The sequence below is a fragment of the Burkholderia latens genome (genome assembly GCF_902499045.1).
GTDB lineage: Bacteria > Pseudomonadota > Gammaproteobacteria > Burkholderiales > Burkholderiaceae > Burkholderia > Burkholderia latens.
The window spans coordinates 111,744-167,350 of sequence record NZ_CABVPL010000009.1; the positions used below are offsets into that span (position 1 = coordinate 111,744).

Annotated in this window: 54 protein-coding genes, 1 tRNA gene and 1 riboswitch (1 of these 56 only partly in view); of the genes, 31 read left to right on the forward strand and 24 right to left on the reverse strand. The window is 67.9% G+C overall.

The window, feature by feature from the left end:
- Positions 1-22: 22 nt before the first annotated feature.
- The 6 genes from BSE24067_RS09575 (at position 23) to BSE24067_RS09600 (ending at position 4,606) form a co-directional block, all read left to right on the forward strand.
- Positions 23-946: a branched-chain amino acid transaminase gene (locus BSE24067_RS09575; protein WP_151068197.1), complete on the forward strand. Its 924-nt coding sequence runs from the start codon at positions 23-25 to the stop codon at positions 944-946.
- Between the two features lie 50 nt (positions 947-996).
- The gene (locus tag BSE24067_RS09580; protein ID WP_006749970.1) at positions 997-1,191 is read left to right on the forward strand and encodes a zinc-finger domain-containing protein; all 195 of its coding nucleotides are present in this window, start codon (positions 997-999) and stop codon (positions 1,189-1,191) included.
- Positions 1,192-1,329: 138 nt separating this feature from the next.
- Positions 1,330-2,367 carry a lipopolysaccharide heptosyltransferase II gene (gene waaF, locus BSE24067_RS09585; RefSeq protein WP_040141774.1) on the forward strand — a complete coding sequence of 346 codons (1,038 nt, stop codon included), beginning with the start codon at positions 1,330-1,332 and terminating at the stop codon, positions 2,365-2,367.
- 114 nt (positions 2,368-2,481) lie between these two features.
- The gene (locus tag BSE24067_RS09590; RefSeq protein WP_040141776.1) at positions 2,482-2,928 is read left to right on the forward strand and encodes a nuclear transport factor 2 family protein; all 447 of its coding nucleotides are present in this window, start codon (positions 2,482-2,484) and stop codon (positions 2,926-2,928) included.
- A gap of 33 nt (positions 2,929-2,961) precedes the next feature.
- On the forward strand, positions 2,962-3,999 hold the full coding sequence (locus BSE24067_RS09595) for a hydrolase (RefSeq protein WP_151068198.1): 1,038 nt from the start codon (positions 2,962-2,964) through the stop codon (positions 3,997-3,999).
- On the forward strand, positions 3,992-4,606 hold the full coding sequence (locus BSE24067_RS09600; RefSeq protein WP_151068199.1) for a DUF2946 family protein: 615 nt from the start codon (positions 3,992-3,994) through the stop codon (positions 4,604-4,606). Before BSE24067_RS09595 ends, BSE24067_RS09600 begins: the two co-directional genes overlap by 8 nt.
- Positions 4,607-4,643: 37 nt before the next feature.
- On the opposite strand, the gene BSE24067_RS09605 is transcribed toward BSE24067_RS09600, so the two are convergent.
- On the reverse strand, positions 4,644-6,344 hold the full coding sequence (locus BSE24067_RS09605; protein WP_174904735.1) for a M48 family metalloprotease: 1,701 nt from the start codon (positions 6,342-6,344) through the stop codon (positions 4,644-4,646).
- 241 nt (positions 6,345-6,585) lie between these two features.
- On the opposite strand from BSE24067_RS09605, the gene moaC reads away from it, so the two are divergent.
- From moaC to BSE24067_RS09620, 3 genes are all read left to right on the forward strand, one after another.
- The gene (moaC, locus tag BSE24067_RS09610; protein WP_151068644.1) at positions 6,586-7,074 is read left to right on the forward strand and encodes a cyclic pyranopterin monophosphate synthase MoaC; all 489 of its coding nucleotides are present in this window, start codon (positions 6,586-6,588) and stop codon (positions 7,072-7,074) included.
- A gap of 114 nt (positions 7,075-7,188) precedes the next feature.
- A complete protein-coding gene (locus BSE24067_RS09615; protein WP_420883506.1) occupies positions 7,189-7,605 on the forward strand; it encodes a hypothetical protein in 417 nt (138 codons plus the stop codon).
- 355 nt (positions 7,606-7,960) lie between these two features.
- Entirely contained in the window at positions 7,961-9,169 is a 1,209-nt protein-coding gene (locus tag BSE24067_RS09620; protein ID WP_151068643.1) for a hypothetical protein, read from the forward strand.
- Between the two features lie 101 nt (positions 9,170-9,270).
- Here BSE24067_RS09620 and BSE24067_RS09625 read toward each other — a convergent pair whose 3' ends face one another.
- The 9 genes from BSE24067_RS09625 to recA all read right to left on the reverse strand — a co-directional run bounded on the left by BSE24067_RS09625 (position 9,271) and on the right by recA (position 18,418).
- A complete protein-coding gene (locus BSE24067_RS09625) occupies positions 9,271-9,621 on the reverse strand; it encodes a TonB family protein (protein WP_151068642.1) in 351 nt (116 codons plus the stop codon).
- Positions 9,622-10,037: 416 nt separating this feature from the next.
- Positions 10,038-11,816 (reverse strand): PglL family O-oligosaccharyltransferase, encoded by a 1,779-nt coding sequence (locus tag BSE24067_RS09630; protein ID WP_151068641.1) that lies wholly within the window; start codon positions 11,814-11,816, stop codon positions 10,038-10,040.
- A 165-nt stretch (positions 11,817-11,981) separates the two neighbouring features.
- Positions 11,982-12,578: a pilin gene (locus BSE24067_RS09635; protein ID WP_151067233.1), complete on the reverse strand. Its 597-nt coding sequence runs from the start codon at positions 12,576-12,578 to the stop codon at positions 11,982-11,984.
- A gap of 97 nt (positions 12,579-12,675) precedes the next feature.
- Entirely contained in the window at positions 12,676-13,380 is a 705-nt protein-coding gene (locus BSE24067_RS09640) for a TerC family protein (protein WP_151067234.1), read from the reverse strand.
- A 156-nt stretch (positions 13,381-13,536) separates the two neighbouring features.
- Positions 13,537-14,418: a succinate--CoA ligase subunit alpha gene (gene sucD / locus BSE24067_RS09645; protein ID WP_006477916.1), complete on the reverse strand. Its 882-nt coding sequence runs from the start codon at positions 14,416-14,418 to the stop codon at positions 13,537-13,539.
- Positions 14,419-14,487: 69 nt separating this feature from the next.
- The gene (gene sucC / locus BSE24067_RS09650) at positions 14,488-15,654 is read right to left on the reverse strand and encodes an ADP-forming succinate--CoA ligase subunit beta (protein WP_151067235.1); all 1,167 of its coding nucleotides are present in this window, start codon (positions 15,652-15,654) and stop codon (positions 14,488-14,490) included.
- 68 nt (positions 15,655-15,722) lie between these two features.
- Positions 15,723-16,331: a DUF2889 domain-containing protein gene (locus tag BSE24067_RS09655; protein ID WP_151067253.1), complete on the reverse strand. Its 609-nt coding sequence runs from the start codon at positions 16,329-16,331 to the stop codon at positions 15,723-15,725.
- A 147-nt stretch (positions 16,332-16,478) separates the two neighbouring features.
- Positions 16,479-17,348 (reverse strand): recombination regulator RecX, encoded by an 870-nt coding sequence (recX, locus tag BSE24067_RS09660; RefSeq protein ID WP_151067254.1) that lies wholly within the window; start codon positions 17,346-17,348, stop codon positions 16,479-16,481.
- The gene (gene recA, locus BSE24067_RS09665) at positions 17,348-18,418 is read right to left on the reverse strand and encodes a recombinase RecA (protein WP_151067236.1); all 1,071 of its coding nucleotides are present in this window, start codon (positions 18,416-18,418) and stop codon (positions 17,348-17,350) included. Before recA ends, recX begins: the two co-directional genes overlap by 1 nt.
- Before the next feature lie 191 nt (positions 18,419-18,609).
- Between recA and BSE24067_RS09670 the strand changes: the two genes are divergently transcribed.
- From BSE24067_RS09670 to BSE24067_RS09685, 4 genes are all read left to right on the forward strand, one after another.
- Positions 18,610-19,341 carry a response regulator transcription factor gene (locus BSE24067_RS09670; protein WP_151067237.1) on the forward strand — a complete coding sequence of 244 codons (732 nt, stop codon included), beginning with the start codon at positions 18,610-18,612 and terminating at the stop codon, positions 19,339-19,341.
- Positions 19,342-19,358: 17 nt separating this feature from the next.
- A complete protein-coding gene (locus tag BSE24067_RS09675; RefSeq protein ID WP_151067238.1) occupies positions 19,359-20,912 on the forward strand; it encodes a sensor histidine kinase in 1,554 nt (517 codons plus the stop codon).
- Between the two features lie 242 nt (positions 20,913-21,154).
- The gene (locus BSE24067_RS09680) at positions 21,155-22,813 is read left to right on the forward strand and encodes an MFS transporter (protein WP_151067239.1); all 1,659 of its coding nucleotides are present in this window, start codon (positions 21,155-21,157) and stop codon (positions 22,811-22,813) included.
- A gap of 129 nt (positions 22,814-22,942) precedes the next feature.
- A tRNA-Met gene (locus BSE24067_RS09685) sits at positions 22,943-23,019 on the forward strand.
- Positions 23,020-23,129: 110 nt separating this feature from the next.
- Here the strand turns inward: BSE24067_RS09685 and BSE24067_RS09690 are convergent.
- Together BSE24067_RS09690 and BSE24067_RS09695 are read right to left on the reverse strand one after the other, a co-directional pair.
- The gene (locus tag BSE24067_RS09690) at positions 23,130-24,107 is read right to left on the reverse strand and encodes a LysR family transcriptional regulator (RefSeq protein ID WP_151067240.1); all 978 of its coding nucleotides are present in this window, start codon (positions 24,105-24,107) and stop codon (positions 23,130-23,132) included.
- Between the two features lie 178 nt (positions 24,108-24,285).
- Entirely contained in the window at positions 24,286-25,254 is a 969-nt protein-coding gene (locus tag BSE24067_RS09695; RefSeq protein WP_151067241.1) for a GlxA family transcriptional regulator, read from the reverse strand.
- A 117-nt stretch (positions 25,255-25,371) separates the two neighbouring features.
- Here BSE24067_RS09695 and BSE24067_RS09700 point away from each other — a divergent pair, with 117 nt between their 5' ends.
- Positions 25,372-26,055, forward strand: coding sequence for a DJ-1/PfpI family protein (locus BSE24067_RS09700; protein WP_151067242.1), 684 nt, complete (start codon positions 25,372-25,374; stop codon positions 26,053-26,055).
- A 93-nt stretch (positions 26,056-26,148) separates the two neighbouring features.
- Entirely contained in the window at positions 26,149-26,460 is a 312-nt protein-coding gene (locus BSE24067_RS09705; RefSeq protein ID WP_151067243.1) for a cupin domain-containing protein, read from the forward strand.
- A 41-nt stretch (positions 26,461-26,501) separates the two neighbouring features.
- Here the strand turns inward: BSE24067_RS09705 and BSE24067_RS09710 are convergent, their stop codons facing one another.
- Complete coding sequence (locus BSE24067_RS09710; protein WP_151067244.1) at positions 26,502-26,786, reverse strand: PAAR domain-containing protein; 285 nt, start codon at positions 26,784-26,786, stop codon at positions 26,502-26,504.
- 172 nt (positions 26,787-26,958) lie between these two features.
- On the opposite strand from BSE24067_RS09710, the gene BSE24067_RS09715 reads away from it, so the two are divergent.
- On the forward strand, positions 26,959-27,342 hold the full coding sequence (locus BSE24067_RS09715; RefSeq protein ID WP_151067245.1) for a hypothetical protein: 384 nt from the start codon (positions 26,959-26,961) through the stop codon (positions 27,340-27,342).
- Between the two features lie 34 nt (positions 27,343-27,376).
- Positions 27,377-28,270, forward strand: a complete 894-nt coding sequence (locus BSE24067_RS09720; protein ID WP_151067246.1) for a LysR family transcriptional regulator — start codon at positions 27,377-27,379, stop codon at positions 28,268-28,270.
- A 67-nt stretch (positions 28,271-28,337) separates the two neighbouring features.
- Here the strand turns inward: BSE24067_RS09720 and BSE24067_RS09725 are convergent, their stop codons facing one another.
- Positions 28,338-28,730, reverse strand: a complete 393-nt coding sequence (locus BSE24067_RS09725; protein WP_151067247.1) for an MAPEG family protein — start codon at positions 28,728-28,730, stop codon at positions 28,338-28,340.
- 410 nt (positions 28,731-29,140) lie between these two features.
- Here BSE24067_RS09725 and BSE24067_RS09730 point away from each other — a divergent pair, with 410 nt between their 5' ends.
- On the forward strand, positions 29,141-32,248 hold the full coding sequence (locus BSE24067_RS09730) for a transglycosylase domain-containing protein (RefSeq protein WP_151067248.1): 3,108 nt from the start codon (positions 29,141-29,143) through the stop codon (positions 32,246-32,248).
- Positions 32,249-32,293: 45 nt separating this feature from the next.
- Here BSE24067_RS09730 and BSE24067_RS09735 read toward each other — a convergent pair whose 3' ends face one another.
- Positions 32,294-32,641 (reverse strand): GFA family protein, encoded by a 348-nt coding sequence (locus BSE24067_RS09735; RefSeq protein ID WP_151067249.1) that lies wholly within the window; start codon positions 32,639-32,641, stop codon positions 32,294-32,296.
- 165 nt (positions 32,642-32,806) lie between these two features.
- Between BSE24067_RS09735 and BSE24067_RS09740 the strand changes: the two genes are divergently transcribed.
- Positions 32,807-33,052: a DUF1272 domain-containing protein gene (locus BSE24067_RS09740; RefSeq protein WP_151067250.1), complete on the forward strand. Its 246-nt coding sequence runs from the start codon at positions 32,807-32,809 to the stop codon at positions 33,050-33,052.
- A 21-nt stretch (positions 33,053-33,073) separates the two neighbouring features.
- Here BSE24067_RS09740 and BSE24067_RS09745 read toward each other — a convergent pair whose 3' ends face one another.
- Positions 33,074-33,757, reverse strand: a complete 684-nt coding sequence (locus tag BSE24067_RS09745; protein WP_151067251.1) for a FadR/GntR family transcriptional regulator — start codon at positions 33,755-33,757, stop codon at positions 33,074-33,076.
- A gap of 153 nt (positions 33,758-33,910) precedes the next feature.
- On the opposite strand from BSE24067_RS09745, the gene dgoD reads away from it, so the two are divergent.
- Positions 33,911-35,059: a galactonate dehydratase gene (dgoD, locus tag BSE24067_RS09750; RefSeq protein ID WP_151067252.1), complete on the forward strand. Its 1,149-nt coding sequence runs from the start codon at positions 33,911-33,913 to the stop codon at positions 35,057-35,059.
- 146 nt (positions 35,060-35,205) lie between these two features.
- Here dgoD and BSE24067_RS09755 read toward each other — a convergent pair whose 3' ends face one another.
- Positions 35,206-36,138: a CopD family protein gene (locus BSE24067_RS09755; protein ID WP_151067028.1), complete on the reverse strand. Its 933-nt coding sequence runs from the start codon at positions 36,136-36,138 to the stop codon at positions 35,206-35,208.
- A 377-nt stretch (positions 36,139-36,515) separates the two neighbouring features.
- Between BSE24067_RS09755 and BSE24067_RS09760 the strand changes: the two genes are divergently transcribed.
- From BSE24067_RS09760 to BSE24067_RS09770, 3 genes are all read left to right on the forward strand, one after another.
- On the forward strand, positions 36,516-37,280 hold the full coding sequence (locus BSE24067_RS09760) for a c-type cytochrome (RefSeq protein WP_151067029.1): 765 nt from the start codon (positions 36,516-36,518) through the stop codon (positions 37,278-37,280).
- A gap of 19 nt (positions 37,281-37,299) precedes the next feature.
- Complete coding sequence (locus BSE24067_RS09765) at positions 37,300-38,598, forward strand: c-type cytochrome (protein ID WP_151067030.1); 1,299 nt, start codon at positions 37,300-37,302, stop codon at positions 38,596-38,598.
- Between the two features lie 132 nt (positions 38,599-38,730).
- Positions 38,731-40,170 (forward strand): DEAD/DEAH box helicase, encoded by a 1,440-nt coding sequence (locus tag BSE24067_RS09770; protein ID WP_151067031.1) that lies wholly within the window; start codon positions 38,731-38,733, stop codon positions 40,168-40,170.
- On the opposite strand, the gene BSE24067_RS09775 is transcribed toward BSE24067_RS09770, so the two are convergent.
- The 3 genes from BSE24067_RS09775 to BSE24067_RS09785 form a co-directional block, all read right to left on the reverse strand.
- On the reverse strand, positions 40,164-40,673 hold the full coding sequence (locus tag BSE24067_RS09775; protein ID WP_151067032.1) for a hypothetical protein: 510 nt from the start codon (positions 40,671-40,673) through the stop codon (positions 40,164-40,166). The two genes, BSE24067_RS09770 and BSE24067_RS09775, sit on opposite strands and share 7 nt — an antisense overlap.
- Positions 40,674-40,740: 67 nt before the next feature.
- Positions 40,741-41,568 (reverse strand): ferritin-like domain-containing protein, encoded by an 828-nt coding sequence (locus tag BSE24067_RS09780; RefSeq protein ID WP_151067033.1) that lies wholly within the window; start codon positions 41,566-41,568, stop codon positions 40,741-40,743.
- Positions 41,569-41,876: 308 nt separating this feature from the next.
- A complete protein-coding gene (locus tag BSE24067_RS09785; RefSeq protein WP_151067034.1) occupies positions 41,877-43,517 on the reverse strand; it encodes a gamma-glutamyltransferase family protein in 1,641 nt (546 codons plus the stop codon).
- Positions 43,518-43,740: 223 nt separating this feature from the next.
- Here BSE24067_RS09785 and BSE24067_RS09790 point away from each other — a divergent pair, with 223 nt between their 5' ends.
- Complete coding sequence (locus tag BSE24067_RS09790) at positions 43,741-44,520, forward strand: DeoR/GlpR family DNA-binding transcription regulator (protein ID WP_048025981.1); 780 nt, start codon at positions 43,741-43,743, stop codon at positions 44,518-44,520.
- A 302-nt stretch (positions 44,521-44,822) separates the two neighbouring features.
- Positions 44,823-45,020, forward strand: coding sequence for a hypothetical protein (locus BSE24067_RS09795; protein ID WP_040144790.1), 198 nt, complete (start codon positions 44,823-44,825; stop codon positions 45,018-45,020).
- A 98-nt stretch (positions 45,021-45,118) separates the two neighbouring features.
- Here BSE24067_RS09795 and BSE24067_RS09800 read toward each other — a convergent pair whose 3' ends face one another.
- Positions 45,119-45,487, reverse strand: a complete 369-nt coding sequence (locus tag BSE24067_RS09800; RefSeq protein ID WP_174904736.1) for a hypothetical protein — start codon at positions 45,485-45,487, stop codon at positions 45,119-45,121.
- Positions 45,488-45,661: 174 nt separating this feature from the next.
- Between BSE24067_RS09800 and glpD the strand changes: the two genes are divergently transcribed.
- The 4 genes from glpD to BSE24067_RS09820 all read left to right on the forward strand — a co-directional run bounded on the left by glpD (position 45,662) and on the right by BSE24067_RS09820 (position 50,595).
- Positions 45,662-47,185 carry a glycerol-3-phosphate dehydrogenase gene (glpD, locus tag BSE24067_RS09805; RefSeq protein WP_151067035.1) on the forward strand — a complete coding sequence of 508 codons (1,524 nt, stop codon included), beginning with the start codon at positions 45,662-45,664 and terminating at the stop codon, positions 47,183-47,185.
- A gap of 111 nt (positions 47,186-47,296) precedes the next feature.
- A complete protein-coding gene (glpK, locus tag BSE24067_RS09810; protein ID WP_151067036.1) occupies positions 47,297-48,799 on the forward strand; it encodes a glycerol kinase GlpK in 1,503 nt (500 codons plus the stop codon).
- Between the two features lie 96 nt (positions 48,800-48,895).
- The gene (locus BSE24067_RS09815) at positions 48,896-49,612 is read left to right on the forward strand and encodes an MIP/aquaporin family protein (RefSeq protein WP_151067037.1); all 717 of its coding nucleotides are present in this window, start codon (positions 48,896-48,898) and stop codon (positions 49,610-49,612) included.
- A 296-nt stretch (positions 49,613-49,908) separates the two neighbouring features.
- Positions 49,909-50,595: an HAD family hydrolase gene (locus BSE24067_RS09820; protein WP_151067038.1), complete on the forward strand. Its 687-nt coding sequence runs from the start codon at positions 49,909-49,911 to the stop codon at positions 50,593-50,595.
- Positions 50,596-50,697: 102 nt separating this feature from the next.
- Here BSE24067_RS09820 and ribB read toward each other — a convergent pair whose 3' ends face one another.
- The 3 genes from ribB to BSE24067_RS09835 form a co-directional block, all read right to left on the reverse strand.
- Positions 50,698-51,408, reverse strand: a complete 711-nt coding sequence (ribB, locus tag BSE24067_RS09825) for a 3,4-dihydroxy-2-butanone-4-phosphate synthase (protein ID WP_151067039.1) — start codon at positions 51,406-51,408, stop codon at positions 50,698-50,700.
- A gap of 118 nt (positions 51,409-51,526) precedes the next feature.
- Positions 51,527-51,675: riboswitch (FMN riboswitch) on the reverse strand.
- A 190-nt stretch (positions 51,676-51,865) separates the two neighbouring features.
- Positions 51,866-52,549, reverse strand: a complete 684-nt coding sequence (locus BSE24067_RS09830; protein WP_151067040.1) for a helix-turn-helix domain-containing protein — start codon at positions 52,547-52,549, stop codon at positions 51,866-51,868.
- Between the two features lie 216 nt (positions 52,550-52,765).
- Positions 52,766-53,941, reverse strand: coding sequence for an MFS transporter (locus BSE24067_RS09835; RefSeq protein ID WP_151067041.1), 1,176 nt, complete (start codon positions 53,939-53,941; stop codon positions 52,766-52,768).
- A 145-nt stretch (positions 53,942-54,086) separates the two neighbouring features.
- Here BSE24067_RS09835 and BSE24067_RS09840 point away from each other — a divergent pair, with 145 nt between their 5' ends.
- Entirely contained in the window at positions 54,087-55,019 is a 933-nt protein-coding gene (locus BSE24067_RS09840) for a LysR family transcriptional regulator (protein ID WP_151067042.1), read from the forward strand.
- Positions 55,020-55,302: 283 nt separating this feature from the next.
- Positions 55,303-55,607, forward strand: partial view of a tRNA (N6-isopentenyl adenosine(37)-C2)-methylthiotransferase MiaB gene (gene miaB, locus BSE24067_RS09845; RefSeq protein ID WP_151067043.1) — the 5' portion only. The gene runs 1,069 nt beyond the window's last position; only the first 305 of its 1,374 coding nucleotides appear in the window; its start codon is at positions 55,303-55,305; the stop codon falls past the right edge of the window.

A 55,607-nucleotide genomic window follows, 5' to 3' on the forward strand; every position in this document is an offset into this window, starting at 1 on the left:
CCACTGCTTCCAGGAGAATCCTATGTCAATGGCCGACCGCGACGGCAAGATCTGGATGGACGGCAAGTTGATCGACTGGCGCGACGCCAAGATCCACGTCCTGACCCATACGCTGCACTACGGCATGGGCGTCTTCGAGGGCGTGCGCGCGTACAAGACGGCCGACGGCAGCACCGCGATCTTCCGCCTGCCGGAGCACACCAAACGTCTGCTGAATTCGGCGAAGATCTTCCAGATGGACGTGCCGTTCGACCGCGAAACGCTCGCCGCCGCGCAGCTCGAAGTCGTGCGCGAGAACAAGCTCGAGTCGTGCTACCTGCGCCCGATCATCTGGGTCGGCTCGGAAAAGCTCGGCGTGTCGGCCAAGGGCAACACGATCCACGTCGCGATCGCCGCGTGGCCGTGGGGCGCGTATCTCGGCGAGGACGGCCTCGCGAAGGGCATCCGCGTGAAGACGTCGTCGTTCACGCGCCACCACGTGAACGTGTCGATGGTCCGCGCGAAGGCGTCCGGCTGGTACGTGAACTCGATCCTCGCGAACCAGGAAGCCACCGCCGACGGCTACGACGAAGCGCTGCTGCTCGACGTCGACGGCTACGTGTCGGAAGGCTCCGGCGAGAACTTCTTCCTCGTCAACAACGGCAAGCTGTACACGCCCGACCTGTCGTCGTGCCTCGACGGCATCACGCGCGACACGGTCATCACGCTCGCGAAGGACGCCGGCATCGACGTGATCGAGAAGCGCATCACGCGCGACGAGGTGTATACGGCCGACGAGGCGTTCTTCACGGGCACGGCCGCCGAAGTCACGCCGATCCGCGAGCTCGACAACCGCACGATCGGCAGCGGCGCGCGCGGCCCGGTCACGGAAAAGCTCCAGTCGGCGTTTTTCGATATCGTGTCGGGCAAGAACGCGAAGTACGCGCACTGGCTGACCAAGGTCTGAGCGCGCCGCGCGACCGACCGCCCCACAAAAGAGTGATAAGAGAAAGTCTCATGAGCGAAATCAAGGAAATGCCGCTGGTCGAGCTGACGGCCAAGGATCTTCCCGCCTACTGCCCGAACCCGGCGATGGCGCGCTGGAGCGCGCACCCGCGCGTGTTCATCGACGTTTCGCACGGCGAGGCGCGCTGCCCGTACTGCGGCACGCGCTACAAGCTGCGCGACGGCGAGGTGGTCAAGGGCCACTGAGCCCCGGTCCGGGCCCGCGGGCCCGCCGCACGCGAGGCGGCGCAGCCGGAAGCCCGGCGCGCCGCCCTTTTCCTGTTCTGACAACCCGAACGCGGTGCATGCGCGCCGTGCTTCATTACGACATCGGAAGTCGACCTGATGCGTCGAGCGCTGGTTATCGCACCGAACTGGATCGGTGACGCATTGATGGCGCAGCCGCTTTTTGCGCTGCTGAAGAAGCTCCATCCCCGCATCGCGATCGATGCCGTCGCGCCCACCTGGGTCGCGCCGGTGCTCGAGCGGATGCCCGAGATCCACGATGTCTACGCGACCGATCTCGCGCATGGCAAGCTGCAGCTGCTGCGCCGCTGGCAGCTCGCGAGCGACCTGCGCGACGTCGGCTACGACGCGGCGTACGTGCTGCCGAATTCGCTGAAGTCCGCGGTGATCCCGTGGCTCGCCAACATCCCGCTGCGGATCGGCTATACCGGCGAGCACCGCTACGGGCTGCTCAATGTGCGGCACGCGAACCCCGACAAGTCGGCCGAGCGGCCGCCGATGACGACGCACTACGCGGCACTCGCGTACGCGCCGGGCGCGAAGCTGCCGGAGTCGATGAAGACGCTGCCCGCGCCGCGCCTCGACGCCGACCTGAACGAGACGGCGCGCGTGTCCGCGCGTTTCAATCTCGATACGAGAAAGCCGCTCGTCGTGTTCTGCCCCGGCGCGGAATACGGCCCGGCCAAGCGCTGGCCGCCCGAGCATTTCGCGACGCTCGCGACGATCGTCCACCAGTCGTTCCCGTACACGCAGATCATCGCGCTCGGCTCGCAGAAGGATGCGGCCGCCGCCCAGGCGATCGCCGACCACGCACCGAACGTGCGCAACCTGTGCGGGCAGACGTCGCTGTCCGAGGCCTGCGCGCTGATCGCGCGCGCGAACGCGGTCGTGACCAACGATTCGGGGCTGATGCACGTCGCCGCCGCCTTGCGCCGGCCGCTCGTCGCGCTGTACGGCTCGACGGATCCACGCCACACCCCTCCGCTGTCGGAGCTGGCGAAGGTACAATGGTTGCATCTCGAATGCAGTCCCTGCTTCGAACGCGAGTGCCCGCTCGGCCATCTGAACTGCCTGCGCGAACTCGGCCCCGAGCAGGTATTCGGCGATTTGCGCGGCATGCTGGTCGGGCAGCGCTGACCCTGACCGGCGGCGTCGCACGACGCGCCGGGCAATCCGATTCACCGGTGCACGGCGGCCCCACCCGGGCCGCCGTGCTGAATACGGCGCGCGACGCGCGCGAGAGACACCCCGATGCCACGTTTTGCCCGCCTTTTCGAAGCCGCTGCCGATACGCTGAACGCCTACTACCAGGCCGTCGCCGATGCCAATCTCGACGCGCTGCTGGGGTTGTGGATCGACGAGGACTTCGCCAGCTGCGTCTGGGCCGACGGCGAGCATCTGCACGGCCTCGACCAGATCCGCAGCGGGCTCGGCAATCGCCTCGCGACGCGCCCGGTCACGATCGAACCGCTCGACATCCGCGTATACGATAGCCTCGGCACCGTCGTCTACACGATCGCCGAAGCGCATCAGCAGGCCGACCTGACGGCCGAACCCGACATGGTTTTCGCGACGTACGTGATGATCCACGAACGCGGCGAGTGGCGGATCGCGCACATCCACGCGAGTCCGATTCCCGAACAGGCGGCCGGACAATTCGCCGCGAAGATCCGTCACGGGCAGGGTCCGCTGCACTGACGAAGAACGAAGCAACGCATTAGCGGGGCGATCATGAGTACGGCTTCTCCGCCCACCTCGCCGCTGACCGGGGCCCCGGCCCCCGACGACGATTCATTGCGCTATCGCGCACCGCGCTGGCTGCCGAACAGCCATGTGCAAACCATCGTGCCCGCGCTGTTCGCGCGACGACCGACCGTCGCGTATCGCCGAGAGCGATGGGAAACCCCCGACCACGATTTCATCGATCTCGACTGGGTCGCGCATCTCGACAGCGCGGCGCCGCCGCCCGACGCGCCGCTGTTCGTGCTGTTCCACGGCCTCGAAGGCAGCTCCGCGTCGCACTATGCGCTCGCGATGATGTCGGCCGCGCGCGCGAAGGGCTGGCATGCGGTCGTCCCGCACTTTCGCAGTTGCAGCGGCGAGCTCAACCGGCAGCCGCGCTTCTATCATCTCGCCGACAGCGCCGAGGTCGACTGGATCCTGCGCCGGCTCGCCGCGCAGCATCGCGGGCCGGTCGTCGCGGCCGGCGTGTCGCTCGGCGGCAACGTGCTGCTGCGCTGGCTCGGCGAGCACCGCAGCGACACGTCGATCGTGCATGCGGCCGCCGCGATCTCGACGCCGATCGACGTGCATGCCGGCGGCCGCGCGCTGTCGCAGGGTTTTGCGATGGTGTACACGCGCAGCTTCCTGAAGACGCTGAAACGCAAGGGGTTGGCGAAGCTCGAGCAATACCCGGGGCTGTTCGACCGCGACGCGATGCTGCGCGCCGTGACGATGCGCGACTTCGACGAAGTCGTGACTGCGCCGCTGCACGGCTTCGCGAACGCGGACGATTACTGGACCCAGGCCACGACGCGCCCGCTGCTGCGCGCAATCGACGTGCCGACCCTGATCCTCAACGCGCGCAACGATCCGTTCCTGCCCGAATCCGCGCTGCCGAGCGCGGCCGACGTGTCGCCGGCCGTCGAGCTCGACCAGCCCGCGCACGGCGGTCATGCAGGATTCATGACCGGGCCGTTTCCCGGCCGCCTCGACTGGCTGTCGGCGCGGGTGTTCGGCTATTGCTCCAAATTCGTCGATCATGGATGACATCGTCAGGCAAGCCATCGCCAAGTGGCCGAACGTTCCGCACTGCACCGGCTGGCTGCTGCTCGACCGGCGCGGTGAATGGCGGCTGCGCGACGACGCCGCGCAGGCCGCCGGCGAGCTCGGCTCGCCGATCCGGCATGCGGCGCTGAACGCGTTCATCGGACGCAACTACGAATGCGATGCGCACGGGCAGTGGTTCTTCCAGAACGGGCCGCAGCGCGTGTACGTCGAGCTCGCGTACACGCCATGGATCGTGCGACTGGCCGAGTGCGACGGGCAGCTCGCGCTGACCGACCAGACCGGCGCGTCGTTCGAACCGGACGCCGCGTGGCTCGACGATGCGGGCGGCGTGCTATTTCGCGCGGCCGGCACACCGCCGCGCATCGCCGCGTTGCACGACCACGACCTCGGCCTGTTCGCGGATCACGCGGACTTCGACGCGACACCGCCGGTGCTGCGCTGGCGCGACGGCCACACGCTGCCGCTCGGCAACGTCGCGTGTGCCGACGTGCCCGCGATGTTCGGCTTCGTCGCGAGCCCTGCGCAGCGCGCGCGTTGCGATCGCGACACGCCGCCGGACCGCGGCAACGCTCACGCCGGCAGCTGAACGCGCGGCAGCAGCCGTCGCCCTCCCCTGACGGCCGTCATCCGCGGCCGTTCTTCTCGTCCTCGCGCTCTTCCTTGTAGCGCGCCTCGAATTCCAGCAGCCGCGCGCCGATGATCGACTGGTCGTAGAACGACACGTCCTTCGCGTCACGCGCCTCCTTGAGCTGGCGAATCGCCGACGGCCACGCGCCGTCGAGCGCCAGCTTTTCCGCGAGCGCACGGCGCCGCGCCAGCACGTCGCCCCGGCCGTCGCTCGCCTTCGCGAGGTAGTCCCACCAGTCCGGCTGCTCGGGGTCTGCGGTCGCCTGCGTGCGCGCGAGCGCCTGCGCGTCGGCGAAGCGGCGGGCGGCGAGCAGCGCCTGCAGGTGCGCGACGATCGCTGCATGCGACGCCGGCCAGCGCTGCTGCGCGAGCGCCGCGAGCCGCACCGCGTCGTCGGCCCGGCCGGCGCGGCGGGCGATGTCCGCGGCCAGCACGTCGAGGCTCGGCGAACTCGTGGCCGGATCGTCGGCGCGCCGCTCGCGTGCGTCGAACGCCGCGCGGGCCGACGCGAGCGCGTGGTCGGCGGCGTCGTACTGGCCGAGCAGCATGTTCGCCAGCGCGATCCCGTAGTCGTTCGCCGCAACGTTCGGCGCGGTGCGATCGTCGATCTCGAGCTGCATCCGGCGCGCCTCGGCCGCGATGTCGTTCGGCGCGCGGTTCTGCAGGATGCGCAACCGTGCGCGCACGAAGCCGTATTCGGCCGACTGGCGCGGCTGCCGGTACGGCGCGCGGCGCGCGCGATCCTCCATGTCGGCGATCCGTTCGCCGGTGAGCGGGTGCGTGCGCGCATAGGCCGGCACGCCCGCGTCGCCCATCGACGCGCGGTCCAGTCGTTCGAAGAAGCCGGGCATGCCGTACGGATCGTAGCCGGCGCCCGCGAGCAGCTGGAACCCGACGCGATCGGCCTCGCGTTCGGCCGAGCGCGAGAAGCGCAGCTGGTTGTCGACCGCGTACGCCTGCCCGCCCATCGCGATCGCGCTGCCCAGGTCGCCGCTGCGCGCGAGCACGCCGGCCAGTACGCCGAGCAGCATCGTCGCGAGCGCGGTGTAGCCCGTCTTTTCGTTCGCGCCGATCATCCGCGCGATGTGCCGCTGCAGCACGTGCCCCATCTCGTGGCCGACCACCGATGCGAGTTCCGATTCCGTCTGCGTCGTGACGACCAGCCCGCTGTTGATCCCGATGAAGCCGCCCGGCATCGAGAACGCGTTGATCTGCGGATCGCGCACCGGGAACAGATCGAAGTCGGGCGTGTAGCCGCCGATGTAGCGCGCCGCGGCCGCGGCCGCGAGCCGCGCGGCCATCGCGTTCAGGTAGTCGCGCACCAGCCAGTCGTCGAGGTAGTCGGGGTCGCGCCGCACTTCGCGCATCACGCGCTCGCCGAGACGGCGCTCCGCCTGCGGCGTGAGCGAACCGCCGGAGCCGTCGCCGAGATCGGGGAGCTCCAGCGCACGCAGCGGGGCGCGCAGATTCGCGACGGGCGCGGACGCGCCGCCGGCACCGTCGCCCGAAAAGCGGCTTTCGGCGCCGCCGTAGGTGCCGAATACGCCGGTCGCGATGCCGGCCGGCACCGTCGAAAGCGACGGTGAAGCGCCGCCTGCCGGCTCGAGCGGCAGCGCCGACGCACGCTGGGCGTAGCCGCTCGGCGGCACCGCGAGCGCGGCCGACAGCAACACGGCAAGCAACTGTTTGACACGCATGGCAGGTTGAAAGCGACGCCGTCCCGCGCGCCGGGCGCGCATCGCGGCGTTTGGTCTGAATATTCGGGTCATTGTACCGGTGCGGTCCCGGCTGTCCGGTGCGACGAACGTACGATCTGCGCACCTGGCGCCGCACCCGCCGCTGCTATGATAGGCGCCCGTTGAAACGTTGCAGATGTTTGCGGCCCGGCGCCGGATGCGGCGGATCGTCCGGCCGCGAAACCCGAGATCGGAGCAAGACATGTCAGGACTGACTCATTTCGACGCCGCCGGCCACGCGCACATGGTCGACGTCGGCGGCAAGCAGGAAACGCAACGCATCGCGATCGCGCGCGGCACGATCCGGATGCTGCCCGCGACGTTCGCGCTGATCCGCGACGGCAAGGCGAAGAAAGGCGACGTGCTCGGCGTCGCGCGCATTGCCGCCATTCAGGGCGCGAAGCGCACCGCCGATCTCATTCCGCTGTGTCATCCGCTCGCGCTGACGCGCGTGGCCGTCGACTTCGAGCTCGACGACGCGCTGCCGGGCGTGCGCTGCATCGCGCAGGTCGAGACGTTCGGGCGAACCGGCGTCGAGATGGAAGCGCTGACGGCCGTGCAGGTCGGGCTGCTGACCGTGTACGACATGTGCAAGGCGGTGGATCGGGGAATGGTGATCACCGATGTGAGCGTCAGGGAGAAGCGCGGCGGGAAATCAGGGGACTGGAAGGCGGAGGATGCGGCGGGGTGAGCAGCCGGCGGCTGCCGCCCGTAAATTCGGGATAAAGCGGCTTATCTCATACAATTGCCGGATTCCGCACGAGAGAGCGTGCGACCAGCACAAATAAAACAGTGAGCCCTCGGGATGAATTCGCAAGCGTCAAGAAGCGCGCTGCTGGCCGGACCGGTTCAGCACGAGCGCCTGTCACGTCTCGACAAGCCGCAAAACGGCGCGAGTCGCGACAACGGCCGCCGGGTGGGCGCGATTTCCACGTGGACCAACGACCATCCCGAGTCCGTGCGCCAACTGCGCACATTCGACGAGACGCCGAGGCTCGACAGCCTGAGCGTCGGTCGTAACGGCCTCCTGCTCGTCTACGCCACCGAGCCGAACTCGGGCAGCCGCGGCGGTGCGCCGATCGACCTCACGTTCACCAGCACCGATGCCGGCAAGTCGTGGGATCACACCGCCGACAAGGTTGCACAAGGCGGCTACTTCGACGCGCAGACCAACACGCTGTACTGGCTGCACCCCTATACGCTGAAGAAGCGGACTTTCTGATCGCGCACATGACGGCTGCATTGGCGCGAAAACCCGGTCAACACGGAAAGCACCGATTCCGACGGGTCGTGCCACGGCGACTTCATGATGCGTCATATCGGGCGCCCGGTCGGCAAGGCACCCGGCAGGCTGCTGGTGAAGCGACATGCGAAAAGGCAAACGATGGCTCTTGATCGCGGGATGCGCTCCTGTTCCACCGATCGCCATTCTGATCGCCGCCAGATGCATTTGCCGTGGCCGCGTCCGCAGAATCGGACGCACCCGCGGCAGGACCTGCGCCGTGCCTCTCCATTGACTTCAGCCAGCTCCATGCGCAACCGGCCCATCCTCTTGCTACGACGAAAGACTCGATCCGATGAATAAATCACTGCGTCGCGCCGCACTCGCGCTGTGCGTTGCCACATCGCCGGCAGCCTTCGCCGGCAGCCCCTGCCCCGCCGCCGACACCGCCGCACGCGCCGCGCTCGACGCGCAACACCGCGTGCAACGCGTCCCGAACCCGCAAGGAGACGGCGGCGGCACCGTCGACGTTTCGCCGCCTTTGCGCGAGGCGCTTCGCGCCTACAAGCAAGCACTCGTGCGCGCGATCGACGCGCGCCTCGCGTGCAGCGACGAACACGTCGAACCGGCCGCACTGAAGCGCACGCTCGCGGCAACGCTCGGCGTCCCCGCCCAACCGGTCCAACCGTCCCAGCCGAAACCCGGCGAATCGGCGTTCGGCCGCAACCCGGACGTCGACGTCACGCGCGACGGCACGTCCCGCCCGCTGCTGTTCGTACGCGCCGGCTTCGACATCGCATGCGGCGACGACAACGTGCTCACCGCGTACGCGTGGGAAAACGGCGGCTGGCGGCGCGTACTGCGCTGGCAGGCCGACGACTACACGGACATCGGCGGCGCATACGGCGGCGGCTTCTGGTTCGGCGCGTTGCCCGGCGGACAGGTGGCGGTCGTCCATGGCACGCCGTGGTGCTCGTCGCGCTGGAGCCGGTTCGGCGCGGACGTGATCGCGCCGGCCAACGGATCGGCCGCGCAACGCACGCTGTTCCACACCGCGCACGGCTACGTGATCGACGACGATGCGATCCGCTTCAAGGTGCGCGCCGACGGCTTCGAGTTGCGCACGACGGTCGGCTCGCTCGACGGCGACGTGATGACGCGGCCGGGTATCTTCCGCTATCGCGTCGACGGCGACACCGTGCAACGCGTGCAGCCGGCGGCAGCCAACGGACGCGATTTCGTCGACGAATGGCTGAAGGCGGACGACGCGCTCGCACGCGAATGGAGCGAACCTGCGGCCGCCGCGCCAGCACTGAAAGCCCGGCAAGCGTTCAACGCGGAAAGCAAGGCGCCCGATATCGGCTTCGCATACGGCCCGGTACGCGGCTGTTCCGACAGCAAGGATCGCTTCCAGGTCGAACTCGACCTGACGGGCAAGGGAGGGGAAACGGTCGCGCGTCGCTACGCGCTGATCCGCCAGGAGCGCAGCGGCTTCACGATGCTCGCGCTACGCAATGCGTCCGAGCCCGCGTGTCGCGGCGCGGATCTGATGCCGCGGCATTGAACGGCAACGGCAACCGCGCGGCGCGGCGGTGAAAGCGCACCGGACGACCAACGACGACGCGCGCGGCGCGTCATGGCGCGATCACCGCACCGGCCGCGCCGTCATTCGGCGCGCCGCGGCTCGAACACGAACGGTTGCGTGAGCAGGAACGGATTCGCGGTCGCGCCGGTCTGCGTGCAGGTCGCATGCGTCATCGCGTCGATGGCCGCGCGGTCCGCCGCCGCGTTGCGGCTGCTCGTCGTCACGGTCACGTTCTGTGCTTCGCCGGAAGTCGTCATCAACGCGCGCACGAGCACGGTGACCGGACGCGTGAGCGGCTTCGCGCTATCCGGGTAAACTGCGCGCGGAATGTGGCAGGTCAGCCTGCTTTCCTGCGACGACGACAGCATCGCGCAGCCGGAAAACAGCACGGCGGCGGCGGGCAGGATCACGAGTGTGGAGCGAAGGGCCATGGTCGAATGTCGTTCTTCAGTACTGTTGCGGGCGAGCGCCACGCTGGCGGACGTGACGTGATTCGCCGCACCGCTTGCCTCGCCCCGCGCCGCGGCCATCGGACCGGCGCCCCGTTACGGCCGCGCGGCCAATGACTGCATCGGCCGCGATCCTGCTTGGCGGATCCCCGGATCTGCGGCCGCTGCGTTAGCTTGGGCCGAGCACGCCGTCCGGGTATGCGAACGCTTTCGCGCATTGTGCACGCGCCGCCGTTCCCGTGGCCGCGATTTGACAATGGTTGACGCGCATCGCGCCGGATTCCGCCGCTACCCGTTCTCAACGGGAAACAATCGCCGCTCCGTCAAAGGAGCCACCGTTCCCCCGCTTCGACACGCGACAACCCGCGCCGGAATTCCCCGCCCGGCGCCGCACCGCACTACTCCGAATCGTCTTCCGAGTCGTCGTCGTCCGCATCGGCCGGGACTTCGCCGTACTTTGCGACGACCGCCGCCTTGAACGACTTCAGCGCCGGCTGCTGGTCGCACAGCTTGTACAACGACGCGAGCTGCTGCGGCCAGTCCTTCAACTCCTTCGCGAACACGTGCAGCCGCGCGACCGTGTCGAGCGCGTCGGCTTCGCGGCCGGCCAGCGCCTGCAGCGCCGCATAACGGCGCAGCACCGTCTCGCCGGGCAGCAGCGCGATCGCGCGCTCGTGCGCGGCAAGCTTGAGCGGCAGGTTGTCCGGCGAAATCGTCAGCAGCGTCGCCGCACCGTAATCGCCCCATGCGCCGAACAGCAGCGACGGCGCATCGCGGTACTGCGCGGCCGGATCGCTGCCGTAATACAGCACTTCCGCGCGCTGGTAGTCGCGCAGCACCGGCACCGCCGCCAGCACGCCGCCGACCGACAGCACCGCGAACAGCCCGAACGCCGCGCGGCCCGGCAGGATGCGCAGCGGCTTCACGTCGAGCAGGCCGATCACGAACATCGCCGGCAGCAGGAAGAACATGTATTGCTGCGGATATTCGACGAGCGCATGCATCAGCAGGATGCCGATCAGCGCGAAGCCGAACACGCGCGTGCTCGACTGCGGCGCACGCACGGCGCGCACGAACCACGTCACGAGCGCGACGACGAGCACGCCGAGGCCCACGATGCCGGACTTCGCGAGCAGGTCGATGAAGATGTCGTGCGAGTTGTTCGCTATCTCCACCCCGCCGAGCGCGCGCGCCAGCGCGAACTGGTGCGACGGAAACTCGCCCCAGCCGACGCCGAGCAGCGGATGCTCGCGGAACATCGCGAGCCCGTACTTCCACAGCGCTAGGCGCGGTGCGATCTGCCCTGCGTCGCGCATTCGCTCGGCCGCCGACTCCGCGAGGCCGAGATGGAAATGCACGTTGGCCCAGCGCACCGCGACGTTGACCGCGACGAACACCACGGCGAGCACGACCGGAATCAGCCATGCACGGCGATTGCCTGGCGCGCGGCGCGACTCCAGCCATGCCATCCAGAAGCCCGCGACCACCATCACCGCGACCTGCAGCCACGGGCCGCGCGACACAGTCAGCGCGAGGCCGGCCGACAGCACGATCGACAGCGCGAGCCATGCCCACACCGCGAGGCGGCGTGTCTGCACCAGATACAACGCGCCCGCGAGCGCGAACGCGATATAGCTCGCCAGGTGGTTCGCCTGCGCCATGTTGCCGTACGGGCGGCGATCGACCGTGATGTTGTACACGACGACGAACGGCGACACCGCGGACTCGAGATGGAACAGCTGGACGACCTGGCTCGCGACCGCGAACACCCCGCCGACGAGCAGCGCGCCGGCCATCATCCGCGCGGCAGCTTCGACGAGCCCTTCGCGCGCCAGCGTATAGCCGGCCTGCATCGCGACCAGCGCAGCGGCCAGATAGCCGACCGCGAGCCAGTTCATCGACGGCACCTTCAGCGGCATCAGCACGACCTGCGCGATCAGCACCGCGGCGAACCCGAGCGGTGCGACGAACGCGGCCGGCGCGGCGAACGGCTGCGCCGGGCGGCCCGTGCGCGCGAGCAGCACGACGGAAAGCCCCACCAGCAGGTACAGCACCAGCGCGGCAAATTCGGAATAGAAGGTCGGGATCGGATACGTGTGATTCGTGATCGCATACGGCACGATCAGGGCGACAGCCAGCGCAACGAGCGGCAACGAGCGGGAAAAAGTAGAAGGCATGAGCGAACCGGATGTCAGCAACCGGCGCACTATACAAAACTTTCCCCGCTCTGTGCGGCCGCCGTCGTGCCGCCTCGCGACGCGGCCGGCCCCGCGCGAGCGGCGCGCCGAGCCGCATGAGCCGCCTCGCGCGCACCGCGCGGCACCGGCTGCCCGCCGCCGATCCTACGCGCGGCATTCCGCCGGCGCATATTTCGCGGGCAACGTCGCGGCCTCCGTCGGCAACGGGCCTGCTCCGGGCGCCGGCAGCGACGACGCGGTCTTGCCGGAGGCAAAACATTCCCACGCGATCGCACCGGCCTGCATCGCGCCCTTTTTGAGCGGCACGCGCGCGGTCGGCGCGTCGGCCTTGTCCGGCGCGGACGGCACCAGCACGAGCGTGTTCGCGCCCGCCGCGGCGACGCGTGCGGTGAACGTCACCGTGATCTGGCCGGTGTCGCCGTCGATCGCGACGGATTCGACGTTGCGGGTGCCGGCCGGCGGGCTGTAGCCGCCGTCGAGCCCCGCGCCGCTCGCGGCGTTGTCGGCGACCGCGAGCCGTGCGGACGATGCGAGCGCGAGCCCCTCGCCGACGCGCGACCGCGCGAGGTAATCCTGATAAGCGGGAATCGCGTACGCCGCGATCACGCCGACGATCGCGAGCACGATCATCAGCTCGATCAGCGTGAAGCCGGCCGGCCGCAAGCGCCGCGCCGGCCGGCGCGCGTGCCGCAGACCGGCGGCGATGCGACGAAACAGGGAAAGGGAAAAAGCTTCGAACATGACTGGCTCCGGAAACGAAAAACGCCTGCCGAATCAGGCAGGCGTTTCGATCGTAGCCAGCAGGCCTCGAACCCGGCAGTCGGCCGGACGGCCAACATCAATGCGCGTGCGGGACGGCGCGGCGGCGACGCAGCGCATAACCGGCCGCGACGACGAACAGCGCGCCGGCGATGCTCGCGCCGTAGACGGCAGCCGGCGTATCGAGCACCGGCCAGCGATCGCCGACCGGGTCGTGCACCATCAGCCCGCCCGCGATCCAGCCGAGCAGCCCCGCGCCGAGCGCGACGACGATCGGGAACCGGTCGAGCAGCTTCAGCACCAGCGTGCTGCCCCACACGATGATCGGCACGCTCACGACGAGCCCGAAGATCACGAGCGCCAGCCGGTGCGACGGATCGGCCTGCTCGGCCGCGCCGGCGATCGCGATCACGTTGTCGAGGCTCATCACCGCGTCGGCGATCACGATCGTCTTCACGGCATCCCACAGCCGGTCGGCCGGCTTCACGTTGTCGTGCGCATCGGCGTCCGGCGCCATCAGCTTGATGCCGATCCACAGCAGCAGCAGGCCGCCGCCGAACTTCAGGAACGGCACGTCGAGCAGCACGACCGCGAACGCGATCAGCGCGACGCGCAGCAGGATCGCGCCGGCGGTGCCCCATACGACGCCGCGCAGCCGCTGGTTGGCCGGCAGGTTGCGGCACGCGAGCGCGATCACGACCGCGTTGTCGCCGCCGAGCAGGATGTCGATGATGACGATCTGGAATACGGCGCCCCAGTGCAGCGACGTCAGGAATTCAAGCATGAGTGGTATCGGATGGAGGAACGGAAGTCTGGCGGGCGGCCCGCTTCGTCGCCGGCGCATGCGTCGCGCATGGCCGGTGCTTACAAATTCATTGCGCGAGCATAACAAAAAACGCCGGCAGAGCCGGCGTTTTTTGCAGGACGAACCGCGGGGAAATTACAGCGCCTTCTTCAGCAGACGGCCCATTTCCGACGGGTTGCGCGTGACGGTGATGCCGCACGCTTCCATGATTTCCAGCTTCGCTTCGGCCGTGTCCGCACCGCCCGAGATCAGCGCGCCGGCGTGGCCCATGCGCTTGCCCGGAGGCGCCGTGACGCCAGCGATGAAGCCGACGACCGGCTTCTTCATGTTGTCCTTGATCCACTCGGCCGCGTTGGCTTCGTCCGGACCGCCGATTTCACCGATCATCACGACCGCATCCGTATCCGGATCGTCGTTGAACATCTTCATCACGTCGATGTGCTTCAGACCGTTGATCGGGTCGCCGCCGATGCCGACTGCCGACGACTGGCCGAGGCCCAGCGCCGTCAGCTGCGCAACGGCTTCATACGTCAGCGTGCCCGAACGCGACACGACGCCGATGCGGCCCTTGCGGTGGATGTGACCCGGCATGATGCCGATCTTCAGCTCGTCCGGCGTGATCGTGCCCGGGCAGTTCGGCCCGAGCAGCAGCGTCTTGCGGCCTTCGCGACGCATGCGGTCCTTCACTTCGATCATGTCGCGGACCGGGATGCCTTCCGTGATGCAGATCGCGAGATCGAGGTCGGCTTCGACCGCTTCCCAGATCGCGGCCGCGGCGCCTGCCGGCGGAACGTAGATGACCGACACGGTCGCGCCGGTTTCGGCCTTCGCTTCCTTGACGCTCGCGTAGATCGGAATGCCTTCGAAGTCTTCACCGGCCTTCTTCGGGTTCACGCCCGCGACGAATGCCTCGCGGCCGTTTGCGTATTCACGGCAGGCGCGCGTGTGGAACTGACCGGTCTTGCCGGTAATGCCCTGCGTGATGACCTTCGTGTCCTTGTTGATCAGAATCGACATGTATTTTGACCTCTGTTCGATTGGCGTCGCGTGCAAACCGCGCCGCCATACGTGTTCATTAGCGCGTGCTTACTTGCCTGCGGCAGCCGCGACGACCTTCTGCGCGGCTTCTTCCATGCTGTCCGCCGAGATGATCGGCAGGCCGGAATCGGCCAGCATCTTCTTGCCGAGGTCCTCGTTCGTGCCCTTCATGCGCACGACGAGCGGCACGTTCAGGTTCACGGCCTTCGAACCGGCGATCACGCCTTCCGCGATCACGTCGCAGCGCATGATGCCGCCGAAGATGTTCACGAGAATCGCCTTCAGGCCCGGGTTCTTCAGCATCAGCTTGAACGCTTCCGTGACCTTCTCGGTGGTCGCGCCACCGCCGACGTCCAGGAAGTTCGCCGGCTCGCCGCCGAACAGCTTGATGGTGTCCATCGTCGCCATCGCGAGGCCTGCGCCGTTCACGAGACAGCCGATGTTGCCGTCGAGCGAGATGTACGCGAGGTCGAACTTCGACGCTTCGATTTCAGCCGGATCTTCTTCGTCCAGATCGCGGTACGCGACGATTTCCGGGTGACGGAACAGCGCGTTCGAGTCGAAGTTGAACTTCGCGTCGAGTGCGATGACCTTGCCGTCGCCGGACACGTTCAGCGGGTTGATTTCGGCCAGCGATGCGTCGGTTTCCCAGAACGCCTTGTACAGGCCTTGCAGGATCGCGCGCGCTTGCGGAATCGAAGCAGCCGGCACGCCGATCTTCGCGGCGAGGTCGTCCGCCTGCGCGTCGAGCAGGCCCGTCGACGGCTCGACGATGACCTTGTGGATCAGTTCCGGGTGCTTTTCGGCGACTTCTTCGATGTCCATGCCGCCTTCGCTCGAACCCATCAGCACGATCTTCTGCGACACGCGATCGACGACGAGGCTCACATACAGTTCCTGCTTGATGTCGGCGCCTTCTTCGATCATCAGACGGTTAACCTTCTGGCCTTCCGGACCGGTCTGGTGCGTGACGAGCTGCATGCCGAGGATCTGGCTCGCGTATTCGCGCACCTGCTCGATCGACTTCGCCACCTTCACGCCGCCGCCCTTGCCACGGCCGCCCGCGTGAATCTGAGCCTTCACGACCCATACCGGGCCGCCAAGCTCTTCCGCCACCTTGACGGCCTCGTCAACCGAGAACGCCGGCTTGCCGCGCGGTACCGCGACTCCGAATTTCCGCAGGATTTCCTTACCCTGGTACTCGTGAATCTTCATGCGTGATTCCCTTCAGTCTGAGAGTTGGATGAAAAATCGCTTAAGACGCTTCTTCGAATGATTTCCGTTCATTCCTTCGTGCTGCCTTCACCGGGCAGATCCGGCTGGATCGGGCCATACCACCGCGGGTAGTACTGCCGCACGACCTCGCCGTCGAACCGCAGCGCCCGGCAGCGGCCGAGCTGGAAAGGCGGTTCGGCGTGCACGCCGTCATGGTCCGGACCTTCGCCGCCCTCCTCGCGCACATTCCACACGTCACCGGCGAACGCCTGGATCGCGGCCGTCGGCAGCACGGCGCACAGTTCGGTGAGATGGGAACAGCCTGCGACGCCGGCGAGCAGCCGGTTCGCGTTGCGGCGGAAATTGCGGAAGAGATTGAGCCCGATGAGGGCCCGATAGGCAGGAGTGGCGGATTGACAGTGACCGGGATAGGGAACCCATTCCGACGACGCTTCGGCGTCGACGACATTGAGGTCACGATCGATAGTCACGCGCAGCCAGAGTTCATGGATCGGCAGGCCCTGGGGCCGGATGCCCGACGCAAGCGCGACGTCGCGCGGCTTGTGGTCGGTCAGGCAGGCTTCGATGTCCCACAAGCCGTCGCCGCGCTCGTAGGCTTCCGCTCGGATTGCGCGTCGATGTCGCAACTGACGGGGCACGGGCTCGGATAGCGGCATGCTGGAGGTTGAGGCCGAAGAGGAAAACCCGTGGATTTTAGCATATTGGGTATTTGAGGCATTCGGCCCCGACGGCGGGTATTCCCGCCTGTCCGGAAACGGTTGCATTGCAGCAAAATCGCGCGCCACGCGCGCGACCGGGACCGGTCAGTCGTCGAGCGGAAAATCGTCGCCGACCTTCAGCAACTTCACGATGGTCGCGCTCGAGAAGCCGCGCGCGGCAAGGAAGCGCGCCTGCTTCGCGCGCTCGGCCGGCGTTTGCGGCAGCGCACCGAATTTCTTGCGCCACACGGCCTGCGCGCGCGTGAACTCGGTCTCGCGCAATTGCGCATTCACTTCGTCGACGAGACTGTCGCCGACCGCATGGCGCTTCAGTTCGCTGACGATGCGCGCGACGCCGACGCGCGATGCGCGGCGATGCACGAGACTCTCGGCAAAACGGGCGTCGGACAGCCAGCCTTCCTGCTCCAGCGCGTCGAGCACGGGTTCGACGGATTCGTCCTCGCCGACGTACGGCGCGAGCTTGCGCGCGAGTTCCGCGCGACTGTATTCGCGCCGGGACAGATAGCCGAGCGCGCGGCCCTTAAGGGAGCGCGGGGGTTTCGACGATTTGCGCCCGGTCGCACCGGACTCGTCGCCGGACGCCGCGCCGGCAGCATCGCCGGACGCTCGGCGCGTGCGGCGCGGATGCTGGCTGCTGCGCGTATAGACGTCTTCCGTCGCCGGAGCCGCCGCATCGGCGATACGCTCAGCGGGGAAGCTGACGCCGGACACGCGACGGTGCGATCGGTCGTGCGCGTCGAACGACTCGTCGTCGTCGAACGGATCGACCGGAGCAGTGATCTCAAACGAAACGAGGGCATCGTCAGATGCCCTCGTCGCGGTGCGGTGCGCGGCATGACTGCCCGCGCGCCGCCGGTCGGCACCCGAGGATTCGGCTCGCCGGGCCGAGCGCCCCGCCGTTTCGGGCGCGTCGCTCGACTCCGGTTCGCCAGCCTGACCTCGGCGCCCGACCATCATTCTTCTTCGTCCATCGCCTCGGCTTCGTCGACCACGCCGTCGGGCATCGCTACGACGCCGAGCGACTCGCGAATGCGGTTCTCGATCTCGCGCGCGATTTCCGGATTCTCGCGCAGGAACTCACGCGCGTTGTCCTTGCCCTGACCGATCTTCTCGCCGTTGTAGCTGTACCAGGCGCCTGCCTTGTCGACGATCTTCGCCTGCACGCCGAGGTCGATGATCTCGCCCTGACGCGAAATGCCTTCGCCATACAGGATGTCGAAGATCGCTTCGCGGAACGGCGGCGACACCTTGTTCTTCACGACCTTCACGCGGGTTTCGTTGCCGATCACCTCGTCGTTCTTCTTGATCGAGCCGATCCGGCGGATATCCAGACGCACCGACGAGTAGAACTTGAGCGCGTTGCCGCCCGTCGTGGTTTCCGGGTTGCCGAACATCACGCCGATCTTCATCCGGATCTGGTTGATGAAGATCACGAGGCAGTTCGTGCGCTTGATCGTGCCCGTCAGCTTGCGCAGCGCCTGCGACATCAGGCGAGCCTGCAGGCCCGGCAGCGAATCGCCCATCTCGCCTTCGATTTCGGCCTTCGGCACGAGCGCCGCGACCGAGTCGATGACGATCATGTCGATCGAGCCCGAGCGCACCAGCGCGTCGGTGATTTCGAGCGCCTGCTCGCCGGTGTCCGGCTGCGAGATCAGCAGCTCCGGCACGTTCACGCCGAGCTTTGCCGCATATTGAACGTCGAGCGCGTGCTCGGCGTCGATGAACGCTGCCGTGCCGCCCAGCTTCTGCAGCTCCGCAATGACCTGCAGCGTGAGCGTCGTTTTACCGGACGATTCCGGACCGTAGATCTCGACCACCCGGCCGCGCGGCAGGCCGCCGACGCCGAGCGCGATATCGAGGCCCAGCGAGCCCGTGGAGACGACCTGGATGTCTTCCTTCGCTTCGCCGTCGCCCATCCGCATGATCGACCCTTTGCCGAACTGCTTCTCGATCTGCGCGAGTGCGGCCGCCAGCGCCTTGCTCTTCTCGGCGGTCATCCCGGAGCCCTTCTTGCTATCTTCCATGAATCGTCCTTTGCTATGATGAGCAGCGTCTGTTAGAGGCGCGCCCGCTTTCAAGCGCCGCCCACGAATGCAGACACTGTATAAAAAAACAGTGTTTTATGCAAGCCCGCAATGCAGGCTGCGTTGTACACGGATAACTTCGGAGACAGCCGCGCCGGCGCGCACGCCCGCCGCGGCCACCGGTCAGCAACATGCGAATTCTCATCGCCGAAGACGACAGCATACTCGCGGACGGCCTCACCCGGTCACTCCGCCAATCGGGCTATGCGGTCGACCACGTGAAGAGCGGCGTCGAGGCCGATACCGCGCTGTCGATGCAAACCTTCGACCTGCTGATCCTCGATCTCGGGCTGCCCAAGATGTCCGGGCTCGACGTGCTCAAGCGCCTGCGCGCGCGCAATTCCAATCTCCCCGTGCTGATCCTGACCGCCGCCGACAGCGTCGACGAGCGCGTGAAGGGGCTCGACCTCGGCGCGGACGACTACATGGCCAAGCCGTTCGCGCTCAACGAGCTCGAGGCGCGCGTGCGCGCGCTCACGCGGCGCGGCGCGGGCGGCGGCCCGACCGTCGTGCGGCACGGCTCGCTCGCGTTCGACCAGGTCGGCCGCATCGCGTATGCGAACGAGCGCGTGCTCGATCTGTCCGCGCGCGAGCTCGGGCTGCTCGAAGTGCTGCTGCAGCGCATCGGCCGGCTCGTGTCGAAAGAGCAGCTCGTCGACCATCTGTGCGAATGGGGCGAGGAAGTCAGCAACAACGCGATCGAGGTGTACGTACACCGGCTGCGCAAGAAGATCGAGCCGAGCGGCGTGCGGATTTCCACCGTGCGCGGCCTCGGCTATTGCCTCGAGAAAGTCGCGCCCGCGGCGCCGGCCGATCCGGCCGCACCGGCCCAACCCGCGGCAGCCGGCACGCCGCTGCGCTGACCCCGGCCGTTGCCGCGATGGCCACGCCGGCCCATTCCCGCCATTCGACCGGCGAACAGCCGTCCGCCGCCGACGCGGTGCGCGACGCGCGCTACGCGAACCCGTTCGCGCCGCCCGACGAAACCGACGCGCCCGAGGCGGCCCGTCCGCGCTCGCTGTTCGGCGAGATCCTCGACTGGATGCTCGCGCCGCTGCTGCTGCTGTGGCCGATGAGCATCGCCGTCACCTATCTGGTCGCGAAGACGATCGCGAACGGTCCGTTCGACCGCGCGCTCGAGACCAACGCGTACGTGCTCGCGCGGCAGATTCATCCCGTCAACGGCGTCGCCGAATTGACGCTGCCGCAGCAAACGCGCGACTTCCTGCGCGCGGACAACGTCGACAGCGTGTACTTCCAGGTGCTCGGCACGCGCGGCGAGCTGGTCGCGGGCGAGGCCGACATGCCGCTGCCGCGCGACGAGGACCGCCCGCCGCCGGGCGTCGTCGTGTTCCGCGACGATCTCCTGCGCGGCAACGACGTGCGCGTCGCGTATACGACCGTCGAGCTGCCGCAGTCGAACGGCGCGCAGCCCGTGCTCGTGCAGGTCGGCGAGACGCTCGACAAGCGCAACGCGCTCGCGAACGACATCATCAAGGGCGTGATCCTGCCGCAGTTCGTGATCCTGCCGCTCGCGATCCTGCTCGTCTGGTTCGGCCTGTCGCGCGGGCTCGCGCCGCTCAATGCGCTGCAGGCGCACATTCGCGCGCGGCGGCCCGACGATCTGTCGCCCGTCGAGGCGCAGCGCGCACCGCCCGAGATCGAGCCGCTCGTCACGTCGTTCAACGACCTGCTCGCGCGCCTCGAGCAGAACATGGCGCTGCAGAAACGCTTCATCGCCGATGCCGCGCACCAGATGAAGACGCCGCTCGCGGGGCTGCGCACGCAGGCCGAGTTCGCGCTGCGCCACCCCGTGCCGCCCGACGTGCAGCGCTCGCTCGAGCAGATCGCGACGAGCTCCGAGCAAGCCGCCCGGCTCGTCACGCAACTGCTCGCGCTCGCGCGCGCCGAGAACCGCGCGAGCGGGCTCACGTTCGAGCCGGTCGAGATCGGTTCGCTCGCGCGGCGCACGGTGCGCGACTGGGTGCAGGCCGCGCTCGCGAAACGCATGGACCTCGGTTACGAAGGCCCGGACGACGACGCGCCGCTCGCCGTCGACGGCAATCCGGTGATGCTGCGCGAGATGCTCGGCAATCTGGTCGACAACGCGATCCGCTACACGCCCGACGGCGGCCGCATCACCGTGCGCGTGCGGGCCGAGCCCGCGGCGCGGCGCGTGCATCTGGAAGTCGAGGACACCGGGCCCGGCATCCCGGCCGCCGAACGCGAGCGCGTGGTCGAGCGCTTCTACCGCATCCTCGGCCGCGAAGGCGACGGCAGCGGCCTCGGGCTCGCAATCGTGCGCGAGATCGCCACGCAGCACGGCGGCACGCTGACGCTCGACGATCACGTCTATCAGCATGCGCCGCGCCTCGCCGGCACGCTCGTGCGCATCAGCCTGCCGTTGTCGGAAGACATGCCGGATCAATCCTGATACACGCGTCGCGCCCCTGCCGCGCGGCGCGGCGCGATCGCGTTCGAACCGGCGCTTTACCGCCCGTTGGCAGCACGATCGGCACGCGATCGAAGCGCAAGAAGCCGATTCTTCGCGGGTTAACGCGCATTCGTTTTGTCCGCGCGAGTCAGTGCGCCGTAAGTTTCCGTGCCAATAATCGTCGACAGGCCCGCCCACCCAAGGCGGCCGCACATTTATATCAAGGGACTTGGAGACGATTCATGGCAACGTTAGGCGGGCAAATTTCGCACTCGCCGATGACGAGCGAAGAGAAGAAAGTGATCTTCGCGTCGTCGCTCGGCACCGTGTTCGAGTGGTACGACTTTTACCTGGCCGGCTCGCTCGCGGCCTACATCAGCAAGAGCTTCTTCTCCGGCGTCAATCCGACCGCCGCGTTCATCTTCACGCTGCTCGGCTTCGCGGCCGGCTTCGCCGTGCGTCCGTTCGGCGCGATTGTGTTCGGCCGGCTCGGCGACCTCGTCGGCCGCAAGCACACGTTCCTCGTGACGATCGTGATCATGGGCGTGTCGACGTTCGTGGTCGGCTTCCTGCCGGGCTACGCGTCGATCGGCATCGCCGCGCCGGTGATCTTCATCGCGATGCGGCTGCTGCAGGGCCTCGCGCTCGGCGGCGAGTACGGCGGCGCGGCGACCTACGTCGCCGAGCATGCGCCGGCCAACCGGCGCGGCTTCTACACCGCGTGGATCCAGACGACCGCGACGCTCGGCCTGTTCCTGTCGTTGCTCGTGATCCTCGGCGTGCGCACGTTCATCGGCGAGGAAGCGTTCGGCAGCTGGGGCTGGCGCGTGCCGTTCGTCGCGTCGATCCTGCTGCTCGCGGTGTCGGTGTGGATCCGCCTGCAACTGAACGAATCGCCGGTGTTCCTGCGCATCAAGGCCGAAGGCAAGACGTCGAAGGCGCCGCTGACCGAAGCGTTCGGCCAGTGGAAGAACCTGAAGATCGTGATCCTCGCGCTCGTCGGCCTGACCGCCGGCCAGGCCGTCGTGTGGTACACGGGCCAGTTCTACGCGCTGTTCTTCCTCACGCAGACGCTGAAGGTCGACGGTGCGAGCGCGAACATCCTGATCGCGATCGCGCTGCTGATCGGCACGCCGTTCTTCCTGTTCTTCGGCTCGCTGTCGGACAAGATCGGCCGCAAGCCGATCATCCTGGCCGGCTGCCTGATCGCGGCGCTCACGTACTTCCCGCTGTTCAAGGCGCTCACCCACTACGCGAACCCGCAGCTCGAACTCGCGACGCAGAAGGCGCCGATTTCGGTCGTCGCCGATCCGGCCACCTGCTCGTTCCAGTTCAACCCGGTCGGCACGTCGAAGTTCACGAGCTCGTGCGACATCGTGAAGAGCGCGCTCGCGAAGGCCGGCCTGAACTACGAGAACGTCGCGGCGCCCGCCGGCACGACCGCCCAGATCAAGGTGGGCGACACGGTGATCCAGGCCTATGACGGCAAGGCGGCCGATGCGAAGGCGCAGGGCGCGGCGTTCGACAAGACGCTCGCGTCGACGCTGAAGGCGGCAGGCTACCCGGCCAAGGCCGATCCGGCGCAGCTGAACTGGCCGATGACGATCGTGATCCTGACGATCCTCGTGATCTACGTGACGATGGTCTACGGCCCGATCGCCGCGATGCTGGTCGAGATGTTCCCGACTCGAATCCGCTACACGTCGATGTCGCTGCCATATCACATCGGCAACGGCTGGTTCGGCGGCTTCCTGCCGGCGACCGCGTTCGCGATCGTCGCGGCGAAGGGCAACATCTATTCGGGGCTCTGGTATCCGATCGTGATCGCGCTGATCACGTTCGTGATCGGTCTGCTGTTCGTCAAGGAGACGAAGGACTCAAACATCTACGCGCAGGATTGACGTCGTCGAGGCCGGCTGGCGGGCTCCCACCCGCTAGCCTGGCCCGAACCGGCTGCAGACAACTATTTTCAGGAAAGATCGAAAAAGGTGTTGACAGCCAGGCGGCAGATCGACATAATTCAAGTCTTCGGCGAATTAGCTCAGTCGGTTAGAGCGACGGAATCATAATCCGCAGGTCCGGGGTTCGAGTCCCTGATTCGCCACCAAATGCGAAAAGCCGCTGTTCCGAAAGGATCAGCGGCTTTTTTCATTGCTTCGTCCGACGCACGTGGTGCCGTGCGCCGTGACTCGTCCGGGCCCGGCGCGCGCGCCACGACTACGCCACCACCGCCCGGCGCTGCACATCCGGCGCCTCCGCCCGCGCCTCCTTCCCGCGCCAGTTCTCCCCGCCCTCCAGCGCCGGCGTCGACTCGAACAACTCCGCCATCCAGTCCGCGAACACGCGCACCTTCTGCGACAGGTGCCGGTTGTGCGGATACACGATCGAGATCGGCTTGGGCTTCGGATTGCAGTCGGGCAGCACCTCGACGAGCGAGCCGTCGCGCAGATGCGGCAGCACCATGAACAGCGTCGGCTGGATCATCCCGAACCCTTCGAGCCCGCACGTCACGTACGCGTCCGAATCGTTGACGGTCACGGTGCCGTTCATCCGCACCTCGACCGGCTTGCCGTCGATCATGAACACCCACGGAATCGCGCGCGCGCCGTGGCTCGCGCGGAAATTCACCGCATGATGATCGGCCAGATCGGCAATCTCCTGCGGCTCGCCGTGGCGCGCCAGGTAGTCCGGCGACGCGCACGTCACGCGCTTGAGCATCCCGATCCGCCGCGCGACCATCGACGAATCCTCGAGCGGCCCGACCCGGATCATGCAGTCGATGCCCTCCTCGACCGGATCCACGTAACGGTCCGACAGACCGAGGTCGAGCGTGATGTCCGGATAGCGCTGCCGGAAAATCGACAGCGACGGCAACACCACGCGCCGCCCGAGCGAGCTCGGCATGTGCACGCGCAGCACGCCGCTCGGCTTGCGATTGCCGGTCTGGAAACTCGAATCGACTTCCGCGATCTCCGAGATGATCTTCATGCAATGCTCGTAGTACGCGGCGCCCTCCGGCGTCAGCGACAGCCGGCGCGTCGTCCGGTGCATCAGGCGCACGCCGAGCAGCGCCTCGAGATTCTGGATGATCGTCGTGACCGATGCGCGCGGCATCGCGAGCGTGTCGGCCGCGCGCGTAAAGCTGTTCGCGTCCACCACGCGGGTGAAAACTTCCATTGCCTGGATGCGGTCCATGCTGCGCCCCCTTCGAATCGCCAACAGGACAGGATAGAGCGCGCAGCGCACACGGCACAAGCCCCCGCCTATTGTTCCCAACTTCTGAATAGTGGCGGCACGCCGGAGTCGAAAGTGATCCGTTTTCGTGCAGCTGGGCGCGATGGCCGCTCCGCGCGGGCTGCCATCCGACGCCGCGCTACCGCACGAACCGCTCGCGATAGCCCTGCGGCGACACGCCGAGCACGCGCACGAAGCTGCGCCGCAACGTTTCTTCGGAACCGAAGCCGCACCGCGTGGCGATCCGCTTGACCGGCCACGCGGTTTCGCCGAGCAGGCGCTGCGCGGCCTCCACGCGAATCTGTTCGACCGCGCGCGCGGGCGTGCGGCCGGTCTGCGCGCGATAGTGGCGCACGAAACTGCGCTCGCTCATGCTGACGCGCTCGGCGAGCGCGGGCACCGACAGGTCGGCGCTCAGGTGCTCGGCGATCCACGCATGCAGTTCGCCGAAGCGGTCGTCGGTGCGCTGCATCGACAGCATCGTGCTGAACTGCGCCTGGCCGCCAGGCCGTTTCAGAAACACGACGAGTTCGCGCGCGGCGTCGAGCGCGACCGCGCGCCCGAGATCCTCTTCGACCAGCGCGAGCGCGAGATCGATGCCGGCCGTCACGCCGGCCGACGTCCACAACGCCCCTTCGCGGATGAAGATCGGATCGGGCTCGACGCGCACGTTCGGATAGCGCGCCGCGAACTCGCCGCAGCGCGCCCAGTGCGTGACCGCGCGCCGACCGTCGAGCAGGCCGGCCTCGGCAAGCAGGAACGCGCCGGTGCAGACCGACGCGATGCGTCGCGCGCGCTGCGCCTGCTGCCGCACCCAGCGGACCATCCGCGCATCCTTCGAAGCGGCATGCACGCCCTTGCCGCCCGCGACGATGACCGTGTCCGGCCGCCCGGCGGAGCGCAGCGAATCGGCCATCACGACGAGGCCGGACGACGTCTCGATCGGCCCAGCCTCGGCGGCCACGACGCGCGGCGCATACGGCGCCGGCTGACCGCGCTCCTGCGCGAGCTCGTTGACGGATGCGAACACCTGCAGCGGCCCGGTGACGTCGAGCAACTGCGCACGGGGGAACGCGAGGATCAGGATCGAGCGTGGCGCGGCGGACATGGCGGTTGGCTGAAATCGTGGGCGATATGGCAATTTCGCCAAACACTACGCGCCTAGAATCGATCTGTCCATCGTGCGCCGGCCACGGCGCGTCCCCCTTCCCTTCGGAGTGTTCGCATGACTCTGCATATCGGCCTTCTCGTGTTTCCGGGCGTCCAGCAACTCGATCTCACCGGCCCGCACGACGTGCTCGCGTCGCTGCCCGGCGCGGCGGTTCATCTGATCTGGAAATCGCGCGACTCCGTCGCGTCGAGCAGCGGCCTCGCGCTCGCGCCGACCTGCACGTTCGACGACTGCCCGCCGCTCGACGTGATCTGCGTGCCCGGCGGGATCGGGATCAACGAGCTGCTGCTCGATGCCGAGACGATCGCGTTCGTGCAGCAGCGCGCGGCTGCCGCGCGCTACGTGACGTCGGTCTGCACGGGTGCTCTGCTGCTCGGCGTGGCCGGGCTGTTGCGCGGGCGCCGCGCGACGACGCACTGGGCGTTTCATTCGCTGCTCGAACCGCTCGGTGCAGTCCCGGTGCGCGAACGCGTGGTACGCGACGGCAACCTGATCACCGGCGGCGGCGTGACGGCCGGCATCGACTTCGCATTGACGATCGCCGCCGAGCTCGTCGGCGACGAAGAAGCGCAGGCGATCCAGCTGCAGCTGGAATACGCGCCCGCGCCGCCGTTCGATGCAGGCTCGCCGGATACCGCGCCGGCGTCGGTCCTGAAGCGCGTGACCGAGCGCTCGGCGGCCGGACTCGAGAAGCGCAGGCAGACGATCGACGCGGCGTTGCGCGCAACGGCGCGCTGATCCCCGCATGGGCGAACCGGCGGGGCGGGCTCGCCGAAAGCAAGACCGCGCCGCCCGCCTGCCTTCGACGTATTCACGCTCACGTACCGATCGATGAACATCATCCGCAGCACCAGATTCACCGCACCTCGCGCGTGGGGCGCGCTGGACATCGCGAACCTGAACGGCATCACGGTCCGCCTGCACTGGACCGATCAGCCTTACCGCTGGCACATGAACGACGGAGAAGAAGTTTTCGCGGTGCTCGACGGCCGCGTCGAGATGCGCTACCGGGAAGCGGGCGTCGAGCACGCGACGGTGCTCAAAACGGGCGACGTATTCCACGCGACGGCCGGCACGGAACACGTTGCGCATCCGCTCGGCGAAGCGCGCATTCTCGTGATCGAGACCGAAGGCAGCGCCTGACGGACGAAGCGCCGCGCCGCGCGTCGTCCGTCGGGCAGGCTTCAGCCGGAGATGGCGCCCGTCCCCTGCGACGGAATCAGTTTCGGCTGCGGCGTACACAGGCACTGGCACAGGTCGTGTTCGAGCGCGACGACCTTGCCCATCACGGTCATCGTCCGCTCGCCGCCGTCGGACACGATCACGCCCTGCGTCTTGCACGCGGCGCAGAACACCGGTGCGCCGAGATACGCGAGTTCGCGGCCGTCGAACGACGAATGGGCGATCCCGTCGAGCACGACGCCGCCGTGGTCGGTCGTGTCGCCCTTCAGAATGAACTTGCGGCTCATGGTTCGGCTCTCCCTCGGAAACACCGCGCAGCACGGCGTCGGGCCGCGCGCGGGCAGTCGGTATCCGCCCGTCGGTCGCGGGCGTGTCGCGAGGATATCATCGTGCGGACGATCCGCCGCCGTTCGGATCAGAACGTCGCAACGTGTAGGGCACGCCGATCGGCGTTTCAAATTGCCGGCCGTTCGCGAGCGCACCAGCGCACCGGCGCACCGACAGCGCCGAAGTCGCGCCCGCCGGATGCGCTGCTTCGTCGGCGCAGCGCACCGCACGATTCGGCGACGCTCGCGGTATCGATGGCGGCGCGTCCCATTCGAATCAAATCACCCAAGTAACCGCAACGATTTTTATCTCGAAATTACCGAATATTTTCGTACAATTACTAACTACGAATTAACCGATACGGATTTATATCCGCCCACCCCGGACGTCGAACCGGCCGGCGCCAACATTCGCGAATCCGCCATTCTGAAACGGCCCGCCGCGGCCATCAACACGCATTTTCATAAAAATCATTCACCGAAACGAGTCGTTCAAACTTTCCAAATCGATGAATAGAATTTAAATAAACACTTTCTGTTTATCGATAAAAATGGACGAACTTCTACCGATGCGGTTATTTGTCAAGGTCGCTGAACTCCGCAGCTTCGCACGCGCGGCGACCGAACTGAACATTTCGAATTCGTCGGCCACGCGCCTCGTGATGGGCATAGAGGACCGGCTCGGCGCGCGGCTGCTGAACCGCACGACGCGCAGCCTGTCGCTGACCGACGCCGGCCATCTGTATCTCGCGCAGATCCGTCACGTGATCGACGAGATCGACCGCGTCGAGGAAACGATCGCGTCGATGCATCACGAGCCGATCGGGTCGTTGAAGATCGCCGCGCCGGTGATGTTCGGCATGCACGTGCTCGCGCCGGCGATCGATGCATTCAAGACGCGTCATCCGGCGATCGTGCCGGAAGTCACGATCGTCGACCGGCACGTCGATCTCGTGTCGGAGGGCTTCGACGTCGGCCTGCTGCTGTCGCAGCACATCAGCAACAACACGCTGGTGAAACGGCCGCTCATGCTGCTCGAGCGGATCGTCTGCGCGGCGCCGCAATATGTCGAACGGCATGGCGCGCCGGCCCATCCGCACGACCTCGCATCACACGCCTGTCTGGCATTCCATGCCGATTTCGCGGGCGAATACGTATCGTTCGATCACGACCAGACGCGCGTGACCGTGCGGCCGAACAAGTCCGCATCGTCGAACAACATCGGGCTGATCCGGAACTGGGCGGTCGCGGGCATGGGCATCGCGGTGCTGCCCGCCTTCCTCGTCGAGCGCGACGTCGCCGACGGCCGCCTCGCCGCACTGCTGCCCGGCTACCGGCTGGAGGCGCTCGAGATGAACATCGCGTATCCGAGCCGGCGTCATTTCCCGCGCAAGGCGCGGCTCTTCGTCGACCATCTGATCGATCATTTTTCATCGGGTGAATGACGGAGCCCGCGCGTTCAGCGAGACGCCGTCATGAGTCGGCCGCTGAATCGCATCCTGCCGCGCGTGATCAGAGCAACATCGCGACACACAATGCGGCGCCGCACAGATACGTTCCGAACGCGCCGACGAAGCGCGCGGGATTCGGCTTCGCCATCGTCGGCCACGCGAGCAATCCGATCACGAGCAGACACCGGCAAGCGGTGGCCGCGACGATCAACGACAAGACCGTACGCGACGGATCGTGTGCGCCGAAATAGAGAAACAGCACGGCGAGAAACGGCGCGTATTCGGCCGTGTTGCCATGCGCGCGCACGACCTTGTACAGCCCGTTGTCGGGATCGGACGCGCATCCGCAACCCGTGGTGTGCCGAAAGCGCGTGACCGATACGAACAGCCCGAGCCCGAACAGCAGCGCGCCCAGGATCGCCGTGCAGACCAGTGCGACAGGATGAATCGACATGGAGCCCCCCGGGGCCGAAACGGCAATCGCCGCACAACCGGTGATCGTACCTGTGAGCGCCGGGCGCCGGACCATCTCGGAAACCCGTAGCGGCGTCACGCGGCGGCCGTGGATTTCCGCACCCTATCCGCCCCCATTTTTCGTCACGCGGCGACACGCGAAGCCGGCATCTCCGCGCGATGGCAGCCTGCCGCCGGCCGGCGCATGCAGACGTACCGGCGCGAAACGCGCAACCGTCGGGCCGCGCACGCATGCACAGCCGGAGTGCAGCGCCGACTGCCGCGCTCGCGGGCACGCACGTTGCGTCCGCGCATCTCAGTAGTGAACCGCCCTTGGCAGCCCGCTGCGGAGGACTACACTAATCCTTAATGAGGTGCGGCCGGAGCCCGCGCCTTCAGGGAGACGCCGCCATGAATCGGCCGCTGAATCGCATCCTGCCGCGCGTGACCGGGACTGCATCGGTCTGGACGTGGATCAAGTGGTCGTTGCTGGCCGCGCTGGTGATCGCGATCGCGATCCTCGCGCGGCTCGTGATGACCGAGATCGAGACGTCGCGCCTGCAGGCGCACTATCTGTCCGAGCTCACCCGCGACGTCGGCTACACCGTCGAAACGGGCGCGAGCAACCACATCCGCTTCCCCGCGAACGGGCCGTACGATCAGCGCCTCGGCTATTCGATGATTCCGGCATTCCAGCAGCGACTGCTCGCGCGCGGCTTCGTCGTCGGCAAGCAGGCGCGCGATTCCGACCGGATGCTGTCGCTCGCCGATCACGGCCTGTTCCTGCCTTACGAAGAGAAAGACCAGACCGGGCTGATGCTGTTCGACTCGACCGGCTCGCCGCTGTTCGCGACCGTGTTCCCGCAGCGGGTGTACGCGGATTTCGACACGGTGCCGCGCGTGGTCGCCGATTCGCTGCTGTTCATCGAGGACCGCTACCTGCTCGACCCGAACCAGCCGAACCGCAACCCGGCGATCGACTGGGGCCGCTTCAGCCGCGCGCTCGCCGATCAGGCGCTGCACGTCGTCAACCATCACCAGGCACGCCCCGGCGGCAGCACGCTCGCGACGCAGATCGAGAAATTCCGTCACTCGCCCGACGGCCGCACCGCGACGCCGCCGGAGAAGCTGCGGCAGATCGCGTCCGCGTCGGTCCTCGCGTATCTGAACGGCCCGCAGACGATGCTCGCGCGGCGCGGGATCCTGGTGCGCTACCTGAACTCGGTGCCGCTCGCCGCGCGGCCGCACGTAGGCGAAATCACCGGCCTCGGCGACGGCCTCGCCGCATGGTACGGCCGCGACTTCAACGAAGTGAATCGCCTCCTGTCCGCGCCGACGACCGGCGACAACATCGACGAGCAAGGCAAGGCGTTCCGCGAGGTGCTGTCGCTGATCATCGCGCAGCGCGCGCCGTCGTACTTCCTGAATCGCGGCTATCCGGCGCTGCAGAAGCTGACCGACAGCTACCTGCGGCTGCTGTCGAACGGCGGCGTGATCTCGCCCGCGCTGCGCGATGCCGCGCTCGCCGCGCAGATCGAACGCAGCGCGCCGCCGCCGGCTCCGCGCGTGCAATCGTTCGTGTCGCGCAAGGCGGTGTCGTCGGCGCGCGCGTCGCTGCTCGCGGCGCTCGGGATCAACGACCTGTACCAGCTCGACCAGCTCGACCTGGAAGCGACCAGCACGCTCGACAACGGCGTGCAACAGGCGGTCGCCGAGCGGCTCGCGCTCGCGTCGACCCGCGACGGCGCGCAGGCGGCCGGCCTGTACGGCTTCGAGATGCTCGCGCCGAAGGACGACCCGTCGCACCTCACGTACAGCTTCACGCTGTACGAGCATCGCAACGGCGCGAACCTGCTGCGCGTGCAGACCGACAGCGTGAACCAGCCGTTCGACGTGAACCGCGGCGGCCGCATCAACCTCGGCTCGACCGCGAAGCTGCGCACGCTGATCACGTATCTGCAGATCGTCACCGAGCTGCACGCGCGCTACGGCGGCCTGTCGAACGCGCAGCTCGCGCAGGTGAAGCCCGATCCGCTCGACGGGCTGTCGCGCTGGGCGCTCGACTACCTGTCGCACACGCGCGACCGCTCGCTGCAGGCGATGCTCGACGCGTCGGTCGAACGCAAGTACTCGGCGAGCCCGGACGTGTTCTACACGGGCGGCGGCGCACAGGTGTTCTCGAACTTCGAGAAGTCGGACAACGGCCGCATCCTGACGCTGCACACGGCGTTCGAGCATTCGGTGAACCTCGTGTTCGTGCGGCTGATGCGCGACATCGTCCATTACGAGATGCTGAAGGCGGCCGGCCCGTCGTCGTCGTGGCTCGGCGACCCGGAGCAGCGCAAGCATTACCTCGCGCAGTTCGTCGACGGCGAAAGCCAGGTCTACGTGAGGCGCTACTACGCGCGCTATGCGGGCAAGGCGCCCGACGACGCGCTCGCGCTGATGCTGAAGGACGTGCGCAAGTCACCGCCGAAGATCGCGACGGTGCTGCGCAGCGTCGCGCCGAACGAGTCGCTCGCGTGGTTTAGCGCGCAGATGCGCGCGCAGCTGAAGGGCACGCCGGCCGCGACGCTGTCGGACGACGATCTCGCCGCGCTGTACGCGAAGTACGCGATCGACCGCTTCAACCTGAACGATCGAGGCTATATCGCGAGCGTCCATCCGCTCGCGCTGTGGACGCTCAACTACCTGCGCGCGCATCCGGACGCGCCGCTCGCCGACGTTCAGCGCGACAGCCGCGACGCGCGCTTCTACACGTATTCGTGGCTGTACAAGACGCGCTATCACGCGACGCAGGACCGCCGCATCCGCCGGATGGTCGAGCTGCGCGCGTACGGCGAAATCACGAAGGCGTGGCGCGCGCTCGGCTACCCGTTCGCGGAAGTCACGCCGTCGTACGCGGCCGCGATCGGCGCATCGGGCGACCAGCCCGACGCGCTCGCGAAGCTGATCGGCCTGATTGCGAACGGCGGCCGGAAGGCGCCGACCGAGACGATCACGCGCCTCGACTTCGCGAAGGGCACGCCGTACGAAACACGCTTCGTGCGCGCGGCCGCGCAGCCGCAGCAGACGCTGTCGCCGGAGATCGTCAACGTCGCGCGCACGCTGCTGCGCGGCGTCGTGCTGAACGGCACCGCGCGGCGCCTCGCGGGCGGCTTCACGCTGCCCGACGGCAAGACGCTCGACGTGTACGGCAAGACCGGCACGGGCGACCAGCGCTTCAACGTCTACGCGCGCGGCGCGCGGCTGATCGAGTCGCGCAAGGTCAATCGCAGCGGCACGTTCGTGTTCGTGCTCGGCGACCGCTTCTTCGGCGTGCTGACGGCGACCGCGCACGAGCCGTACGCGGCGCGCTACGACTTCACGAGCGCGATGGCCGTGCAGCTGCTGAAGTCGATGGCGCCGGCGCTCGCGCCGCTGATCGAGCGTCCGGCCACGGCCGGCACGCGCACCGCGGGCCCCGCGCCGCAGGCGGAAACGCCGGCGCCCCAAGCGGCGCCGGTCGAGCCGTCGTGACGACAAGCGCGAGCGCTCGGCGCGCGCGCGGCGAGTTCGCCCGGCTCAAAGCGAGCGGCCGTCGAACTGCGTGACGGGCAGCGCATCGATGTCGACATCCTCGAGGCAGCGCACGTTGATCGCGGCCATCTCCGTGCCGTCCGGATGCCTGCCTTCGCCGAACGTGTGAATCCCGCAGCGCTTGCAGAAGCGATGCCGGATCACGTGCTTGTTGAACAGGTAGGTGGCGAGGTTGTCGTCGGACGTGACGAGCGTCATGTGATTGCGCGGCACGAACCACATCAGCGCGCCCTTGCGCCGGCAGATCGAGCAGTTGCAGGCCATCACGCCCTGCAGGTCGCCTTCCGCCTCGAATTTCACGTCACCGCAGTGACAGCTTCCGCGATAGAGCATGGTCGTCTCCCGGGGGCGCCCCGTGCGCGCGGCGGCGTCCGCGCGGGACGCCGTTGGCCGGGCCGTCTCTAGCGCGTACAGTAGCGCGCACGCGTGCCGCGTGCAATGTGCGGCGGCATTCGTTCCGATCCGCTCACCACCGTTCCACTGCAAGGAAAAACCGCGATGCTCGAACTGCGCCCCGGCTGCGAATGCTGCGACAAGGATCTGCCGCCCGATTCGGCGGACGCACGCATTTGTACATTTGAATGTACTTTCTGCGCGAGTTGCGCCGAGGACGTGCTCAAGGGCCGCTGCCCGAACTGCGGCGGCGATCTGGTCGTGCGCCCGCGCCGTCCCGCGAGCCTGCTTGCGAAGTACCCGGCGTCGACGCAGCGCGTGCTGAAGCCGGGCGGCTGCCCGAGCCGCTGACGGCCGCGCGCCGCCCGCCGGTCACGACTTCTCGATCCGCGCCCGCGTGACCGCGAGCAGCGACGCCATCGCACGGCGCGCGCCGTCCTCGTCGCGCACGCGGATCGCATCGCTGACGGCCGTATGCTCGGCAAGCGACGCGTTGAACACGTGCGCGCGCCGCGCATTCAGATGCAGCTGCGCCTCGAGCGTGCGGTCGATCAGCGCGCCGAGCGGCACCAGCAGCTCGTTGCCGCCGGCTTCCAGCACGCTCAGGTGAAAGCGCAGGTCCGCGCGCACCCATTCGTCGACGGTGCGCGCGGCGGCCATCGCGCGCACCGCGTCCTCGATCGCGTCGAACGCGCCGGGCCCGTGCGCGCGCGCCGCGAGCGCGGCCGCATGCGGCTCGATCATTTCGCGCATCTCCTGCAGCTTCAGCGCGAACGCGAGCGGCGGCGCGACGCGCGCGTACCAGTCGAGCAGGTCGGCATCGAGCAGGTTCCACGCGCGGCGCGGCCGCACGCGCGTGCCGACCTTCGGCCGCGATTCGACCAGCCCTTTCGACGTCAGCGTACGCAGCGCCTCGCGCAGCACCGTGCGGCTCACGCCGAACATCTCCATCAGGTCCGGCTCGCGCGGCAGCAGCGTCTCGGGCGGATAGTCGCCGCGCAGGATCGCCGTCGCCAGCCGGAAGGCCGTCTGTCCATGCAGGTCGCGTTGAATGATCGTTCTCCGTTGGGCGGCATCCCGCGGCTGTTCACTATCTGCACAATAATGCTATTAATACTATTTTTCAGCGCGCTGCGCTAGGATATCCGTCACGTACTCGACCGGTGCCGCGTCCGCACGTGAGCGCCGGTCTATCTGGAGACTCGCGACATGAAAATCACCCGCCTCGAAACCTTCGTCGTCCCGCCGCGCTGGCTGTTCCTCAAGATCGAAACCGACGAGGGAATCGTCGGCTGGGGCGAGCCGATCGTCGAAGGCCGCGCGCACACGGTCGAGGCCGCGGTGCAGGAACTCGCGGACTACCTGGTCGGCCGCGACCCGCTGCTGATCGAGGATCACTGGCAGGTGATGTACCGGGCCGGCTTCTACCGCGGCGGCCCGATCACGATGAGCGCGATCGCGGGCGTCGACCAGGCGTTGTGGGACATCAAGGGCAAGCATCACGGCGTGCCCGTGCACGCGCTGCTCGGCGGCCAGGTGCGCGAGCGCATCAAGGTGTATTCGTGGATCGGCGGCGACCGGCCGAGCGACGTCGCGAACAACGCGCGCGCGGTGGTCGAGCGCGGCTTCAAGGCCGTGAAGATGAACGGCTCCGAGGAACTGCAGATCGTCGACACCTACGACAAGGTCGAGCAGGTGATCGCGAACGTCGCCGCGGTGCGCGACGCGGTCGGCCCGCACGTCGGGATCGGCGTCGACTTCCACGGCCGCGTGCACAAGCCGATGGCGAAGGTGCTCGCGAAAGAGCTCGATCCATACAAGCTGATGTTCATCGAGGAGCCGGTGCTGTCGGAGAACGCCGAGGCGCTGCGCGACATCGTCAACCAGACCAACACGCCGATCGCGCTCGGCGAGCGGCTCTACTCGCGCTGGGACTTCAAGCACATTCTCGCGGGCGGCTACGTCGACATCATCCAGCCCGATGCGTCGCACGCGGGCGGCATCACCGAGTGCCGCAAGATCGCGACGCTCGCGGAAAGCTACGACGTCGCGCTCGCGCTGCACTGCCCGCTCGGGCCGATCGCGCTGGCCGCGTGCCTGCAGCTCGATGCGGTCAGCTACAACGCGTTCATCCAGGAACAGAGCCTCGGCATCCACTACAACCAGGGCAACGACCTGCTCGACTACCTGCGCAATCCCGAGGTGTTCCGCTACGAGGACGGCTTCGTCGCGATTCCGCAGGCCCCGGGCCTCGGCATCGACGTGAACGAGGAGAAGGTGCGCGAGATGGCGAAGACCGGCCATCGCTGGCGCAATCCGGTGTGGCGCCATGCGGACGGCAGCGTCGCCGAATGGTGATGAACGCGTGAGACAGGAAAGATGCGTGGCGCGGCACGCGCGCCGCGCCCCGCGTTCGACACGGCCGCCCCGGCAACGCGGCCGCTCTTGCAGCCGGGCCATGCACGCGGCGCGCCGGAGCGCGGCCGTGCGCCGCGCCCCGGCCGTCAGCCGAGCGCCGCGAACCCCGGCACGCTGAACGACAGCACGGCGGCCGCGACGAACACGCCGATCATCGTCAGCGCCTCGAGATGCAGGATGTTGCGGAACGTATGCGCGTCCTCGGTCGACGCGGTACGGCGCAGGCGCGGCAGCGCGGAGAAGCGGTTCAGCGCGCCGAGCACGAGCGCGAGCGCGACCAGCAGCAGCTTGAGCAACAGCACGCGCCCCCACGTGCTGCCGTCGAGCGGCGCGAGCGAGCCGCCGAGCCCGCGCAGCGCGTTCAGCACGCCGGTGCCGAGCACGAACACGACGGCGATCACGGACGTGCGCGACAGTTGCTGGCCAATCCGGATCAGCGCGCCGCGCGCGACCGACGAGCCCAGCACCGGCAGCACCGCGAGGCCGCCCGCGAGCACGAGGCCGCCCCATACCGCGGTGGCGAGCAGGTGCAGCGTCTGCACGCCGACCGCCGCGGACAGCGGGCCCGTGTCGGCGGCATGCCCGAGCGATGACTTGCCGGCCGCGATCACGATCACCGCGAGCCACAGTACCGCGTACGCGAGCGGGCCTTCGGGCTTCGCGAGCGCGACGATCGCGAGCACCACCGCGCCCACGAACGCGACGCTCCACGCGAAGCCCGCGTGGGTCTGCATCAGCACCGTCGGAATCGCGGCGAACGCGCCGCCGAGCCCCGTGCCGCTCATCGACGCGGCTTCGTACAGCAGCCAGCCGAGATCGGCGAGCACGAGCGCGAGCGCGGCAGCGACGAGCGAATGTTGCGCGCGCACCCATGCCGGATGCGCCGGCGCGACGACCGGCCGCGCGCCGTCCTTGCCGAGCCACGCGTTGAGCAGCGCCGAGCCGACCGCCATCGCGAACGTCGCATCCATCAGCGCCGCGAGCGCGACCTGTCCGACCCACAAGCTGTCGATCCTCATTGCGCGCGCCCTCCCGCGAACGGCCGGCCGACGGCGCGGCGGCAAGTGGAAGAACGGCGGAAAGACTTCAACGGCACGGTAGAAAACGTCATCGATGAATCCGGAAACGGGAGAAATGACAGGGTCTGCGGCGGAGGCGGCGCCGCGCGACCCGCGAGTGTACGGTCTTCGATGGTCAAAGCGCACGCCGGTTCACGCGGCCGCGACACGAAGCGCGTCAAATTGTCGCAAGTCGCAAACAGACAGGAACCGATGTCCTTTGCCCAAATAGCCGTCATTACCCATCGATGATAGAATGCCGCGTCGCAGCAGCCCGGCTGTCCTGCCGTCCATGCGCCGAGCCGATCGTAGCCCGGACAGGTCCCCGACGAATAAACATGGAGTCTCGTGTGTCTTCAAGACGCCTCTTCCGTCCGCTGCTCGCCGTTCTGTTGATCGGCGGAGCGGGCCTTACGAGCGCTGCCCAAGCGCAGACCAAGCCCACGGAGCAAGCGCACGCCCAGCAGGCGCCGCTCAAGGCACCCGATACGATGGCCGAGCGTGTGCGCGGCTGTACTGCATGCCACGGCGTTCACGGCCAGGGCACCGACAACGACTATTTCCCGCGGCTTGCCGGCAAGCCGGCCGAGTACCTGTACAACCAGCTCGTCAACTTCCGTGACGGCCGGCGCAAGTACCCGCCGATGAACTATCTGCTGACGTACCTGAACGACGACTACCTGAAGGAAATCGCCGAGCACTTCTCGGCCGAGCGTCCGCCGTATCCGACGCCGGCGAAGCCGACGCTGCCGGCCGCGACGCTCGCGCGCGGCAAGCAACTCGTCACGCAAGGCGATCCGTCGCGCAAGCTGCCGGCCTGCGTGGCCTGCCACGGCGCAGGGCTGACCGGCATGCAGCCGGCGATCCCGGGCCTCGTCGGCCTGCACGCCGATTACCTGAGCGCACAGCTCGGCGCATGGCGCTCGGGCAACCGCCGCGCGAAGGCGCCCGATTGCATGCACGACATCGCCGCGAAGCTTTCCGACGAAGACGTGACGGCCGTGACCGCATGGCTCGCCGCGCAACCGGCGCCCGCCAACCCCGTGCCGGCACCGGCGCGTTCGATGAAGACTCCGCTCGCCTGCGGCAGCGAACCGCAATAAGGCAAGGGAGACAGACACAATGAAACGCAAGTCCCTGTTTGCACTCTCGGCTGTCGCGATCGTCGCGGCCGCTGCCCTCGTGCCGGTCCTGTGGCCCGGCAACGACACGCTGCACGGCGCATCCGCCGTCGCGGCCACGCCGGCCGACCAGGCCGCGCTGATCAAGAAGGGCGAATACCTCGCGCGCGTCGGCGACTGTATCGCGTGCCACACCGTGCGCGGCGGCAAGTCGTTCGCGGGCGGCCTGCCGATGGCGACGCCGTTCGGCACGATGTACACGCCGAACATCACGCCGGACGACAAGGACGGCATCGGCAAGTGGACGTCGGACGACTTCTACCGTGCGATGCACACCGGCCGTTCGAAGGATGGCAGCCTGCTGTACCCTGGCTTCCCGTTCGCGAGCTACACGAAGGTCACGCGCGCCGACTCGGACGCGATCTACGCATACCTGCGTTCGGTGCCGCCGGTGTCGGTGCCGAGCCGTCCGCACGAGCTGAAGTTCCCGTTCAACAACCGGAACCTGCTGATCGGCTGGCGTACGCTGTTCTTCAAGGAAGGCGAGTACAAGCCGGATCCGACGAAGTCGGTCGAATGGAACCGCGGGGCTTACCTCGTCGAAGGTCTCGGCCACTGCTCGATGTGCCACACGTCGATCAACATGATGGGCGGCCCGGTGAATTCGGCGGCCTTCGCGGGCGGCCTGATCCCGTTGCAGAACTGGTATGCGCCGTCGCTGACGAACGACAAGGAACTCGGCCTCGGCGACTGGCACGTGCAGGAGCTGTCCGACCTGCTGCAGGCCGGCGTGTCGAACAAGGGCGCGGTATTCGGCCCGATGGCCGACGTCGTGCACAACAGCCTGCAGTACATGAGCGACGAAGATACGCGCGCGATGTCGACGTACCTGAAGTCGATCCCGCAGAAGGCTGAAGCGCCGAAGAACATGCAGTACGAGCCGTCGAAGCAATTCGGCAACGCGCTGTTCGACCAGGGCAAGAAGATCTACGCGGACAACTGCGCGACCTGCCACGCCGAAAACGGCGCGGGCAAGCCGCCGGCCTATCCGCCGCTCGCGGGCAACCATTCGATCGTGATGGAATCGGCGGTCAACCCGATCCGCATGGTGCTGAATGGCGGCTATCCGCCGAGCACGTTCAAGAATCCGCGTCCGTACGGGATGCCGCCGTTCGCACAGTCGCTGTCGAACCAGGAAGTCGCGGCGGTCGTCACGTATATCCGGATGTCGTGGGGCAACAACGGTACGCCGATCTCGCCGCAACAGGTGAGCGACCTGCGTTCCGCGCCGCTTGACTAAATAACGCGCGACACAAGACGGGGGCGCGGCTGCGGGAAACCGCAGCCGCGCCCCTTTGCTTTTTTTGCGACGCCAGTTCCCCGCGCGGGCCGCGCGAGGCGTCGCCGATCATAAAACTGAAGAGTGGTATCTATGTCTTTCGAATCTCTCGGCCTGGCCGAACCGCTCGTCAAGGCGGTCAACGAGCTCGGCTACACGTCGCCGACTCCCATTCAGCAGCAGGCGATCCCCGCCGTCCTCGGCGGCGGCGACCTGCTCGCGGGCGCACAAACCGGCACCGGCAAGACCGCCGGCTTCACGCTGCCGATCCTGCAGCGCCTGCACACGTTCTACGCCGAGCACCGCGGCGCGAAGCGCGCGGTGCGCGCGCTGATCCTCACGCCGACGCGCGAGCTCGCCGCACAGGTCGAGGAAAGCGTGCGTGCGTACAGCAAGTACCTGAAGCTGCGCTCGACCGTGATGTTCGGCGGCGTCAGCATCAATCCGCAGATCGATGCGCTCAAGCGCGGCGTCGATATCGTCGTCGCGACGCCGGGGCGCCTGCTCGACCACATGCAGCAGAAGACGATCGACCTGTCGGATCTCGACATCCTCGTGCTCGACGAAGCCGACCGGATGCTCGACATGGGCTTCATCCACGACATCAAGCGCGTGCTCGCGAAGCTGCCGCCGCAACGGCAGAACCTGCTGTTCTCGGCCACGTTCTCCGACGAGATCAAGGCGCTCGCCGACAGCCTGCTCGATTCGCCGGCACTGATCGAAGTCGCTCGCCGCAACACTACCGCGGAAAGCGTCGCGCAGAAGATCCACCCGGTGGATCGCGATCGCAAGCGCGAGCTGCTCACGCACCTGATCCGCGAACACAACTGGTTCCAGGTGCTCGTGTTCACGCGCACCAAGCACGGCGCGAACCGGCTCGCCGAACAGCTGACGAAGGACGGCATCAGCGCGATGGCGATCCATGGCAACAAGAGCCAGTCGGCCCGCACGCGCGCGCTCGCGGAGTTCAAGAACAGCACGCTGCAGGTGCTGGTCGCGACGGACATCGCCGCACGCGGGATCGACATCGACCAGCTGCCGCACGTCGTCAACTTCGACCTGCCGAACGTGCCGGAAGACTACGTGCACCGGATCGGCCGCACGGGCCGCGCGGGCGCGACCGGCGAAGCCGTGTCGCTCGTGTGCGTGGACGAGAAGCAGTTGCTGCGCGACATCGAGCGGCTGATCAAGCGCGAGATTCCGCAGGAAGTGATCGCAGGCTTCGAACCCGATCCGAACGCGAAGCCGGAGCCGATCCAGCAGCGGCGCGGCCAGCAGCCGCGCGGCGGCAACGGTGGCGGCAATCGCCCGCCGCGTGCGGGCGGCTCAGCACAGCCGGCCGCGAAGCGCGACGGCAACGCGCAGCCGAAGGCCGCGAAGCCGGCCAAGCCACGCACGGCCGGCGGCGCGAGCGGTAGCGCCAACGCCGGCGGTCGCCCGTCGGGCGGCGGCAACGGCGCGCGTCCCGCGAACGGCAATACCGCGCACGCGAACCGCAACCGTTCGTCGCGCAGCGGCCAGCGCGGTCACTGAAGCCGCGCGGCCGCGCGCCGCAGGTGCTCGATCTGGCGCTGCCAGCGCGCGAGCACCTCGGCGCGCGCCTCCCCTTCCAGCGCGAACGTGACTCCCGTCGCGAGACGCGCATAGCCGACCCGCTGCGCATCGCCGTGCGCGATCGTCGCAGCGAATCCGGCCAGCCCGCCGACGTCCCCTTCGAGCGGCTCGATCGTCAGTTGTGCCTGAAAGAACGCGCCGTCGGCGACGAGCGTCAGCGCGGCCGTGCGCCGCTGCGCGAGCGCACGCGCCGCGCGCGATTGCGGCCACAGCGCAAGCAGCAGCGCGCGCGCGTCGCGCGCGAGGATCTCGCCGACGCTGAGCAGCGTCGTGCGCAGCTGGCCGTCGTCGGTCGCGACGATCAGCGATGCGGCGAAGCCGGCATGGCGTTCGAGCGCGGTGCCGTCGAACAGCGCGACGACGGCCGGCGGCCACGCGTCGAACGTCCATTGTTCGAGCGCGTGGCGATGGGATTCGGTCATGATGGCGGCCCGGTGAAAAGCGAATGGCGACGCGTCAGCATACGCGCGACGGGCCGCGCGACGACGCTCAGCGCATGAACACGTGCCGCGTGATCTTCGTCAGCGGATAGTGGACGCTCGGCTGGATCTTCGCGGGCAAGTCGAGCGGCTTGAGCAGCATCTTCACGCACATGTCGGCCGACAGGTTGCGCCGCACGAGCGAGCTGATGCGGGCGGCACGCTCGCGGTTGTACCGATCGTCGCCGACGCGGTCCGGATAGCGGACCGCGAACACGTGGCGCAGCGCGATCTCGGAATCCTCGTTCTTGATTTCCATCACGCGGCGCATCAACGCGCCGAGCACCGCGAGCCGGCCGTTGCCTTCGAGCTTGTTGTACTTCTTGAAGAACTTGAAGAAGTGCTTGTAGTGGCGCACTTCGTCCGAGCGGATGTTGTCGGTGATTTCCTTCAGCACCGGCTCGTCCGAGCACTCGTTGATCGCGCGGTACAGCGTGGCCGTGCCCGTCTCGACGACGCAGCGCGCGACCATCTCGAGCGCGCGGGTCTTCTCGAATGCGTCGACCGAGCAGGTCTTCGAATACTCGGCGAAGAAATTCGCGAACGCGGTGTCCCAGTCGAACTCGGGCCACACGTGCGCGATATACGCCTTCAGCGCGCGGCCGTGCTGCAATTCTTCGTGCTCCCACGCATTGTTGAGCCACGCGGAGACTTCAGGGTCGTCGTTGAAGAACTCGCTCAGGTTGCTCGTATAGAGATCCGAGCCGCTCTCGATGAACGACGATGCGCACAGCAGCAGCAGCAGATCCTCGTTCGCGGCGGCCCGCTGACGATCGATCCGGTTCAGGTCGATGTCTTCGATACGCCACGGCATGACATGCGTCGTTTCAGTATGCATGGTGATGCGCTCCCAGTCGTCGCGCGGCCGTCCGGCCCATGCGTTTCGCACTGACCCGGCGCCCGCAGGCGACGTTTTGCTTGCATTTTTAGTGAATCGGTCCGGCCGAACCATCCCGGCATCTTAGCCGGAGTTTTATGTTCGTGCTTCAAGCACTGACCGTGCCCGGCACGCGCAGTTCCACTCGCCATATTGCGGATGGTTAGGCGGGTCACTCGAACCGGCCGCGCGCGTTCGACGAGGCGCGCGGCATCAAGCAGGACGGGCGGCCGCCGCGGCCCGTCGGGCGCCATACCGGAAGCGTTTCGTCAGAAGCCGGCCGCCAGACCGTCCCGCCGGCTGTCGCTCGCGGCCACGTAGCCGCGGTCGGGATCGTCGGGGTCGAGCCGCCACACGAACTGCCCGGAGCCGAAATCCATGTAAGGATCGTCGATCGACTTGATCGTATGGCCGCGCGCGGCGAGCGCGTCGACCGTGTCGCGATTCATCGTCGCCTCGACGTCGAGCGTGAAGTCGCGATTGACCTTCCAGCGCGGCGCGCAGCACGCGGCCTGCGGCTGCTGCCGGTAGCCGAGCATCCGCACGATGGTCTGCAGATGGCCTTGCGGCTGCATGTCGCCGCCCATCACGCCGAAGCTCATCACGGCCTCGGTGCGGCCGTTCGCTTCCTCGGTGACGAACGCCGGGATGATCGTGTGGAACGGCCGCTTGCCGCCCGCGACGACGTTCGGCGACGACGGATCCATCGAAAAGCCGTGCCCGCGGTTCTGCAATGCAATGCCCGTGCCGGGCACGACGAGCCCCGAACCGAAACCCATGTAGTTGGACTGAATGAAGCTCACCATCATCCCGCGCTCGTCCGCCGCCGACAGATAGATCGTGCCGCCCGAATGCGGCCGGCCAGCCGCGAAGTGCGTCGCGCGCGTGCGGTCGATCAGCTTCGCGCGTTCGGCGAGATACGCGTCGTCGAGCATCTGTTCGGGCGTCACATCCATCGCGCGCGGATCGGCGACGTAGCGGTAGACGTCCGCGAACGCGAGCTTCATCGCCTCGATCTGCAGGTGCTGCGAGTCGGCCGAATCGACCGGCCACTCGGTCACGCCCGCATGCTCGGCGATGCCGAGCGCGATCAGCGCGGCAATACCCTGTCCGTTCGGCGGGATCTCGTGGATCGTGTGACCGCCGAAACGCTTGCCGATCGGCTCGACCCATTCCGGCCGGTACGTGCGCAGGTCGGCTTCGGTCAGCGCGCCGCCGCCGTCGCGTGCGAACGCCGCGAGCTGTGCGGCGAGCGCCCCCTCGTAGAACGCGCGCGGGCCGTCCTTCGCGAGCGTGCGCAGCGTCCGCGCGTGGCCCGGCAGGCACATGCGTTCGCCGACGAGCGGCGCGCGTCCGCGCGGCATGAACGTGTCGGCGAAGCCCGGCAACCCCTGCAGCTCGGGCACCGCGGCCGCCCACTTGTGCGCGACGATCGGCGGCACCGAATAGCCGCGCTCGGCGATGTCGATCGCCGGTTCGAGCAGGTCCGCGAACGGCAGCGAGCCGAACTTCGCATGCAGCGCTTCCCACCCGGCGATCACGCCCGGCACCGTGACGGTGTCCCAGCCGCGCGTCGGCTTGATCGCGATCCCGCGTGCGTCCTCGCCGTGGCGCTTGCGGAAGTAGTCGGGATTCCACGCGGCCGGCGCGACGCCCGACGCGTTCAGCCCGGACAGCCGCTCGCCGTCCCACACGAGCGCGAACGCGTCGCCGCCGAGCCCGCACGACACCGGCTCGACCACCGTGATCGCGGCCGCGGCGGCCAGCGCCGCATCGACGGCATTGCCGCCCTTCCACAGCATGCGCAGCCCGGCCTGCGCGGCGAGCGGGTGCGACGTCGACACGACGTTGCGCGCGAACACCGGAATGCGGGTCGTCGGATACGGGTTGTGCCAGTTGAAGCCAGTCATCGGTTCCACCTCGTCGAAAGCTCAATGAACGCGCGGGACGGACGATCCGCGCGCGCGGACAGTCCGCCATTGCAGCGCGATCCGGGCGATCGCACAAATTCATTTATCACATGAATCCATGCTCGCTACACATGAATAACCTGCGGCCGCGCACGGTGCGCCCGTCGAACGCCCTTCGCGCCCTTACAATACCCGCTTCGTCTCACGATCCGACCGCCGAGCCATGACCCGAGATCCCCGCCTCACCCTGAACGCGCGCCAGCAGGAATTGCTCGAATGGGTGCAGCGCGACGGCTTCGTGACCGTCGACGATCTCGCCGCGCACTTCGCGGTCACGCCGCAGACGATCCGCCGCGACGTGAACTGGCTCGCCGACCTGAACCTGCTGCGCCGCTACCACGGTGGCGCGAGTCTTCCGACCAGCTCGGAAAACGTGTCGTACACCGCGCGCCAGCGGATGTTCCACGACGAGAAACGGCGCATCGCGGCGCTCGCCGCGTCGCACATCCCCGACCAGGCATCGCTGTTCATCAACCTCGGCACGACGACCGAGGAAGTCGCGCGCGCGCTCAACCGCCATCACGGGCTGCACGTGATCACGAACAACCTGAACGTCGCGTCGATGATGAGCGGCTACCCCGACTGCGAAGTGCTGATCACGGGCGGCATCGTGCGGCCGTGGGACAAGGGCATCGTCGGCGAACTCGCGATCGACTTCATTCGCCAGTTCAAGGTCGACTACGCGATCATCGGCACGTCGGCGATCGAGGCCGACGGCACGCTGCGCGACTTCGACACGCGCGAGGTGCGCGTCGCCGAGGCCATCATGCAGCATGCGCGCACGGTCTATCTCGTCGCCGACCATTCGAAGGTCGGCCGCCCGGCGCTGGTGCGCCAGGGCCACCTGAGCCAGGTGCACGCGCTCTTCACCGATAAGCCGCTGCCGCCCGAAATGGCCGACGCGGTCGCCGCCGCGGGCACTCAGGTATACGTCGCGGAATGATCGCCGCGATGCTGCACCGCACCCGAAACTTCAAGTGAAATCAAGAAGTTGACGCGCCGGGCGAACCGCTTGCGGGATGCATCCCTGTCAAACTGAAAATTAACGGGGCACGATTTGTCGTTGCCCGCGGGCTCGACTAGACTCCAGTTCCCCGGCCCATTCGCTCGACCCGCCCGTGCCAACGCGTGGACGATTCCGAAGGCCGGCGAATACAGCTTTCCCCCCAAGCCATACCCCGCTGGGTATCGCGCACCGGCGGTCGCGCCGGCCGCGCGGGCAGACCGATTGCCATGGAGAGAACGATGCTGAGTCCGCATGAATTCGCCACGCTACTGCTTGTGAAGGACGCCCCGGATCAGGGCGACATGGACAGAGATGAACTCGACGCGCTGCTCGAGCAGCAGCTCGTCCGTCTGGAAGGGCTTGGATCGGGGCGCAAATACTGCGTGACCGAAACCGGCGACGCCGCACTGCGATCCATCAAATACCGCTATTCGTGAAGTCCCGCTGTTCGTGACCCGAGCGCGCCGGCCGGATTCCCGGCCGCGCCGCTTTCTCCGCCCGTCACGTTCGTCCCGCCTCCCGCAGCTTTTCCGCGTCAGCCGCCCCGCAGCGTCGGATCGACCGCGGCCCGCCAGCTGACCGCCTGCGCGCGTGCGCCGTTGAAATAGGCGACCCAGTCCGCGCGCCCGGCTGCGTCCGGCGCCGCATAGCGCGCCGAAAGTTCGTTTACGAACGCACAATAGTTCGCCTGCGTCAGCCCGCGATACCGTTTCGCGACGTACGCGTCGTACAGCGTCGAATAGACCGGCTGCGCGTCCGCGCCCCAGTCGCGCGCGGCGCCGCCGCACGCCGTCTGCAGGTCGACGAACGACGGCGCACGCCAGTTGCCGGCCAGCGGCGGCGTGCCGGCGCTGCACGCTGCCAGCACGACGGCGCACGCGCCGGCCCACATCCCGATACGCATGATTCACCTCGCGAAACGATCGATGCCGCCAGTATCGTCCGGGATCGCGCCGCGCGCTACTGGCCCGCTTTTTCGAACTTTACTTTTTCGATTCCGTTCGTTAAATTTCGAATTCGAACATTTCTTGTTCGCCTATTTCCATCAGACGTTTCCATCAGACGATAAGGAAGCAGCGTGACCCAACCGAATCGCTACGATCTGCTCGTCGTGGGCGGCGGCATCAACGGCGCGGGCATCGCGCGCGATGCGGCCGGCCGCGGCCTGTCGGTGCTGCTCTGCGAGCAGGACGACCTCGCGTCGCACACGTCGTCGTCCAGCACGAAGCTGATTCACGGCGGCCTGCGCTACCTCGAGTACAACGAATTCGGGCTGGTGCGCAAAGCGCTGCAGGAGCGGGAGACGCTGCTGCGCGCGGCGCCGCACATCATGTGGCCGCTGCGCTTCGTGATGCCGCACATGCCGAACCTGCGGCCGGCGTGGCTGATCCGCATCGGCCTGTTCCTCTACGATCATCTCGCGAAACGCGAACTGCTGCCCGGCTCGCGCGGCATCGACATGCGCCGCCACGCGGCCGGCAAGCCGCTGATCGATTCGATCAAGCGCGGCTTCGTGTATTCGGACGGCTGGGTCGACGACGCGCGCCTCGTGGTGCTGAACGCGCTCGACGCGAAGGAACGCGGCGCCGAGATCCTCACGCGCACGAAGCTCGTGTCGGCGGAGCGCCGCGGCGACGAATGGGAAGCGCGGCTGCAGCATGCGGACGGCTCGATTCGCGTGGTGTACGCGCGCGCGGTCGCGAACGCGGCCGGCCCGTGGGTCGGCGACGTGCTGCACGGCGCGCTCGGCCGCGGCGCGCATCACAGCGTGCGGCTCGTGAAGGGCAGCCACATCATCACGCGGCGCCTGTTCGAGCACGATCACGCGTACATCTTCCAGAACCCGGACAAGCGGATCATTTTCGCGATCCCGTACGAGCACGACTTCACGCTGATCGGCACGACCGACGTCGAATACACGAGCGATCCCGCGAAGGTCGCGATCGATCGCGACGAGACGCAGTATCTGTGCGACTCGATCAACCGCTACTTCAAGCGCAAGATCTCGCCGGCCGACGTGCACTGGACCTATTCGGGCGTGCGCCCGCTGCTCGAGGACGAAAACGCGGCGAACGCGTCGGCGGTCACGCGCGACTATCGCCTCGAGATGGACGACGGCGCCGGCGCGCCGCTGCTGTCGGTGTTCGGCGGCAAGATCACGACGTTCCGCAAGCTCGCGGAAGAAGCCGGCGACCTGCTGTGCCGCGCGCTCGGCCGCGACGCGAAAACGTGGACGGCCGGCGCGCCGCTGCCCGGCGGCGACATCGCGAACGCGAAGTTCGACGTGTTCGCCGACGCGTTCGCGAAACGTCACCCGTGGCTGCCCGCCGCGCTCGCCCGCCGCTATGCACGCGCATACGGCACGCGTGCGGAACGCGTGGTCGACGGCGCGACGTCGCTCGCCGACCTCGGCACCGAAGTCGCGCCCGGTCTCTTCGACGCCGAACTGCGCTATCTGCGCGACGTCGAATGGGCGACCTGCGCGCGGGACGTACTGTGGCGCCGCTCGAAGCTCGGGTTGCACGTTGCGCCGGGCACGCTCGACGCGGTGACGGCCGCGGTCGACGCGTGGTTCGCCGCCGCGCATGCGCCGCACGCGTGATTCGTTTGCAGTTGCAGTAGCAGTCGCCTGACCGACGTTGATTCACCGACGCGCCGCGTAACATGCGGCGCGCATCACAACTACGCCAATCCACGGATGGAGATGAGAGACATGCAGGACCAGTACATCCTCGCGCTTGACCAGGGCACGACGAGTTCCCGCGCGATGCTGTTCGATCGCCAGGGCAACATCGTGTCGATCGCCCAGAAGGAATTCGAACAGATCTACCCGCAACCCGGCTGGGTCGAGCACGACCCGCAGGAAATCTGGTCGACGCAAGCGGGCGTCGCCGCCGAAGCCGTCACGCGCACCGGCCTGAACGGCACGTCGATCGCCGCGATCGGCATCACCAACCAGCGCGAGACGACGATCGTCTGGGATCGCGAGACGGGTCAGCCCGTCTACAACGCGATCGTGTGGCAGGACCGCCGCACCGCCGACTTCTGCGATTCGCTGAAGAAGCAGGGCCTCGAGGCGAAGGTGCGTGCGAAGACCGGCCTGCCGATCGACTCGTACTTCTCCGCGACGAAGATCCGCTGGATCCTCGACAACGTGCCGGGCGCGCGCGACAAGGCGCGTCAAGGCAAGCTCGCATTCGGCACCGTCGACAGCTGGCTCGTGTGGAACTTCACGAAGCACGAGCTGCACGTGACCGACGTGACGAACGCGTCCCGCACGATGCTGTTCAACATCCACACGCGCGAGTGGGACAGCGAGCTGCTCGAACTGCTCGACATCCCGCGCAGCATGCTGCCGGACGTGAAGGCGTCGTCGGAAATCTACGGCCACACGAAGACGACGGTATTCGCGTCGAAGATCCCGCTTGCCGGCATCGCCGGCGACCAGCACGCGGCGCTGTTCGGCCAGATGTGCACGACGTCGGGCATGGTGAAGAACACCTACGGCACCGGCTGCTTCCTGATGATGAACACCGGCAACACGCCGATCGAATCGAAGAACAATCTCGTCACGACGATCGCATGGCAGATCGGCGACGACGTGCAGTACGCGCTCGAAGGCAGCATCTTCATCGCGGGCGCGGTCGTGCAGTGGCTGCGCGACGGCGTCGGCATCATCAAGACGGCCGCCGAAATCGAAGCGCTCGCCGCGAGCGTGCCGCACACCGACGGCGTGTATCTGGTGCCGGCGTTCGCGGGCCTCGGCGCGCCGCACTGGAATGCACGCGCACGCGGGTCGGTGTTCGGCGTCACGCGCGGCACGACGTCCGCGCACCTCGCGCGCGCGGCGCTCGACGCGATCGCGTACCAGTCGCTCGACGTGCTGGCCGCGATGGAGGCCGACTCGGGCATCAGCATCGGCGAGCTGCGCGTCGACGGCGGCGCGAGTGCGAACAACCTGCTGATGCAGTTCCAGGCCGACCTGCTCGGCGTCGACGCGGTGCGTCCGCAGATCACCGAGACGACCGCGCTCGGCGCGGCGTACCTCGCGGGCCTCGCGATCGGCTACTGGAAGAACCTCGACGAAGTGCGCAGCCAGTGGCAGCTCGATCGCCGTTTCTCGCCGTCGATGCCCAAGGACCAGGTCGAGCGCTGCATGGCCGGCTGGCAGCGTGCGGTGCGCGCCGCGAAGGCGTGGGCCGACGACGCGCAGTAAGCATCGCGGCAGCAACGACAAGCAACCCGAACGAAATACAACAACACCGGCGGACCGCGCAGCGCGCGAGTCCGCCGCGACCTACGAGAGACAAACATGTCACCTTATATTGCTGAATTCATCGGCACCGCCATTCTCGTGCTGCTCGGCAACGGCGCGGTCGCCAACGTGCTGCTTGCGAAGACCAAGGGCAAGGGCGCGGACCTGATCGTGATCGTGATGGGCTGGGCGATGGCCGTGTTCGTCGCCGTGTACGTGACCGCGTCGTTCAGCGGCGCGCACCTGAATCCGATCGTCACGATCAGCCTCGCGCTCGCGGGCAAGTTCGCGTGGTCGAAGGTCGGCGGCTACATCGTCGCGCAGATGCTCGGCGGGATGGCCGGCGCGTTGCTCGTGTGGCTCGCGTATCGCCAGCACTTCGCGAAGGAAGCCGACGCGGACCTGAAGCTCGCGGTGTTCTGCACGGCGCCCGCGATCCGCAGCACCACGCACAACGTGCTGACCGAAGCGATCTGCACGTTCGTGCTGATCCTCGGCGTGCTGTATCTCGCGTCGCCGCAGGTCGGCCTCGGTGCGCTCGACGCGCTGCCCGTCGGCCTGCTCGTGCTCGGCATCGGCATCTCGCTCGGCGGTCCGACCGGCTATGCGATGAGCCCCGCGCGCGACCTGTCGCCGCGGCTGATGCATGCGCTGCTGCCGATTCCGGGCAAGCGCGACAGCGACTGGCGCTACGCGTGGGTGCCCGTGATCGGGCCGCTGCTCGGCGGCGCCGCGGCGGCCGGGTTGTATCTGCGCCTGCACGCGATGGGCTGATCGCGGGTTCCATTCGGGCTCAGCCGGAACTCGAGCCCGAGCGTCGGCGCGCGGCCGCGATGGCCGCGCGCCTGCCCTCCTCGTTCTCCGTTTCGTTTTTCGTTTCGTTCTCCGGCGCGGCCAGCGGTCGCCCGCGGTCGCACCACGCAGGCGGGGCCGATCCGATACGCCGGATCGGCCCGGCGGCGCTGGAACAGCGTGCCGAATGCGTTGCCTAACGTCGCGCGGCGCGGCCGGGAAAGCACGTATCATGGCGGGACGCTCGGCGTCGCCGACACCTCCGCTTCTTCACCACCATGCTCGATCACCTTATCTGCGACTGCGACGGCGTACTCGTCGACAGCGAAGTCATTGCCGACCGCGTGCTGTTCGAAACGCTGTCCGCCACGTTCCCGCACCTCGATTTCACCGACGCCGCAAAATCCGCGTTCGGCCAGCAGACGTCGCGCTTTCTCGCCGGGCTCGAAGCGCATTTCGGCATCCGGATGCCCGAGAACTTCATCGAAACCATCGAGCACAACATCGAGACCGGCCTCGCGCAATCGCTCGCGCCGATCACCGGCGTGCGCGACGCGTTGCTGAAGGTCGAGCTGCCGGCCGCGGTGGTGTCGAACAGCCGGCTCGCGCGCGTGCGCAGCTCGCTGAAGCGCGCAATGCTCACCGAGATCTTCGGCGATCGCGTGTTCAGTTCCGAGCAGGTCGCACGGCCGAAGCCCTACCCTGACGTGTACCTGCACGCGGCGCAGACGCTCGGCGTCGCGCCGGCGCGCTGCATCGTCGTCGAGGACAGCGTGTCTGGCCTGAACGCGGCGCGCGCCGCGGGGATGAAAACGATCGCATTCGTCGGCGCGAGCCACATCCCCGACAACTACGCGGACGCGCTGCGCGCGATGGGCATCACGCGGATCATGCGAAACATGGACGAACTGCCGGCGCTCGTCGAAGCCGGCATGCGCGGGGAATTCGGCGACGTGCAGTCCTGACGAACGGCCGGGCCTCGGCGGCCAGAACGGCCGGCGGGCGATGCGGGATGCACGTCAGCGGGCGGGCGCATCGGCGCACCCGCCGCTCACGCGGTCAGGCCGTCAGGCCGGTTCGCAGCAGCGTTCGCGCGCGGCCGCCAGTGCCTCGCGGAATTCGACCAGCTCCGCGATCGTCAGCATCGGCAGCCCGTGCTGCCGCGCGAAACGCTCGACATCGTCGCCGCGCGTCATCGTGCCGTCCGGATTCATCAACTCGCACAGCACGCCGGCCGGCTTGAGCCCCGCGAGGATCGACAGGTCGACCGTCCCTTCGGTGTGGCCGCGGCGCGCGAGCACGCCGCCCGGCTGCGCACGCAGCGGAAACACGTGGCCGGGGCGCACGATGTCGTACGGCTTCGCATCGTCGGCGATCGCCGCGCGGATCGTCGTCACGCGGTCGGCCGCGGACACGCCCGTATGCACGCCTTCGCGCGCCTCGATCGACACGGTGAACGCTGTGCCGTTGCGGCTTTCGTTGGTCTGCACCATCGGCGGCAGCTCGAGCGCGCGCACCTTGTCGTCGGTCAGGCACAGGCACACGATGCCGCTGCACTCGCGGATCAGCAGCGCCATCGTCTCGGGCGTGATGCGCTCGGCGGCGACGATCAGGTCGGCCTCGTTTTCGCGGTCGTGATCGTCCTGCAGCACGACCGCGCGGCCCGCGCGCAACGCGTCGAGCGCGGCAGCGATGCGCGGCGGCACCGGTTCGGAATCCAGCAACGGGAGATCGGCAAAGGCGTCGGCGGGTGCCGACGAAACGGACTTGAAGGACATGTGAAACGCTCCTCGCGATTACGATTTGGGCGAAAAACGTTCCAGGGCATTGCAAACAGACAGAACGACAACCCGCTTCGCATGCATCGCGAAGCGGCCCTGGCGGACATGACTATCTGCACATCTTCTCTCATCCGGACTATGACCGTCGGCTCTGGCATTCGACCAGATCTGCTGACCCCGCGCGGAAGCGCGGGCGCTCGCGGGCTCGCCGGCTTTCGCCAGCCTACCGCCGGTGGGGAATTTCGCCCCGCCCTGAAGACGCACTGATTGCCGGCCGGGATCTGCCCCGGCACCGGCGGGCCAAGCATACATCAGCCGCGCTCGCTGCGCAGCCGACCACACGTAAAACCTTACTGACGACCCCGTCTAACGGCATCGTCCGAACGGCCGACACACCGTGCCTGCGCGCCCGCCCCCCGAAGGACCCGGCGCCGGCCCGGCCGGCCGCAAGTACTCAGCCGGCCGCGTGCGCGGCGTCGGGCACGAGCCAGCGCGGCGGCACTTCCGGGCTCACCGTCACGCGGAACGCGCGCGCCTCGCTGTCGCCGGGGTTGCGCAGGCTGTACGGCTGATCGGCGTCGAACACGATCGCGTCGCCGGTCGCGAGCAACTGGCGGCGATCGTGCACGCTCACTTCGAGCGTGCCCTCGCTGACGACCAGATTGACCGTCGTGCCCGGCGCGCGACGCGTGCCGGGCTCCGTGTGCAGCGGCGCGATCCGCAGCTCGTGGAATTCGGCCGCGGCCGGCTCGCCTTCCGGATAGAGCGCACGTGCGGAAAAGCGGCCGTTCGAGCTGACGACGCGCGCCGCGCGCTCGGCCGCCAGGTGCTCGAAGCCGTTCACCGCATGGCGGCGCAGGAACGCTGCGACCGACACCTTCAGCGCGGCGGCGATCTTGCACAACACCTTGATCGACGGCACGCTGCGCGCGGATTCGATTTGCGCGAGCATCGCGCGCGACACGCCGGACAGCCGCGCGAGCGCATCGAGCGACAGCTGCCGCTCCGCGCGCAGGCGCGCGAGATTCACACCGACGACCTGCTCGAGGGCGTCGAGCGACGCGGATGTCCGCGCGTCGCCTGCATTGCCGGACTCGAAGGAAGACACGTCGCGCACCAGCGCAAGGGGTGAAGACATAGCATGGCCTCCGGGCCGCGATGCGGCCCTGCGAATGGGGTAAGCCGGAATCGGGTTGCGCCACGAACGGCGCGTATCGAGACGCTATCACCCGGCCCCGGGCCCGCAAACGAAGTTATCTTCACACCGTTATCAGCATCGCGGAAGAATGCGTTTCTCGCGAACCTTTTCGCGCCGCTATCGCGCCGGCGACCGCCGCGCGATGCGACGCGGCGTTCAATGCGCGGCCGGTGCCGCGCCGCGTGCCGGCGCGCGCGCATCGAGCCGCATCGCGAGCCACGTGACGACCAGCGCCGCGAACGTGACCGCGACGGCGACCCACGGCAGCGCATCGAGCGCGAAGCCGTGCGTGAGCGCGAGCCCGCCGAGCCACGCGCCGCCGGCGTTGCCGACGTTGAACGCGCCGATGTTCAGCGTCGACGCGAGATGCGGCGCGCTCGCGGCCTTCTCGACGACGCGCGCCTGCAGCGGCGGCACCGTCGCGAACGCGGCGATCCCCCAGACGAATACCGTGACCGCGGCGGCGACGGGCACGTGGCTCGTCTTCGCGAACGCGGCCATCACGGCCATCAGCGCGACGAGGATCGCGATCAGCGACGGCATCAGCGCGCGATCCGCGAGCTTGCCGCCGAGCGTGTTGCCGACCGTCAGCCCGGCGCCGAACAGCACGAGGATCAGCGCGACCGCGCGCGGCGAATAGCCGGTGACGGTTTCGAGAATCGGCGCGATGTACGTGAACACGACGAACACGCCGCCGAAGCCGAGCACGGTCATCAGCAGCGCGAGCCAGACCTGCGGCTCCTTCAGCACGCGCACCTCGTGGCCGAGGCCGACGGGCCCGCTGTCGTGGCGATTGGGCACCAGCAGCGCGACGCCGCCGAGCGACAGCACGCCAAGCGCCGCGACGATCCAGAACGACGCGCGCCAGCCGAGCAACTGGCCGACGAACGTGCCGAACGGCACGCCGAGCACGTTCGACAGCGTGAGGCCCGTGAACATCAGCGCGATCGCGCTCGCGCGCTTGTCGGCCGGCACGAGCGACGCGGCGACCACCGCGCCGATCCCGAAGAACGACCCGTGCGCGAACGACGTGACGACGCGCGCGACCATCAGCATCGCGTAGCCGGACGCGGTCGCGCACAGCACGTTGCCGACGATGAAGATTGCCATCAGCAGCTGGAGCGCGGCCTTGCGCGGCATGCGGCTCGTCAGCACCGCGAGCAGCGGCGCGCCGACCGCGACGCCCAGCGCGTAGCCGGTAACGAGCAGGCCGGCCGACGGCAGCGACACGGCGAGGTCGTGCGCGACTTCGGGCAGGAGCCCCATGATGATGAATTCGGTGGTGCCGATGGCGAAGGCGCTGATCGCGAGCGCCAGGAGCGGAATGGGCATGACGTTCTCCGGAAGGCAGCGGACGCGGCCCCGGTCGGTGCCGCATCGCACAAAGATCTCGATGTGCGCGCATTGTCCCGAATACGCCTATCTTTGATAATTGGCGTGGCATTTGAACCATTTTCAAAAGATTCTGGAAAATCCGATGGATCGACTGGGCGACATCCGGCTGTTCGTCGAGGCGGCGGAGCTCGGCAGCCTGTCCGCGGCCGGGCGCAAGCTGAATCTCACGCCGGCCGCCGCGAGCGCGCGGCTCTCGAAGCTCGAGGCGAAGGTCGCGACGCGGCTGTTCGAGCGCTCCACGCGGCAATTGCGGCTCACCGACGAAGGCCGGCTCTACCTGAATTGCTGCCGCCAGGCGCTGCAGGCGCTCGACGACGCGCATGCGTTGCTGCAGGAAGGCCGCAACGTGGTGGCCGGCAAGGTGCGCCTGTCGTCCACGTCCGATTTCGGCCGCCACCAGCTGCTCGACTGGCTGCACGAATTCACGACGCTGCATCCGGGCGTCACGTTCTCGCTGACGGCGTCCGATTCGTCGTCGAACCTGTGGCAGGACGAGATCGACCTCGCGATCCGCTTCGCCGCGCCTCCCGACGGCGCGCTGATCGCGCGCAGGCTCGCCGCGAACCGGCGCGTGCTGTGCGCGGCGCCGTCGTTCGTCGAGCGCCACGGCATGCCGGCCGACCCGCACGATCTCGCCCGCTTTCCATGCAACGTGATCACGATCGCGTCGGGTCCGATGAACACGTGGCGCTTCATGCGCGGCGCCGAGGTGCAGACCTACACCGTGCCCATGTCGAGCGCGTTCGAGACCAACGACGGCGGGCTCACCCGCGAATGGACGCTGCGCGGCCACGGGATTGCGCTGAAGTCGCTGTGGGACATCGCCGACGACGTGCGCGCCGGCCGGCTCCGCGTGCTGCTGCCCGAATGGCGGCACCAGGACGCGCCGCTGCACGCGATCTATCACAGCAAGCGCTACATGGCGCCGCGCGTGCGCGTGCTGCTCGACTTCCTCGCGGAACGCTTCGCGCGCGAGGAAGCGGCGCTCGACGACCTGCTGAACGCGTGCCGCTGACGCCTGCCGCTGCGTCGTTTGAGGGTCGGAAGCCGGCACGCGACGTCGCGCGCGTGCAACCGGCCGACCGCCTTGGGCACCGCGAAAAGCTATAATGAAAGGCTTTCCCGACGGCTTTTCACGCGCTCGCGACACGCTCGCACGACGCGCTGCGCGCCCCGGTTCCGCCTTACGGTACCGAAAGGCACCGCAGGCGCCGGCCCGAGCCGCTGCACCGGCAGCAGCCGTCCCGATTCACCCTTGACGACGCCCCCAGGTCAACCACTGCGAACGGCGAATCCCCATGACGAAAAAAGTTTACGTAAAGACCTTCGGCTGCCAGATGAACGAGTACGACTCGGACAAGATGGTGGACGTGCTCAATGCGGCCGAAGGCCTCGAAAAGACCGATACCCCCGAAGACGCGGACATCATCCTGTTCAACACGTGCTCGGTGCGTGAGAAGGCGCAGGAAAAGGTGTTCTCCGACCTCGGGCGCGTGCGCGAGCTGAAGGAAGCGAAGCCGGGCCTGCTGATCGGCGTCGGCGGCTGCGTCGCCAGCCAGGAAGGTGCGTCGATCGTGTCGCGCGCACCGTACGTCGACCTCGT

What these genes read in the sequence shown, in the direction of transcription:
- BSE24067_RS09575 (WP_151068197.1), top strand. Translation starts at nt 23, where the DNA reads ATGTCAATGGCCGACCGCGACGGCAAGATCTGGATGGACGGCAAGTTG.
- BSE24067_RS09580 (WP_006749970.1), top strand. Translation starts at nt 997, where the DNA reads ATGAGCGAAATCAAGGAAATGCCGCTGGTCGAGCTGACGGCCAAGGAT.
- waaF (WP_040141774.1), top strand. Translation starts at nt 1,330, where the DNA reads ATGCGTCGAGCGCTGGTTATCGCACCGAACTGGATCGGTGACGCATTG.
- BSE24067_RS09590 (WP_040141776.1), top strand. Translation starts at nt 2,482, where the DNA reads ATGCCACGTTTTGCCCGCCTTTTCGAAGCCGCTGCCGATACGCTGAAC.
- BSE24067_RS09595 (WP_151068198.1), top strand. Translation starts at nt 2,962, where the DNA reads ATGAGTACGGCTTCTCCGCCCACCTCGCCGCTGACCGGGGCCCCGGCC.
- BSE24067_RS09600 (WP_151068199.1), top strand. Translation starts at nt 3,992, where the DNA reads ATGGATGACATCGTCAGGCAAGCCATCGCCAAGTGGCCGAACGTTCCG.
- BSE24067_RS09605 (WP_174904735.1), bottom strand. Translation starts at nt 6,344, where the DNA reads ATGCGTGTCAAACAGTTGCTTGCCGTGTTGCTGTCGGCCGCGCTCGCG.
- moaC (WP_151068644.1), top strand. Translation starts at nt 6,586, where the DNA reads ATGTCAGGACTGACTCATTTCGACGCCGCCGGCCACGCGCACATGGTC.
- BSE24067_RS09615 (WP_420883506.1), top strand. Translation starts at nt 7,189, where the DNA reads ATGAATTCGCAAGCGTCAAGAAGCGCGCTGCTGGCCGGACCGGTTCAG.
- BSE24067_RS09620 (WP_151068643.1), top strand. Translation starts at nt 7,961, where the DNA reads ATGAATAAATCACTGCGTCGCGCCGCACTCGCGCTGTGCGTTGCCACA.
- BSE24067_RS09625 (WP_151068642.1), bottom strand. Translation starts at nt 9,621, where the DNA reads ATGGCCCTTCGCTCCACACTCGTGATCCTGCCCGCCGCCGCCGTGCTG.
- BSE24067_RS09630 (WP_151068641.1), bottom strand. Translation starts at nt 11,816, where the DNA reads ATGCCTTCTACTTTTTCCCGCTCGTTGCCGCTCGTTGCGCTGGCTGTC.
- BSE24067_RS09635 (WP_151067233.1), bottom strand. Translation starts at nt 12,578, where the DNA reads ATGTTCGAAGCTTTTTCCCTTTCCCTGTTTCGTCGCATCGCCGCCGGT.
- BSE24067_RS09640 (WP_151067234.1), bottom strand. Translation starts at nt 13,380, where the DNA reads ATGCTTGAATTCCTGACGTCGCTGCACTGGGGCGCCGTATTCCAGATC.
- sucD (WP_006477916.1), bottom strand. Translation starts at nt 14,418, where the DNA reads ATGTCGATTCTGATCAACAAGGACACGAAGGTCATCACGCAGGGCATT.
- sucC (WP_151067235.1), bottom strand. Translation starts at nt 15,654, where the DNA reads ATGAAGATTCACGAGTACCAGGGTAAGGAAATCCTGCGGAAATTCGGA.
- BSE24067_RS09655 (WP_151067253.1), bottom strand. Translation starts at nt 16,331, where the DNA reads ATGCCGCTATCCGAGCCCGTGCCCCGTCAGTTGCGACATCGACGCGCA.
- recX (WP_151067254.1), bottom strand. Translation starts at nt 17,348, where the DNA reads ATGGTCGGGCGCCGAGGTCAGGCTGGCGAACCGGAGTCGAGCGACGCG.
- recA (WP_151067236.1), bottom strand. Translation starts at nt 18,418, where the DNA reads ATGGAAGATAGCAAGAAGGGCTCCGGGATGACCGCCGAGAAGAGCAAG.
- BSE24067_RS09670 (WP_151067237.1), top strand. Translation starts at nt 18,610, where the DNA reads ATGCGAATTCTCATCGCCGAAGACGACAGCATACTCGCGGACGGCCTC.
- BSE24067_RS09675 (WP_151067238.1), top strand. Translation starts at nt 19,359, where the DNA reads ATGGCCACGCCGGCCCATTCCCGCCATTCGACCGGCGAACAGCCGTCC.
- BSE24067_RS09680 (WP_151067239.1), top strand. Translation starts at nt 21,155, where the DNA reads ATGGCAACGTTAGGCGGGCAAATTTCGCACTCGCCGATGACGAGCGAA.
- BSE24067_RS09690 (WP_151067240.1), bottom strand. Translation starts at nt 24,107, where the DNA reads ATGGACCGCATCCAGGCAATGGAAGTTTTCACCCGCGTGGTGGACGCG.
- BSE24067_RS09695 (WP_151067241.1), bottom strand. Translation starts at nt 25,254, where the DNA reads ATGTCCGCCGCGCCACGCTCGATCCTGATCCTCGCGTTCCCCCGTGCG.
- BSE24067_RS09700 (WP_151067242.1), top strand. Translation starts at nt 25,372, where the DNA reads ATGACTCTGCATATCGGCCTTCTCGTGTTTCCGGGCGTCCAGCAACTC.
- BSE24067_RS09705 (WP_151067243.1), top strand. Translation starts at nt 26,149, where the DNA reads ATGAACATCATCCGCAGCACCAGATTCACCGCACCTCGCGCGTGGGGC.
- BSE24067_RS09710 (WP_151067244.1), bottom strand. Translation starts at nt 26,786, where the DNA reads ATGAGCCGCAAGTTCATTCTGAAGGGCGACACGACCGACCACGGCGGC.
- BSE24067_RS09720 (WP_151067246.1), top strand. Translation starts at nt 27,377, where the DNA reads ATGGACGAACTTCTACCGATGCGGTTATTTGTCAAGGTCGCTGAACTC.
- BSE24067_RS09725 (WP_151067247.1), bottom strand. Translation starts at nt 28,730, where the DNA reads ATGTCGATTCATCCTGTCGCACTGGTCTGCACGGCGATCCTGGGCGCG.
- BSE24067_RS09730 (WP_151067248.1), top strand. Translation starts at nt 29,141, where the DNA reads ATGAATCGGCCGCTGAATCGCATCCTGCCGCGCGTGACCGGGACTGCA.
- BSE24067_RS09735 (WP_151067249.1), bottom strand. Translation starts at nt 32,641, where the DNA reads ATGCTCTATCGCGGAAGCTGTCACTGCGGTGACGTGAAATTCGAGGCG.
- BSE24067_RS09740 (WP_151067250.1), top strand. Translation starts at nt 32,807, where the DNA reads ATGCTCGAACTGCGCCCCGGCTGCGAATGCTGCGACAAGGATCTGCCG.
- dgoD (WP_151067252.1), top strand. Translation starts at nt 33,911, where the DNA reads ATGAAAATCACCCGCCTCGAAACCTTCGTCGTCCCGCCGCGCTGGCTG.
- BSE24067_RS09755 (WP_151067028.1), bottom strand. Translation starts at nt 36,138, where the DNA reads ATGAGGATCGACAGCTTGTGGGTCGGACAGGTCGCGCTCGCGGCGCTG.
- BSE24067_RS09760 (WP_151067029.1), top strand. Translation starts at nt 36,516, where the DNA reads ATGGAGTCTCGTGTGTCTTCAAGACGCCTCTTCCGTCCGCTGCTCGCC.
- BSE24067_RS09765 (WP_151067030.1), top strand. Translation starts at nt 37,300, where the DNA reads ATGAAACGCAAGTCCCTGTTTGCACTCTCGGCTGTCGCGATCGTCGCG.
- BSE24067_RS09770 (WP_151067031.1), top strand. Translation starts at nt 38,731, where the DNA reads ATGTCTTTCGAATCTCTCGGCCTGGCCGAACCGCTCGTCAAGGCGGTC.
- BSE24067_RS09775 (WP_151067032.1), bottom strand. Translation starts at nt 40,673, where the DNA reads ATGACCGAATCCCATCGCCACGCGCTCGAACAATGGACGTTCGACGCG.
- BSE24067_RS09780 (WP_151067033.1), bottom strand. Translation starts at nt 41,568, where the DNA reads ATGCATACTGAAACGACGCATGTCATGCCGTGGCGTATCGAAGACATC.
- BSE24067_RS09785 (WP_151067034.1), bottom strand. Translation starts at nt 43,517, where the DNA reads ATGACTGGCTTCAACTGGCACAACCCGTATCCGACGACCCGCATTCCG.
- BSE24067_RS09790 (WP_048025981.1), top strand. Translation starts at nt 43,741, where the DNA reads ATGACCCGAGATCCCCGCCTCACCCTGAACGCGCGCCAGCAGGAATTG.
- BSE24067_RS09795 (WP_040144790.1), top strand. Translation starts at nt 44,823, where the DNA reads ATGCTGAGTCCGCATGAATTCGCCACGCTACTGCTTGTGAAGGACGCC.
- BSE24067_RS09800 (WP_174904736.1), bottom strand. Translation starts at nt 45,487, where the DNA reads ATGCGTATCGGGATGTGGGCCGGCGCGTGCGCCGTCGTGCTGGCAGCG.
- glpK (WP_151067036.1), top strand. Translation starts at nt 47,297, where the DNA reads ATGCAGGACCAGTACATCCTCGCGCTTGACCAGGGCACGACGAGTTCC.
- BSE24067_RS09815 (WP_151067037.1), top strand. Translation starts at nt 48,896, where the DNA reads ATGTCACCTTATATTGCTGAATTCATCGGCACCGCCATTCTCGTGCTG.
- BSE24067_RS09820 (WP_151067038.1), top strand. Translation starts at nt 49,909, where the DNA reads ATGCTCGATCACCTTATCTGCGACTGCGACGGCGTACTCGTCGACAGC.
- ribB (WP_151067039.1), bottom strand. Translation starts at nt 51,408, where the DNA reads ATGTCCTTCAAGTCCGTTTCGTCGGCACCCGCCGACGCCTTTGCCGAT.
- BSE24067_RS09830 (WP_151067040.1), bottom strand. Translation starts at nt 52,549, where the DNA reads ATGTCTTCACCCCTTGCGCTGGTGCGCGACGTGTCTTCCTTCGAGTCC.
- BSE24067_RS09835 (WP_151067041.1), bottom strand. Translation starts at nt 53,941, where the DNA reads ATGCCCATTCCGCTCCTGGCGCTCGCGATCAGCGCCTTCGCCATCGGC.
- BSE24067_RS09840 (WP_151067042.1), top strand. Translation starts at nt 54,087, where the DNA reads ATGGATCGACTGGGCGACATCCGGCTGTTCGTCGAGGCGGCGGAGCTC.